At 56.0% G+C, this 57146-nt stretch carries 55 protein-coding genes (1 of these 55 running past the window's edge); 27 read left to right on the top strand and 28 right to left on the bottom strand.

What is annotated here, in order from left to right; genetic code table 11:
* The 9 genes from bchY to idi form a co-directional block, all read left to right on the top strand.
* Positions 1-610, top strand: partial view of a chlorophyllide a reductase subunit Y gene (gene bchY / locus ACTG39_RS07895; RefSeq protein ID WP_439107004.1) — the final stretch only. It extends 860 nt beyond the left edge of the window; 610 of the gene's 1470 nt are visible here — the last part of the coding sequence; its start codon lies beyond the left edge, outside the window; the stop codon is at positions 608-610.
* On the top strand, positions 610-2085 hold the full coding sequence (bchZ, locus tag ACTG39_RS07890) for a chlorophyllide a reductase subunit Z (protein WP_439107003.1): 1476 nt from the start codon (positions 610-612) through the stop codon (positions 2083-2085). The genes bchY and bchZ overlap by 1 nt, the downstream gene beginning before the upstream one ends.
* Positions 2086-2140: 55 nt before the next feature.
* Positions 2141-2377, top strand: a complete 237-nt coding sequence (locus tag ACTG39_RS07885) for a hypothetical protein (protein WP_439107002.1) — start codon at positions 2141-2143, stop codon at positions 2375-2377.
* An 87-nt stretch (positions 2378-2464) separates the two neighbouring features.
* Positions 2465-3292, top strand: a complete 828-nt coding sequence (pufL, locus tag ACTG39_RS07880) for a photosynthetic reaction center subunit L (protein WP_439107001.1) — start codon at positions 2465-2467, stop codon at positions 3290-3292.
* A gap of 12 nt (positions 3293-3304) precedes the next feature.
* Positions 3305-4282 (top strand): photosynthetic reaction center subunit M, encoded by a 978-nt coding sequence (gene pufM / locus ACTG39_RS07875; RefSeq protein ID WP_439107000.1) that lies wholly within the window; start codon positions 3305-3307, stop codon positions 4280-4282.
* The gene (gene pufC, locus ACTG39_RS07870) at positions 4282-5376 is read left to right on the top strand and encodes a photosynthetic reaction center cytochrome PufC (protein WP_439106999.1); all 1095 of its coding nucleotides are present in this window, start codon (positions 4282-4284) and stop codon (positions 5374-5376) included. The genes pufM and pufC overlap by 1 nt, the downstream gene beginning before the upstream one ends.
* 143 nt (positions 5377-5519) lie before the next feature.
* Positions 5520-5663, top strand: coding sequence for a light-harvesting antenna LH1, beta subunit (pufB, locus tag ACTG39_RS07865; protein WP_405271245.1), 144 nt, complete (start codon positions 5520-5522; stop codon positions 5661-5663).
* Positions 5664-5729: 66 nt separating this feature from the next.
* The gene (gene pufA, locus ACTG39_RS07860) at positions 5730-5921 is read left to right on the top strand and encodes a light-harvesting antenna LH1, alpha subunit (RefSeq protein WP_407327128.1); all 192 of its coding nucleotides are present in this window, start codon (positions 5730-5732) and stop codon (positions 5919-5921) included.
* A 123-nt stretch (positions 5922-6044) separates the two neighbouring features.
* Positions 6045-6701, top strand: coding sequence for an isopentenyl-diphosphate Delta-isomerase (idi, locus tag ACTG39_RS07855; RefSeq protein ID WP_439106998.1), 657 nt, complete (start codon positions 6045-6047; stop codon positions 6699-6701).
* Positions 6702-6747: 46 nt separating this feature from the next.
* On the opposite strand, the gene ACTG39_RS07850 is transcribed toward idi, so the two are convergent.
* The 12 genes from ACTG39_RS07850 to bchF form a co-directional block, all read right to left on the bottom strand.
* The gene (locus ACTG39_RS07850; RefSeq protein WP_439106997.1) at positions 6748-8112 is read right to left on the bottom strand and encodes a radical SAM protein; all 1365 of its coding nucleotides are present in this window, start codon (positions 8110-8112) and stop codon (positions 6748-6750) included.
* Between the two features lie 247 nt (positions 8113-8359).
* Complete coding sequence (gene puhE / locus ACTG39_RS07845; RefSeq protein WP_439106996.1) at positions 8360-9190, bottom strand: putative photosynthetic complex assembly protein PuhE; 831 nt, start codon at positions 9188-9190, stop codon at positions 8360-8362.
* Positions 9187-9693, bottom strand: coding sequence for a photosynthetic complex assembly protein PuhC (puhC, locus tag ACTG39_RS07840; protein ID WP_439106995.1), 507 nt, complete (start codon positions 9691-9693; stop codon positions 9187-9189). The genes puhE and puhC overlap by 4 nt, the downstream gene beginning before the upstream one ends.
* A 20-nt stretch (positions 9694-9713) precedes the next feature.
* Positions 9714-10364: a photosynthetic complex putative assembly protein PuhB gene (gene puhB, locus ACTG39_RS07835; protein ID WP_439106994.1), complete on the bottom strand. Its 651-nt coding sequence runs from the start codon at positions 10362-10364 to the stop codon at positions 9714-9716.
* Positions 10361-11128 (bottom strand): photosynthetic reaction center subunit H, encoded by a 768-nt coding sequence (puhA, locus tag ACTG39_RS07830; protein ID WP_439106993.1) that lies wholly within the window; start codon positions 11126-11128, stop codon positions 10361-10363. The genes puhB and puhA overlap by 4 nt, the downstream gene beginning before the upstream one ends.
* Positions 11129-11155: 27 nt before the next feature.
* Positions 11156-12583, bottom strand: a complete 1428-nt coding sequence (locus ACTG39_RS07825) for a BCD family MFS transporter (protein ID WP_439106992.1) — start codon at positions 12581-12583, stop codon at positions 11156-11158.
* Positions 12580-13281, bottom strand: coding sequence for a magnesium protoporphyrin IX methyltransferase (bchM, locus tag ACTG39_RS07820; RefSeq protein WP_439106991.1), 702 nt, complete (start codon positions 13279-13281; stop codon positions 12580-12582). The genes ACTG39_RS07825 and bchM overlap by 4 nt, the downstream gene beginning before the upstream one ends.
* Positions 13281-14198, bottom strand: a complete 918-nt coding sequence (gene bchL, locus ACTG39_RS07815) for a ferredoxin:protochlorophyllide reductase (ATP-dependent) iron-sulfur ATP-binding protein (protein WP_405271254.1) — start codon at positions 14196-14198, stop codon at positions 13281-13283. The genes bchM and bchL overlap by 1 nt, the downstream gene beginning before the upstream one ends.
* Positions 14195-17929, bottom strand: a complete 3735-nt coding sequence (locus ACTG39_RS07810; RefSeq protein WP_439106990.1) for a magnesium chelatase subunit H — start codon at positions 17927-17929, stop codon at positions 14195-14197. Before ACTG39_RS07810 ends, bchL begins: the two co-directional genes overlap by 4 nt.
* Positions 17901-19478, bottom strand: a complete 1578-nt coding sequence (gene bchB, locus ACTG39_RS07805; protein WP_439106989.1) for a ferredoxin:protochlorophyllide reductase (ATP-dependent) subunit B — start codon at positions 19476-19478, stop codon at positions 17901-17903. Before bchB ends, ACTG39_RS07810 begins: the two co-directional genes overlap by 29 nt.
* Before the next feature lies 1 nt (position 19479).
* Positions 19480-20763: a ferredoxin:protochlorophyllide reductase (ATP-dependent) subunit N gene (locus tag ACTG39_RS07800; protein WP_439106988.1), complete on the bottom strand. Its 1284-nt coding sequence runs from the start codon at positions 20761-20763 to the stop codon at positions 19480-19482.
* Positions 20760-21278: a 2-vinyl bacteriochlorophyllide hydratase gene (gene bchF / locus ACTG39_RS07795; RefSeq protein WP_439106987.1), complete on the bottom strand. Its 519-nt coding sequence runs from the start codon at positions 21276-21278 to the stop codon at positions 20760-20762. Before bchF ends, ACTG39_RS07800 begins: the two co-directional genes overlap by 4 nt.
* A gap of 258 nt (positions 21279-21536) precedes the next feature.
* Between bchF and ppsR the strand changes: the two genes are divergently transcribed.
* The 5 genes from ppsR to ACTG39_RS07770 all read left to right on the top strand — a co-directional run bounded on the left by ppsR (position 21537) and on the right by ACTG39_RS07770 (position 27004).
* Positions 21537-22916: a transcriptional regulator PpsR gene (gene ppsR, locus ACTG39_RS07790; protein WP_439106986.1), complete on the top strand. Its 1380-nt coding sequence runs from the start codon at positions 21537-21539 to the stop codon at positions 22914-22916.
* A 215-nt stretch (positions 22917-23131) separates the two neighbouring features.
* The gene (gene chlG / locus ACTG39_RS07785) at positions 23132-24046 is read left to right on the top strand and encodes a chlorophyll synthase ChlG (RefSeq protein WP_439106985.1); all 915 of its coding nucleotides are present in this window, start codon (positions 23132-23134) and stop codon (positions 24044-24046) included.
* Positions 24043-25401 carry a BCD family MFS transporter gene (locus ACTG39_RS07780; protein ID WP_439106984.1) on the top strand — a complete coding sequence of 453 codons (1359 nt, stop codon included), beginning with the start codon at positions 24043-24045 and terminating at the stop codon, positions 25399-25401. Before chlG ends, ACTG39_RS07780 begins: the two co-directional genes overlap by 4 nt.
* Positions 25391-26605, top strand: a complete 1215-nt coding sequence (locus tag ACTG39_RS07775) for a geranylgeranyl diphosphate reductase (protein WP_439106983.1) — start codon at positions 25391-25393, stop codon at positions 26603-26605. Before ACTG39_RS07780 ends, ACTG39_RS07775 begins: the two co-directional genes overlap by 11 nt.
* Before the next feature lie 117 nt (positions 26606-26722).
* On the top strand, positions 26723-27004 hold the full coding sequence (locus ACTG39_RS07770; protein ID WP_439106982.1) for a hypothetical protein: 282 nt from the start codon (positions 26723-26725) through the stop codon (positions 27002-27004).
* A 21-nt stretch (positions 27005-27025) separates the two neighbouring features.
* On the opposite strand, the gene acsF is transcribed toward ACTG39_RS07770, so the two are convergent.
* Positions 27026-28090 carry a magnesium-protoporphyrin IX monomethyl ester (oxidative) cyclase gene (gene acsF, locus ACTG39_RS07765; RefSeq protein ID WP_439106981.1) on the bottom strand — a complete coding sequence of 355 codons (1065 nt, stop codon included), beginning with the start codon at positions 28088-28090 and terminating at the stop codon, positions 27026-27028.
* A 199-nt stretch (positions 28091-28289) separates the two neighbouring features.
* Here acsF and ACTG39_RS07760 point away from each other — a divergent pair, with 199 nt between their 5' ends.
* Complete coding sequence (locus ACTG39_RS07760; protein WP_439106980.1) at positions 28290-28775, top strand: BLUF domain-containing protein; 486 nt, start codon at positions 28290-28292, stop codon at positions 28773-28775.
* Between the two features lie 111 nt (positions 28776-28886).
* Here ACTG39_RS07760 and ACTG39_RS07755 read toward each other — a convergent pair whose 3' ends face one another.
* Positions 28887-31271 (bottom strand): hypothetical protein, encoded by a 2385-nt coding sequence (locus ACTG39_RS07755; RefSeq protein ID WP_439106979.1) that lies wholly within the window; start codon positions 31269-31271, stop codon positions 28887-28889.
* Between the two features lie 279 nt (positions 31272-31550).
* Positions 31551-32771, bottom strand: a complete 1221-nt coding sequence (locus ACTG39_RS07750) for an Nramp family divalent metal transporter (protein WP_439106978.1) — start codon at positions 32769-32771, stop codon at positions 31551-31553.
* Between the two features lie 89 nt (positions 32772-32860).
* Between ACTG39_RS07750 and ACTG39_RS07745 the strand changes: the two genes are divergently transcribed.
* The 4 genes from ACTG39_RS07745 to ACTG39_RS07730 are packed head-to-tail and all read left to right on the top strand — an operon-like array spanning position 32861 to position 35328.
* Positions 32861-33709 (top strand): glycosyltransferase family 2 protein, encoded by an 849-nt coding sequence (locus ACTG39_RS07745; RefSeq protein ID WP_439106977.1) that lies wholly within the window; start codon positions 32861-32863, stop codon positions 33707-33709.
* Positions 33710-33738: 29 nt separating this feature from the next.
* On the top strand, positions 33739-34488 hold the full coding sequence (locus ACTG39_RS07740; protein ID WP_439106976.1) for a hypothetical protein: 750 nt from the start codon (positions 33739-33741) through the stop codon (positions 34486-34488).
* Positions 34485-34955, top strand: a complete 471-nt coding sequence (gene rimI, locus ACTG39_RS07735) for a ribosomal protein S18-alanine N-acetyltransferase (protein WP_439106975.1) — start codon at positions 34485-34487, stop codon at positions 34953-34955. The genes ACTG39_RS07740 and rimI overlap by 4 nt, the downstream gene beginning before the upstream one ends.
* Positions 34942-35328: a hypothetical protein gene (locus ACTG39_RS07730; protein ID WP_439106974.1), complete on the top strand. Its 387-nt coding sequence runs from the start codon at positions 34942-34944 to the stop codon at positions 35326-35328. The genes rimI and ACTG39_RS07730 overlap by 14 nt, the downstream gene beginning before the upstream one ends.
* Positions 35329-35338: 10 nt before the next feature.
* Here the strand turns inward: ACTG39_RS07730 and ACTG39_RS07725 are convergent, their stop codons facing one another.
* The 7 genes from ACTG39_RS07725 to metG all read right to left on the bottom strand — a co-directional run bounded on the left by ACTG39_RS07725 (position 35339) and on the right by metG (position 42870).
* A complete protein-coding gene (locus tag ACTG39_RS07725) occupies positions 35339-36052 on the bottom strand; it encodes an electron transport complex subunit E (RefSeq protein ID WP_439106973.1) in 714 nt (237 codons plus the stop codon).
* A complete protein-coding gene (gene rsxG, locus ACTG39_RS07720; RefSeq protein WP_439106972.1) occupies positions 36049-36699 on the bottom strand; it encodes an electron transport complex subunit RsxG in 651 nt (216 codons plus the stop codon). The genes ACTG39_RS07725 and rsxG overlap by 4 nt, the downstream gene beginning before the upstream one ends.
* A complete protein-coding gene (gene rsxD, locus ACTG39_RS07715; protein WP_439106971.1) occupies positions 36696-37724 on the bottom strand; it encodes an electron transport complex subunit RsxD in 1029 nt (342 codons plus the stop codon). The genes rsxG and rsxD overlap by 4 nt, the downstream gene beginning before the upstream one ends.
* Positions 37721-39466, bottom strand: coding sequence for an electron transport complex subunit RsxC (rsxC, locus tag ACTG39_RS07710; RefSeq protein ID WP_439106970.1), 1746 nt, complete (start codon positions 39464-39466; stop codon positions 37721-37723). Before rsxC ends, rsxD begins: the two co-directional genes overlap by 4 nt.
* Entirely contained in the window at positions 39463-40071 is a 609-nt protein-coding gene (gene rsxB / locus ACTG39_RS07705; RefSeq protein ID WP_439106969.1) for an electron transport complex subunit RsxB, read from the bottom strand. Before rsxB ends, rsxC begins: the two co-directional genes overlap by 4 nt.
* 4 nt (positions 40072-40075) lie before the next feature.
* Positions 40076-40654, bottom strand: a complete 579-nt coding sequence (gene rsxA / locus ACTG39_RS07700) for an electron transport complex subunit RsxA (RefSeq protein WP_439107020.1) — start codon at positions 40652-40654, stop codon at positions 40076-40078.
* Between the two features lie 161 nt (positions 40655-40815).
* Entirely contained in the window at positions 40816-42870 is a 2055-nt protein-coding gene (metG, locus tag ACTG39_RS07695) for a methionine--tRNA ligase (protein WP_439106968.1), read from the bottom strand.
* Between the two features lie 131 nt (positions 42871-43001).
* Between metG and apbC the strand changes: the two genes are divergently transcribed.
* Together apbC and dcd are read left to right on the top strand one after the other, a co-directional pair.
* The gene (gene apbC / locus ACTG39_RS07690; RefSeq protein ID WP_439106967.1) at positions 43002-43811 is read left to right on the top strand and encodes an iron-sulfur cluster carrier protein ApbC; all 810 of its coding nucleotides are present in this window, start codon (positions 43002-43004) and stop codon (positions 43809-43811) included.
* A gap of 11 nt (positions 43812-43822) precedes the next feature.
* Positions 43823-44392, top strand: coding sequence for a dCTP deaminase (dcd, locus tag ACTG39_RS07685; protein ID WP_439106966.1), 570 nt, complete (start codon positions 43823-43825; stop codon positions 44390-44392).
* Here the strand turns inward: dcd and ACTG39_RS07680 are convergent, their stop codons facing one another.
* From ACTG39_RS07680 to purM, 3 genes are read right to left on the bottom strand one after another with little or no spacing between them, the layout of a single operon-like run.
* Entirely contained in the window at positions 44393-45211 is an 819-nt protein-coding gene (locus ACTG39_RS07680) for a DUF3108 domain-containing protein (RefSeq protein ID WP_439106965.1), read from the bottom strand.
* Entirely contained in the window at positions 45208-45849 is a 642-nt protein-coding gene (purN, locus tag ACTG39_RS07675) for a phosphoribosylglycinamide formyltransferase (protein ID WP_439106964.1), read from the bottom strand. Before purN ends, ACTG39_RS07680 begins: the two co-directional genes overlap by 4 nt.
* Positions 45846-46892 carry a phosphoribosylformylglycinamidine cyclo-ligase gene (purM, locus tag ACTG39_RS07670; RefSeq protein WP_439106963.1) on the bottom strand — a complete coding sequence of 349 codons (1047 nt, stop codon included), beginning with the start codon at positions 46890-46892 and terminating at the stop codon, positions 45846-45848. The genes purN and purM overlap by 4 nt, the downstream gene beginning before the upstream one ends.
* Positions 46893-47007: 115 nt before the next feature.
* Here purM and ACTG39_RS07665 point away from each other — a divergent pair, with 115 nt between their 5' ends.
* From ACTG39_RS07665 to hda, 3 genes are read left to right on the top strand one after another with little or no spacing between them, the layout of a single operon-like run.
* Positions 47008-48066: a DUF2066 domain-containing protein gene (locus tag ACTG39_RS07665; RefSeq protein WP_439106962.1), complete on the top strand. Its 1059-nt coding sequence runs from the start codon at positions 47008-47010 to the stop codon at positions 48064-48066.
* Positions 48063-49193 (top strand): AI-2E family transporter, encoded by a 1131-nt coding sequence (locus ACTG39_RS07660; protein ID WP_439106961.1) that lies wholly within the window; start codon positions 48063-48065, stop codon positions 49191-49193. The genes ACTG39_RS07665 and ACTG39_RS07660 overlap by 4 nt, the downstream gene beginning before the upstream one ends.
* Entirely contained in the window at positions 49156-49890 is a 735-nt protein-coding gene (gene hda / locus ACTG39_RS07655) for a DnaA regulatory inactivator Hda (RefSeq protein WP_439106960.1), read from the top strand. The genes ACTG39_RS07660 and hda overlap by 38 nt, the downstream gene beginning before the upstream one ends.
* Positions 49891-49900: 10 nt before the next feature.
* On the opposite strand, the gene ACTG39_RS07650 is transcribed toward hda, so the two are convergent.
* Positions 49901-50407, bottom strand: coding sequence for an Lrp/AsnC family transcriptional regulator (locus ACTG39_RS07650; protein WP_439106959.1), 507 nt, complete (start codon positions 50405-50407; stop codon positions 49901-49903).
* Positions 50408-50504: 97 nt separating this feature from the next.
* On the opposite strand from ACTG39_RS07650, the gene ACTG39_RS07645 reads away from it, so the two are divergent.
* Positions 50505-54017, top strand: a complete 3513-nt coding sequence (locus ACTG39_RS07645) for an indolepyruvate ferredoxin oxidoreductase family protein (RefSeq protein ID WP_439106958.1) — start codon at positions 50505-50507, stop codon at positions 54015-54017.
* A 38-nt stretch (positions 54018-54055) separates the two neighbouring features.
* Positions 54056-55129, top strand: coding sequence for a Glu/Leu/Phe/Val family dehydrogenase (locus ACTG39_RS07640; protein ID WP_439106957.1), 1074 nt, complete (start codon positions 54056-54058; stop codon positions 55127-55129).
* Positions 55130-55154: 25 nt separating this feature from the next.
* Here ACTG39_RS07640 and ACTG39_RS07635 read toward each other — a convergent pair whose 3' ends face one another.
* Positions 55155-55934: a queuosine precursor transporter gene (locus tag ACTG39_RS07635; protein WP_439106956.1), complete on the bottom strand. Its 780-nt coding sequence runs from the start codon at positions 55932-55934 to the stop codon at positions 55155-55157.
* Position 55935: 1 nt separating this feature from the next.
* Complete coding sequence (locus ACTG39_RS07630) at positions 55936-56637, bottom strand: SDR family NAD(P)-dependent oxidoreductase (RefSeq protein ID WP_439106955.1); 702 nt, start codon at positions 56635-56637, stop codon at positions 55936-55938.
* Positions 56638-56759: 122 nt separating this feature from the next.
* Here ACTG39_RS07630 and ACTG39_RS07625 point away from each other — a divergent pair.
* The coding region (locus ACTG39_RS07625; protein WP_439106954.1) for a 6-pyruvoyl trahydropterin synthase family protein at positions 56760-57146 on the top strand (387 nt) is incomplete at its 3' end.

Raw genomic sequence — 57146 nt, 5'->3', positions numbered from 1 at the left:
GGGTTCAGCGCCTGTAGGTCATGACGGTACTGCGGCGTGGCTTGCAGCTATTGCTGAAAGCGCCGGGATAAAGTCCGACGTATTGGCGAAAACCAGCAACGCTCTGCTGCCAGCGATTCGTGGTGCACTGCAGGCAGCCCCCATCGACGCGCGCATTACCTTGTCAGGTTACGAAGGCTCTGAGCTCCTCGTTGCGCGATTGCTGGTCGAGGCGGGCGCAGATCTGCGTTACGTCGGCACCGCCTGTCCGAGAACACCCTGGTCCGACGACGATCGAGACTGGCTTGAGGCCAAAGGTGTTCAAGTTAACTACCGCGCTTCTCTCGAAGATGACATTGCGGCAGTAGAAGAGTTTCAGCCGGACCTTGCGGTAGGCACAACGCCTGTTGTTCAGCATGCTAAAGAGCGGGGTATTCCCGGGCTTTACTTCACCAATCTTATCTCAGCGCGCCCCCTCATGGGCCCCGCTGGCCCTGGTTCGCTGGCTCAGGTGATTAATACTGCGGTAGGGAATCGAGAACGGTTCGCCCGAATGGAATCCTTCTTCAATGGTGTGGGTAGTGGCGAAAGCGCGGGTATATGGCCAGGCGCTTCGGGGAGGGCTGCCTAATGCTCGTCCTTGATCATGATCGTGCAGGAGGCTACTGGGGTAGCGTTTACGTTTTCACTGCGATTAAAGGCCTGCAGGTGATCATTGACGGGCCCGTAGGCTGTGAAAACCTTCCGGTGACCTCGGTACTCCATTACACCGACGCCTTACCTCCTCACGAGTTACCCATTGTTGTTACGGGGCTCGCCGAAGAAGAACTCGGCCAAAAAGGTACCGAAGGCGCCCTTCGTCGCGCCCACAAGTCACTGGATCCCAAGCGGCCCTCGGTGGTGGTAACCGGCTCTATCGCCGAAATGATCGGTGGCGGAGTAACGCCACGGGACACGAATATTGAACGCTTTCTGCCGCGCACCATCGACGAAGATCAATGGCAAAGTGCCGATCGTGCATTGTTCTGGTTGTGGGACCGTTACGGCAAGACTAAGCGGAAGAAGGCCAAGGTCGCGCCAAAAGTGGAAGGCGCCAAACCAAAAGTAAACATCATTGGCCCGATCTATGGCTGCTTCAACACCTGGTCTGACGTAGCAGAGATTCAGCGTTTGATTGAAGGTATCGGCGCCGAGGTGAACCTGACCTTTCCCATGGGTGTACAGCTGGATGATGTTCCCAAGCTTGGCGACGCCGAGGTCAATGTCTGCATGTACCGGGAGTTTGGTCGCAAGCTTTGCGAGGCATTAGAAAAACCGTATTTACAGGCGCCTATCGGACTTCACTCCACTACAGCGTTTCTTGAGTCCCTGGGCGAACTGCTGGACCTGGATCCGCAGCCTTTCATCGAGCAAGAAAAGCACAGCACGATCAAGCCGCTGTGGGATTTGTGGCGCTCGGTAACACAGGACTTTTTTGGCACTGCCAACTTTGGCGTGGCTGCCAGCGAAACCTATTCCCGCGGCCTGCGTAACTTTCTTGAGGAAGAGTTGGGCATGCCCTGCAGCTTCTCCTTCTCTCGATGTGCAGGTGCTAAAACAGACAATGAGGCAGTGCGCGCCGCCATGGCGGAGAGCCCGCCCCTCATCGTCTTTGGCAGTTACAACGAGCGCATGTATATCGCGGAAACGCAGGCTCGCACGATGTACATACCGGCGTCCTTACCGGGTTCCATCGTTCGCCGTCACACCGGCACACCGTTCATGGGCTACGCCGGCGCCTGCTATGTGCTCCAGGAGGTTTGCAATGCGCTGTTCGACGCGCTGTTTCATATTCTCCCGCTCGGCACCGAACTTGATCAGATCAGTGCGACTCCCGCTCGACTTAACGAAGAGCTTGCCTGGGAGCGTGAGGCAGAAACATTACTCGAGCAACAGCTGGAACGAGAGCCTGTGCTTCTTCGAATATCCGTCGCCAAGCGTTTGCGCGACGCTGCAGAAAGACGCGCCAGAGATGCAGGTGTGGACCGTGTTGGTGTTGAACACCTTGATGCCAGCCTGCGAGCAAGATCAGAGTCAGACCCCGTTGACGAAGCGGAGCCTGCTTGAGTGTTAGCTAAGAACAAAACAAGAAATGCGAGCCAAAACCGGGGAGGGCGGAGGCATGCTGAAAGCTGGGGAAGTAGATTTGGGGGCACATCAAGTGCGACAAACGGATAGACGAAGTTACCGACTGTTACTGGCTATGGCCGTGAGTTGCTTCTTTGTGGTGAGCGTTTTTACGCGTTTGCTACCGAGAGGACTCCGTCCTTTTGCGGCAAGTGCTCGAAAAAGCGAGTCCTGCTTTGAGGAGGCGCGGCGTGTTGCCCTGGCGGTGATTCCCTACGCCTTTGAGTGGTAGGGCGTAAAAAAATAAAAAACCGATGCGTGTTATCGCTTCGGAGATCTATCGATATTCACCGTTTATGACGGGTTTGGAGGTTACGGCATGTCCATGTTGAGTTTTGAGAGGAAGTACCGGGTACGTGGAGGCACGTTGCTCGGTGGTGATCTCTTTGATTTCTGGGTAGGGCCGTTTTATGTCGGCTTCTTTGGTGTCACTACGATCTTTTTTAGCGTCGTGGGTACGGCGTTGATTTTGTACGGCGCCGCAATGGGTCCCACGTGGAATATCTGGCAGATAAGCATCGCGCCGCCGGATCTAAAATACGGGCTAGGTCTGGCTCCTCTAATGGAAGGGGGCTTATGGCAGATCATAACGTTGTGTGCCATTGGTGCATTTAGTTCTTGGGCCCTTCGGGAGGTAGAGATCTCCCGAAAACTTGGTATGGGCCTGCACGTGCCTTTTGCTTTCGCTGTCGCGATTTTCGCATACGTTACCCTGGTGGTGATCAGACCGTTCTTGCTCGGCGCCTGGGGTCATGGCTTCCCCTACGGAATCCTCAGTCACCTTGATTGGGTGTCTAACGTCGGCTACCAGTACCTGCATTTCCATTACAACCCCGCGCATATGCTCGCGGTAACTTTCTTCTTTACAACGACCCTGGCGTTATCCATGCACGGGTCATTGATTTTGGCTGTGACCAACCCTGGCGACGATGACCCCGTAGTGAAGACCGGTGAGCATGAAAACACCTTCTTCCGTGACGACGTGGGTTACTCCATTGGCGCCTTGGGTATTCACCGACTCGGACTCTTTCTGGCGCTATCAGCCGGTTTCTGGAGTGCGGTGTGTATTGTTTTGAGTGGACCTTTCTGGACCCGCGGTTGGCCCGAATGGTGGAACTGGTGGCTTGAATTGCCGGTCTGGTCTTAAGAGGGGAATGCTATGAATTTTGAATATCAGAACATTTTTACGCGGGTTCAGGTGCGCGGTCCTCATTATCCCGGCGTGTCTATAGGTGCGGAAAATGAAAACCGCGTCGGCACTCCCGTTGATAACTACTGGATGGGCAAGATTGGCGATGCGCAGATAGGCCCTTTCTATCTTGGCTCGCTGGGTCTGGCATCCATTGTTTGCGGACTTATCGCCTTTGAGATAATTGGTCTTAACATGTGGGCCTCAGTGAACTGGGATCCCGTCCAGTTTGTGAAGCAACTGTTTTGGCTGGCATTAGAGCCACCTCCCCCGCAGTACGGCCTCAGTATTCCGCCATTGAATGACGGCGGCTGGTGGCTGATTGCCGGTTTCTTTTTAACGTTGTCAATTATGCTCTGGTGGCTGAGAACCTACCGACGCTCTAAAGCATTAGGTATGGGGCAGCACCTGACCTGGGCCTTTGCCGGCGCCATTTGGCTCTACCTGGTATTGGGCTTCATTCGTCCGCTTCTAATGGGAAGCTGGAGTGAGGCAGTACCCTTTGGAATCTTCCCGCATTTGGACTGGACCGCGGCGTTTTCCTTGCGTTACGGCAATCTTTTCTACAATCCCTTCCACATGCTGTCCATTGCTTTTCTTTACGGCTCTACCCTGCTGTTTGCCATGCACGGCGCAACCATTTTGGCGGTGACGCGCTATGGCGGAGATCGTGAGATAGATCAGATTACGGATCGAGGTACCGCATCTGAGCGTGCGGCATTGTTCTGGCGCTGGACCATGGGCTTTAACGCCACGATGGAATCCATCCACCGCTGGGCCTGGTGGTTTGCCGTTCTCACGGTAGTGACGGGCGGTATCGGAATCTTGTTGACCGGCACGGTCGTTGACAACTGGTATCTCTGGGCCGTGAAGCATGGTGTGGCACCGTCTTATCCTGCACTGGAGGCGACGCCCCTTGTGGATCCCAACTTGGGGGGAGGACAGTGATGAATACTTCCATGCGTTTATTAGGCGTCGGATTTTTATTAGCTACCGTAGGCCTTGCAGGCTGCGAAAAACCGCCTGTCGAAGTGGTGCAGCGTGGTTATCGCGGCACGGGTATGGAGCAGGTAGTCAGTCCCGGGGCCTTTCAGGAAAAAGTCGCGGCTAACCAGGCTCCGGAAGCTATCCCGGCGGTGCCATCGTCGGGACCCAAGGCTAAAGATATCTATCAAAATGTGCAGGTGCTCGGCGATCTGAGTGTGGGCGAATTCAATCGCTTGATGGCCGCGATCACCGAGTGGGTATCTCCCGAAGAGGGCTGTACCTACTGTCATGGTATGGAAGGGTTCGCTGCGGACGATAAGTACACCAAAAAAGTAGCGCGAGTCATGATCGCTATGACCCAGCGTGCTAACGAGACCTGGGGTGCAAATCACACGGCACCAACGGGCGTCACTTGTTACACCTGTCACCGGGGTAACAACGTGCCTGAGTACGTGTGGGTGACAGAAGATGCTCCGAAGATGCCGGGCTCATTTGCCGCACACCCCACGGGTCAAAACGTAGCAGGAGTCGCGGGTGTTGGTTATGCGTCTCTTCCCTACGATCCATTTACGCCGTATTTAGAGGGTGAAAAGGATATTCGGATGGCGGGCGACACGGCATTGCCCACAGGCAATAGAAAGTCTATCAAGCAGACCGAGTGGACCTACTCGCTAATGATGCATTTTTCCCAGTCTCTGGGGGTGAATTGTACTTACTGCCATAACAGTCGCGCCTTTGCTAATTGGGAACAGAGCCCTCCGACGAGACTCAAGGCATGGCATGGGATTCGTATGGTGCGTGAGTTAAACAATGAGTTTGTCTGGGAGACAAACGACTGGCTGCCAGAACATCGTCAGGGTCCCTCGGGAGATCCGCAGAAAGTCGCTTGTAACACCTGCCATCAGGGAGCCTACAAGCCGCTCTATGGTGCCCCGATGCTCAAGGATTACCCAAACCTGGCAAAGCAATCTGCAGGATCAAAGAAGCTTATTGAGGTCGCCACAGAGTCTGAGTCAGCGTCGGCATCAGCCGCAACGACAGGCGGTGGTGGTTAGTAAATCTCCAGCGGTATCGCCTTGGTGATGCCACTGAAGGTGCAGTGTCTAGTAGTCCCCGTAAGGTGTCTGCAGCGCTGTGAAGGCCCCCAGCTCGCTTCGGCGAGTCGGGGAAACGTAGTTGACATGGGAGAAATCAAACCATGAGCGAATCTAGCAGCCTTACAGGGCTCTCAGATGGTGCGGCCAGAGAATTTCACAGCTTGTATGTGAAAAGCACTCTGGGTTTTGTCGCAGTAGCCGTGGTCGCACACCTTTTGGTGTGGTCCTGGAGACCGTGGTTCTAAGGATCGACTTAGAGACTGAACCTGCGCTGCACCTAGGTGTAACGCTTTAAATTAAGGAGATGCGTAATGCATAAAATGTGGATGATCTTTGATCCTCGTAGAATATTGGTAGCGAATGCTATCTTTCTTTTTACGTTAGCGATCTTGATTCATTTTATTTTGCTGAGCACCGCGAAGTACAACTGGATCGAAGGTGATTCGATGGCAGGTGCTTCAACGGCCCAGCACATGGAAGCATTGCCCCCCTCGCGCAGCTAGCGCATTGGGCATTGCAACTTAGTGTGTCCACGGCCTCCCCCGGTCGTGGGCACCGTTTCTTAGCCGTCTGCGATCCTCGTAGCTCGGTGCCATGCAAACCGAAATATTGAAGGAGTCCTGATCTTGTCCGATGTAGCTAGGGATTCAAGGGACGCCACGGCCAATGTGAGCGTTATGCGCGCCCCGGTCTCTTTTGACAATGAGCAATTGATTCTTGTCGACAGTAACGACGAGGTTGTTGGCTATCGCAACAAAGCCCAAACGCATCAGGGTAGAGGCACTTTGCATCGCGCTTTTTCCGCCTTTCTCTTCGACCAAAAAGGTCGCTTACTCGTCCATCGTCGGAGTCAGCAGAAACCTTTGTGGCCGGGATTCTGGACCAACAGCTGCTGTAGTCACCCCCGGCGCGGTGAATCCATCGACGCAGCGGTCACGCGCCGTGTTCGTGAGGAGCTCGGTGTCGATGCACTCGCTCAATCGATTTACAAGTTTGAATACCATGCACAGTATGAGGATGTCGGCAGTGAGCATGAGCTCTGCCATGTCTATCTGGCACGGGCGATAAGCTCATCAGCTCAGGTGTCTGCGCACGCCGCAGAGGTCATGGACTGGCGCTGGCTCAGCGTTCAGGACGTCGATGATTGGATGGCAAGCAGGCCATCGGAACTCACACCCTGGTTTCGTCAGGAGTGGAGTGCACTGCGTGGGCGCTACCAATCAAAACTTGAACGCTTTTTAAACGAGCTGGGTGGGACCACCGGCCAGCGCGGAGCTGCGTAAGCCCTTCCTAAGCTAAGAGCCAGATAGGCCTCTTATAAAGCCATGGTCAGGCGATCGTGCGCCAGCGGTATACAGGCGATGAGTCTCCCCAGGCCTGATGCAGTGTGTATCGGCCCGCCTCAGTCATTGTGAGCCTGTTGCCCTCAACTTCTATCAGGCCTTCTTCCGTGAGCGCTTTTATTGCCGGGTACTCCTGATTGGGGTCGAGGAGTGTGTGCTGGTCATCATTGAGATGCAAGTTGCACATGAGGTCAGAGAGTGCGTGACGTCGCGCCCGCACGTTGGGGCTAAGTCTGGCAGCGGCGCTCATAGGTAATTCGCCGCGTTCGATGCTTTCGCTCCACTGATCAATGTTGGCGTGGTTCTGCACGCAGATGCTGGAGAGATCCGTCATGGAGCTGCTGCCGAATCCGATGACACCGCGACCCGATTGCGCTGTGTAGCCGATCCAGTTTCTGTGCAGCGTCCCGTTTCTATGTGCCTCGCTAATACTGTCCTGCTCCCTAGCGAAGCAGTCCAGGCCTATCCATTCGTAGTCAGAGCCGCAGAATTTATCAACGATGCGACTAAATATCGCCACCTTGTCCGCGATGGAAGGGAGTTGCGCGGAGTCAATTGCCCGCTGGTGCTGAAAGAGGTTGGCACGGCGGGAGTAGGTGTAGCAGGAAATTCGGTCAGGAGCGAGCGCCAAAAGTTCGTCCACTGTTCGCTGGACACTAGCGGCGCTCTGCATGGGCAAACCGTACACGAGATCGGTGGCAATCGTTTCAAAACCGATCTGACGAGCGTTATCTACCACATCGCGGATAACGGGAAGCGATTGATGTCTCCCGAGCGCTTGCTGGACCGTGGGATCCAGATCCCGAAGTTCCAGATTGAGTGTTCTAAATCCAAGTCCATGGAGTAACGACAGCTGTGCCACCGAGGCGCGCTGAGCGTTGGCTTCCAATGAGGATTCTGTCTGGGCATCAATCGTAAAGTGCTTGTCGAGAATATCGACGAGTCTTACCAGCTGTACTTCCGAAAGATAATTGGGAGTACCTCCCCCAAGATGGAGCTGCTGAAGACGTCGGCCCTTGCCCAGGTGTTCTGTGACCAGCTCAACTTCGACCTCGAGCTTGTCCAGGTAGCGGTCGATTTGCTTGTGATCGTGGCTGACAGTGGTCTGGTGATCGCAACTCAGGCAGCGAGAGGGGCAGAAAGGTAAATGGATGTACACCGACAGCGCTTCGCCAAGGTTGCGCTTTTCATCTTCCAGGGCTGCGATGTAATCGTTATGGGAAACCGCGGGATCGAAGGAAAGTCCGCTGTCAAACAGTTTGATGCTATCTGGTTCCATGGCCCCGGTCGTAATGATCATCCGGGCATCGTCGCTTCGGTTATTCTTACTATTATCGTCGCTTCTCTTCATGGCGACTGTTCCTCTGCACATCTTGTGAAGATCTTCGGTCGGTTGCTTGGGTAACAACAGTGATTCGTAACGGGCGGAGAGACTGGGCAACCGAAAACGGTGCAAGTCCCCTCGACAGCCGGAATAACTCCAAGCATCGGGGCATTCATCAAGGTGCACCATGAAAAATAGCGCCCTGACGGTTCGGGGTCAAGTTATGGTGAGAAAATAAAATCATGAGAAAAATGGTTTTAAGGCGCACTTTGAACTAAGGGTGTTTTGGAACCCCAAGACTGGGAACTTCGGCTGCGGCCGTGTTTTTGTGTGCCGATGACGGTGGCTTGGCCGATGGAGTAAGCGCCCAACGCCAAAGGACAGACTCCCCAAAGGGGTACATTAAAAACCAATGCTCCAACACAGCGAGGCTTAGCAGAGCACTTACCAGCAGGTTGGCGCTTCGCAGAAAAGGATCATTGGTTGCCATCGCCTGGCCGAGTAGCAGCACGGCTACTATCGTGCCGATGGTCACCGATACGGGAAACAATAGGTTCATTGACGCCCGTCGTGTATAGCTATCGAGATATTGCAGGTGAGCGGGAAACCAATCGCTGTTGTAGTTTCGCACGCCAAGGAAAAGATTGAGTTTGGCGCTCCAGCGCATCAGCCACAGGGATACGCAGGTAGCTGCAGCGACTTGATTGGGCCCATCTCCGGCCACAAAAATCACCAGTGCCACCATCGTTATGACCGATATCTCGTGGTAGAGACTGGTTTGAAGACCGAGCCAGAAGCGCTGCAGAGTGCCGGCATTGCTGGGGCAGGGCGTTTTTCGAGGCCCCGTGATGACACCCATGAGGTAGGTCATTTCTAACCATGCCCAGATCACCAGTCCCTGACCAAAGCCCAGGAGGGCGCCCGCGGCGCTGCGATCGTCGCTGCGACCGGGAAGATAGATAAGTGACAACAGAACCAGCGCGGTTACCGCAAGGAGGCTCGCGCGCTGCCATTGCGCACCGAGTCTGTTGAGCAGCAACACCAGGCCTGTACTGATCCACCAGGCCAGGGTGACCGTGGCCAGCGCTAAGAGATAGTCAATCACCAGTCGTCATCTGATTCCGCGCTGGGGAGCGGGGCATCCATGAGTGCAGCGAAAACCGCTATATTGCTGGCGCCAAAGGCGACGAGGTCAATTTTTTCGCCGGTTGAGGGGTCTGAGAGGACCAATCGTGCGTCATCGTAGCGAGTCAGTTCAAATAGTGAGGCGATGCCGGAATCCAGACCCCGACGCTGACGCACGAGGCTGCGTACTACGCCTCGGAGGAATGCGCCCTCGCCAGAGGGAATACTGGCAATGGTGTCCTTGCTTTGCCATTCGAATACCTCGACCACCCCATTGGGGAGGTCTCGGAAACCTAACTCGCGAACGTCAAGAACAGTGGCCTCAGGTACCGAGTCCATGGAGTACCCCGTGAGGCGCGCTATGAGCGTTGCAGCGAGCACTGCCATCACAAACACCGCCAAGCCCGCAACAAGTATACGAGAGCCTGAATCCATGGTGCTGGTTCGCGTTCCGCTCGGGGAGTGTGTCATTGCATTGCTCAAGGCGCGCTCCTTAGGGGCCTTCAGGAAGTGCTTAAGGCAGCGCTGTGATCTGACGCGCTCTCAACGGTAGTGCTTTCGCCACGCAGTGGCTGGGCGCTACTGACGACGCTGGCAAGGCTGGCCGCCAGCTCCTCTACATTGGCTACGCTGCGAAGGGCAGGCTGAGTGGGATTCATGTGCCAGCTGCGCACATTAGGCCACAGCATCATGTAAGAGAGACGTTTTTTCTGATCGAGTGACAACACAATGTCACCGCTGCCATCAGGAAATCGCCGCATATCGGCGGCTGTGACGATGGAAAGGGGAATGTTCACCATCATCGGCATAGCCACACCAAAGCGCAGCACCAGACGCTTGTTCGTTAAGGTGTAAACCGTTGTCCGCGCATAAGCGAGTGCGAGAAGAGCGAGAATGCCCACCGCGAGTAAGCCCAGTCCGATCATCCAGGTGCTACCCAGAATCACTTCTGTAAGCGATGAGCTGCCCATGGCCTGAACGCCAAGATGAACAGCAATGAGCAGCGCAAAGTAGATGGCGATGTTGCGCACGTGGAAAACCCGTCTTGCCATAACTTTAAAGTCGGGCTCGCCCTGCCAGATGAGTGTCTCATCTGACGGGAGATAGCCGGGGAGTCCGCGAACCGGTTCGTCTTCGTATTCGCTGACACTCATAGCACTGGCTCCGTGCGCTCAGGAAGTGCGTAGAGGTATCCGCCACCGTAGTAGGCGCCAATCTTGTCTTCCTCCTGAAGCGTGACGAAATCGGGGTTAGCCGTCGAAGGCGCGTCGGCAAAGTGCGCGCCGCAGACGGATTTTGCGATGACATCACCGTTGGACTTTATGCGAGCAAAGGTCATGGGGATCATCACTCGACGCTCGCCGGCGGCTATCTCCAGGTAGCGCACGCAGGGCTCGCTGAGGTCGATCCAGAGATCTGTCACCGTACCCCCTTGCTCACCATCTACACCAAACACAGGACGGCCACGGGGGTCAGGGTCACGGCTCTCTACACTCCAGTCCTCGGCGATACGCATGGGAATGATGCGCGGTGTGCCATGGTCATGATTAAGATCCGGTGCTTCGGGACGAATCGCCCAAGCGGCAGGACCGACGCCATCGAGCATGGGGTTACCTGTAGGCTCCAGAGGAAAGCCCGGCGCGGGTACGGGCTGTTCTGCCTTGAGCTCGTAGCTGGGTGGGTCTTCCTTGGGCGCTGTGCGCGTGCCTTGCCCGTGGGGCAGGGTGTAGGTCTTCTCCTCGGGCATACCGAAAAGGTCGCCGCCGCGGTAGTTCTCGTTGTGAGAATCCAGTAGCGGATAGCCTTCACGTTTGTTTTCGCGATGGAGATAGCCCACCAGCCCAAAGAAAAACAGCCAAAACGCGTAAAGCGTCAGCTGTGCCAGATCGATGTACTCAGTTATAGCTCCAGTACCCATTTCAGTTCCTCCCTGTCAGGGTCTATGTCAATTCGGGAATTCATGCAGAGCAAAAGCGCTCCCTTGCCCGACCTGCCCGGGGCCGCGTACCAGCGGTCCCAGAGCAATGAGTGCTGCAAAAAGCAACAATATTTCCAGGTGGTAAACGGCGCTATAGCCGGTTACCGGATCCATTAATGCAGTGCCTAGCGCTCCGCTTTCCGCGAGATAGGTGACGTAATCACGCATGCCCCCTCCGGCAGCTATGGCAAGTCCGGCAGCCGTAGCCTGTACTGCGCCCCAGGCGCCGAGGGCCAGACCCTTTTCGTCTTCGCTTCCCAGTGCCATGGCGGCCGTGAGAGTACCTACGGCAAAAAATCCGCCACCAAGACCAATAAAGCCCGCTCCGATCTTAAACAGGAGTGGAGATCCCAAGGGGGCTGAGAGAATGACCGCGGCGAAAGCAAACAAGCCCAGCGCAGCACCGTAGCCCGACAATCGAACAGGGTCCGAACCAGAGCTCAATTTTTTGGCAGAGAGTGCAAAGGCGATGAGCATGCCCACACCCCATATCGCGGACAGGCCGGTGGTTGCACTCACGGACATTCCCAGAATTTGGCCGCCGTAGGGCTCCAGCAAAATATCCTGCATGCTGAAAGCGGCTGTTCCCAGTCCGATAGCGAGGAGTAACCGACGGGTGCTGCTCGATGCCGTAAAAGCGCCCCAGCTTGCAGAAAAACTCGGGCGAGGGCGCTCAGGGTCTGTCCTGGATGGAATAAGGCTTTCCTGACGCCACAGGGCGATGGCGTTGAGAACGATCGTCGCCACAGCAGTACCTTGAATCACTTTGATGAGTTTGAGATTGGAGAAATCATCCAGCAGTACGGAAAACAAGAGCGCGCTGACAATAGTCCCCAGAAGCAGCATCACGTAAAGGAGAGCGACAACTTTCGGTCGCGTGTTATCCGTCGCCAAATCCGTCGCCAATGCAAGGCCGGCGGTCTGCGTAGTGTGCAGTCCGGCGCCAACCAGCAAAAACGCCAGAGCCGCGGCCAAGGGTCCCAGCCACTGGGGGCCTGCAGACGAATCAGAAAGGACAATCAGCGCGAAAGGCATGATGGCGAGTCCGCCAAACTGGAGCATGCTGCCTCCCCAGATGTACGGCACCCGGCGCCAGCCCAATAAGGACTTGTGATGATCTGAGCGAAATCCCACGAGGGCACGGAGAGGTGCAAACAACAGGGGCAGCGACACCATGAGTGACACAAGCCATGCAGACTGGCCCATTTCCAGAACCATGACTCGATTAAGCGTGCCGTTCAGAAGGACCAGCGCCATACCCACGCTGATTTGAAACAGCGAGAGCCTAGCGAGTCGAGGCAGGGGGAGGTCGCCACTAACAGCGTCCGCAAAAGGAACCAGTGCCAGTAAGGCTCCCGAGGGAAAAATACGATCTGTGATCGCCGTAAGGTTCACTGACGGCGTAGCTCGCAGGCCTGAGAAATGTAAAAGCCGCTGTTAATCCGGGCGACTCGTCCGCGCTCCCAGGATTGCAAGGTTTTCTGCGACGCAATCATGCGATCAAGACGTTTTGGACTCACCGGTTGAATGGCCGGTGCACGGTCGCCGCGGGGAAACAGTTTTCCCGTGGCATGCATGATTTCCAGTAGGACTGTGCTGGGGGCATGGGTAAACACCATGCTCTTGCTGACGCGCGGTGCGAGACTGTTGAGTACTTCAATACCGTCGGCGACGTCGTAATGAATCAGGGAGTCCATGGCAAGTACATGATCGAATTCGCCGGTGGCGAGGGCGGCCATGTCTCCTACTTCAAAGTCGATGTGGCCCTCTCCTATATCTGAAGGGAGACGCTCCCGCGCTATATCGATAAGCGTTGCAGAGAGATCCACGGCCAGGACCTGGGCCCCCCGTGTGGCAAGTTCCACGGCTACTGCGCCCGTGCCACAACCCGCATCTAAAACTCGGCAGCCGCGAAGGTCATCGGGAAGCCATGAGAGCAGGGTGCTGCGCATTTCGTCTCGCCCGGCGCGCACCGTTTGGCGGATTCTGCTGACCGGCGCGTTAGAAGTGAGTTTCGTCCAGGCGTCAGACGCCGTGCGATCGAAATAGGTTTCGATCTCTGAGCGGCGCTGAATGTAGCTGTTGTCGGCCATCAGTCGAATCCCAGAAAATCAAACAGATCGCGATCTTTCATGGGCTCGGCATCCAGGGCATCGGTACCTTCCCATAAAGCGGTAGCGAGATTGAGGTACTCCTGCTGTACTGCAAGTAGTTCTGGTGTGTCGTCCATTTCGAATAGCGTCGATTTCTTGAGACGGCTGCGACGAATGACGTCAAGATCCGGGAAGTGAGCGAGGCGCTTCAGGCCCACCGCGTCGTTGAAACGGTCTATCTCATCGGTGCCCGAGCTTCGATTCGCGATGACGCCGCCTAAACGAACAGGATAGTTCTTCGACTTGGCTTTGATAGCGGCTGCGATGCGGTTCATCGCGAAAATAGAGTCGAAGTCGTTCGCGGTAACTACGAGCGCGCGTTCGGCGTGTTGTAAGGGCGATGCAAAGCCGCCGCAGACAACGTCACCGAGTACATCAAAAATCACCACATCAGCATCGTCCAGAAGATGATGCTGCTTCAGCAGTTTTACGGTTTGACCCACTACATAGCCGCCGCAACCGGTACCCGCCGGGGGGCCGCCTGCTTCGACACACATGACGCCGTTATAGCCTTCGTACATATAGTCATCGGGCGTGAGCTCTTCGGAGTGAAACTCCACAGACTCCAGAACATCGATGACCGTAGGCATCAAAGCCTTGGTCAGGGTGAAGGTCGAATCGTGTTTAGGATCGCAGCCAATCTGAATGACACGCTTTCCAAGCTTAGAGAATGCAACGGACAAGTTGGAGGAGGTGGTGCTTTTACCGATGCCTCCCTTGCCGTAGATAGCAAAGACTTTGGCTTTATCGATCTGAACATCCGGATCGAGATGTACCTGTAAGCTGCCGTCACCGTCGAGTCCACGACTGTCATTAGGGTCGACCTGCTGTACCGGAATGTTGATGGGCTTGTTCATGCAGCTGCTACTCCACTGGGGATGCCTTCCAGCCAGTCTTCGAGGTCTTCACTTGCACGATGCAAAGCGTCGAGGCTCTCTTGATCTGGCTGCCAATAGTCGCGATCGCTTGCTTCGAGCAATCGATTCACGACCTTGATGGCGGAATGGGGGTTAAGTTGGGCAAGACGATCACGCATTGACTCGTCGAGAATGAATGTTTCTGACATACGTTGATAAACCCATGGTTCAACCTGGCCAGTGGTTGCTGACCAGCCCATGGTATTGGTTACATGCGCTTCAATCTGTCGGACACCTTCAAAGCCGTGCTCGAGGATGCCTTCGTACCACTTCGGATTCAGCACTCGGGTTCGGGTTTCGAGAGCGACCTGCTCTTCGAGCGTTCGAACCTTGCCACTGCTGGAAGTTTGATCCGCTATGTATACCGGGACTTCCTGACCGTTCCGGGCGCGCTTCACCGCTCGGCTGATGCCCCCGAGGGTATCGAAGTACTGATCCAGCGAAGTAATACCGACCTCTACGGAGTCAAGGTTCTGGTAAGCCAGATCTACCGTAGCGAGCATGCTGTTGAGGAGTTGAGCCTGAGGTGCGACCTCACCGTCGCGACCATAAGCAAAACACTTACGCGAGGTATAAGCATCGGCCAGTTCGCTGTCGTCTTCCCAGCGACTGTCATCCACCAGAAGATTGACGTTGGATCCATAGGCTCCATCGGCGTTACTGAAAACTCGTAGTGCCGCTGTTTCGAGGTCACAGCCCTGTTGCTCCTGCTGTGCCAAGGCATGTTTTCGCACAAAGTTCATTTCAAGAGGTTCATCCGCGGAGGCCGCCAGATAGCTAGCCTCTGCCAGCATGCGCGTCTGCAGCGGCAGCAGATCCCTGAAAATACCCGACAAAGTCATAATTACGTCGACTCGCGGTCGGCCTAGCTCCTCGAGGGAAATAAGGCGTGCACCGCTGACTCGTCCATAGCCGTCTATGCGTGGCTCGGCGCCCATAAGCGCCAGCGCCTGGGCGATAGGGCCGCCCTCATTCTTCATGTTGTCAGTTCCCCAAAGGACCAGCGCTACGGTTTCAGGGAGCGATTCGCCCGACTCGGCGTGTTTCTTGAGCAGATTATCGGTTTGGCGAAGACCATCGCGCATCGCATACTGACTGGGCAGGCGATAGGGATCAAAACCGTGAAGATTGCGTCCCGTGGGTAAAATCTCCGTGGTGCGGAGTAAATCTCCCCCCGGGGCCGGCGCGATGAAGCGCCCGTCCATGGCGCGAACGATCGCTTCAAGTTCCGGGTTTCGGTGTAGCTGATCCGCGGTGTGGCTCAGGGAACGCACTGCCTCGCTAAGATCGTCCCGATCGGGGTTTGCAGCCTCAAGAAGCTTTGTAAAAACATCCGTTTGGCCCTGCTCCAGCGCAGTGACCTGATCAGCATCCAGCTCCAACTCGTGGCTGGCCTGACCCACTGCAGCGAGCATGTCTTTGCGTTCAGCTTCGCAACCCGTTTCACCGAGCACGTGAAGACCATAAGGGATCAGGGTTTCTTCCAGCTCGATGAGCGAGCGACGAAGCGCCTCTACATTATCGCTGTTGCCCTCGTTCCAGATGGGCGCTTCCTTGCATAGATCCAGCTCGGCCCCCTGAGCCTGAATAACAGCGGCGAGGTCTGCCCGAACTTCGGTACAGTCATCTGCGCCGCTACGCCATCGCTCGATGGTTTCCTTCAGCTCTTGCAAGCCCTTGTAAAGGTCGGCGCGGGTAATAGGTGGTGTGAGATAGCTGATAAGTGTGGCGCCAGCCCTTCGTTTAGCGATCATGCCTTCTGAGGGGTTGTTGGCTGCATAGAGATAATAGTGGGGGATATCGCCGATCAAGCGCTGGGGCCAGCAGCTATCGCTCATGCCGGACTGTTTTCCTGGCATAAACTCCAGCGCACCATGCGTGCCGAAATGCAGGAGTGAGTGCGCGGCAAAATCCTCGCGTATGTAGCGATAAAACGCCGAGAACGCATGGGTAGGTGAAAACCCTCGCTCGAACAAGAGGCGCATCGGATCGCCTTCGTATCCGAACCCTGGCTGAACGCCGACAAAAACATTGCCGAATTGGGCGCCAAGAATAAACAGAGATCGACCATCGGTGTTTTGCTTGCCGGGAACAGGTCCCCACTGCGCTTCGATCTCCTCCAGATGCGGTTCCCTCGTAACGTGATCGTCCGAAGAGATGAGTGCATGAACATTGGCCATGGCGCCGTAACGCGCGGCATTACCCTCAACAATGGCATTGCGCAGGGCGTCGACGCTATCAGGTACGTTAACGGTGTATCCGTCTTCGCGCAGCGCCCGTAGGGTATTTAGCAAAGATCGAAACACCGACAGGTTTGCTGCGGTGCCAGTGTTGCCGGCATTTGGTGGGAAATTGAATATCACTGTCGCGACGCGGCGCTCACTTTTGGGCGTTTTGCGTAGCTCAACCAAACGCAGTGCCCGGTCAGCAAGAGTCGATACTCTCTCTGGGTGAGGGCACATGGCGTGTGTATCACCGCTTGCCGCTTGTGTCGATGCGAGATCAGAGCGACCACCGTAAACAGAGGGTACGCTGGCGCCATCCAGTTCCGGGATAGCCACCATCATTGTTGCTTCGACGGGCATCAACCCGTGACCGGATGTCTCCCACTGCTCCATACTCTGAAACTCAAGGGCATGTGCGGCAATATAGGGAACGTCTAGAGACGCGAGCATGTTTTCGGCTGCTTTCGAATCGTTGTACGCAGGGCCGCCTACCAAAGAGAAGCCCGTGAGTGACAGCAGTAAGTCGATAGTCGGCTCGCCATCTTTGATGAAATAGGCGTCTACCGCCGGGCGTGCATCGAGACCGCTTGCGAATGCGGTGATCACTCTCAAGCCCCGATCGCGCAGGGCTACGATGACAGCGTCGTAGTGCGCGGTGTTTTCCGCAAGAGCGTAGGAGCGCATAATCAGAAGGCCGACAGTGCCAACCTGCTTTTTTCGAGATGCACGTTGCCCCAACTTTTCAAAGATGGGCTGTTTGGCATCCGGATCGTAGAGACCAACGTCGGGGTAGTCGACAGGGGTTCCTGCTTTGAGAGTACCCTGAAAACCACTGCGCTCGTCACTTGCATAGCGATCTGTGAGGTAGGCAATCATGCGCCGAAGGTTTTCTTCGGATCCGGCCAGCCAATACTGCAGAGTCAGGAAGTACGCCCGCACATCTTGAGAGGTGCCCGGGATAAAGCGAAGAATCTTGGGTAGCTGTTTAAGCACTGCGAGCTGCTGCGCACCGGGGGGCTTCTTTGATTTACCCGCGTTGCCGCGAAGACGCTTGAGCAAGGCAACCGCACCGGTCGCTTCACCGTCCATGCTGAATTTACCCATGCGCGTCAGCTTCATGATTTCGGCGCCAGACATGGCGCAGATCATCGCGTCGCATTGATCTCTGCGTGCCTGAAGCGTCGGAAGAATAGCGTTGATCTGATCTTCCATGAACATCATGGTGACCAAAATGATATCGCCGCTGGCGATGTCGGCTTTACAGCGCTTAAGAGCCTCGTTTTCTCCTTTCCAGTCGGCGGAGGCGTGAACCTTTACCGCCAGTCCGGGGGCATCTTTTTGTAAGTCGTGCGCGGCGCGAGAAATACTGCTCGTGACATGGTTGTCGAGCGTGACAACGACGAAGTTGAGCTTGTCGCTAGCGGCTGAAGTGGGCTTTTGCTTCATAGAGCGTATCCACTTTGATTACGTTGACGCCGTTGTCTGCAGCGAAGCGTTCGGTATTACGCTTGGCTTTGCCGCGCACGAAAAAAGGTATTTTGCGTAGCTCCCGCTCAGCATTCAGATCCCAGGTCGGTTCGCCGGAATTCGCTGGGGAAGGTGTGTTATGCGTTGCATCGTTTACGGCAGGCTCTTCGCCCCGTGTCGTGACCCCTTCGGCCGCGAGATGCGAGGGTTGGGCGCCGTCGTTGAACTCAAAATCATCCCGGAACATGGCCAGTAGATGTTCCTCGAGTCCCATCATCAATGGGTGTACCCAGCTGTCGAAAATTACGTTTGCGCCTTCGTATCCCATTTGCGGAGAATAGCGGGCCGGATAGTCTTGAACATGGGCGGGTGTGGAAATTACCGCGCAGGGAACACCCAGACGTTTGGCGATGTGCCGCTCCATTTGTGTGCCCAGCACCAGTTCCGGCTGCAGTTCACTTATCACGCGCTCTACTTCCAGATAGTCATCGCTTATCAGTGCTTCCAATCCGAGTTTCTTGGCGGCCTCGCGAACAGACCGTGCTTGCTCTCTGGAATAAGTTCCCATACCGACAACTTCGAAGGCTAGCTCTTCATGGGCAATGCGAGCGGCGGCGACCGTGTGGGTGGCATCGCCAAATACAAAGACGCGTTTGCCCGTGAGGTAGGTGGAGTCCACCGACCGTGAATACCAGGGTAGTCGCGACTCCTTGGTATCGGGCGTATGTTCAATGCCAAGTGTCTCGGTGACTTCGGCGATAAAATCGCGAGTGGCGCCGACACCGATAGGCACCGTCTTAATAGTGGCTTGCTTAAAATTTCGTTGTAGCCAGTCGCAGGTGGGTCCTGCAATCTCCGGGTAAAGGCAAACGTTCGCGTCCGCATCCGGTAGCCGAAGCAAGTCGTGGGGCGTGGCATTAAGCGGTGCGCATACGTTTACTCGTACGCCCAGGTCTTCAAGGAGTTGCGTGACTTCGCGAACGTCGTCACGGCAACGAAAGCCGAGTGAGCTTGGTCCCAAAAGGTTTACGCTAACTTGATGGTCGTCGGCGCGCTCTGGTGCGTCGCTGCCCGGTTGGGGTACGCGGCTCTGAAGAAGACCACGCACCAGGCTGTAAAAGGTTTCGCCTGCTCCCCAGTTCTCTTTTCTGGAGTAGGCCAGCATCTCGATGGGAACCACGGGCACTGAAAGCCCGCTGCTGGTGGCAAGGGACCCAGGTTGATCCTGTATCAACTCTGCCGTGCAAGAGTCACCAACCAATAGTACTTGTGGTTTATGGCGATCAACGGCTGCGTGGATGCTTTTAAGAACCAGCTCCGCCGTATCACTACCGAGATCTCTCGCTTGAAAAGTTGTGTAGGTGACAGGTGGTCGATGATTGTCACGTTCGATCATCGTAAACAGGAGGTCGGCGTAGCTATCGCCCTGAGGCGCATGCAAAAGCAGGTGTACGCCGCGCATCGAATTGGCAATGCGGATGGCGCCGACATGGGGCGGGCCTTCGTAAGTCCAGAGAGAAAGCTCCATCCTAGACCTCTAACTGCGCTGCGCGCGTCAGGGGCCGTGAGAACAGACCAGCGAGATCTCCCGCCTGATCAAAGCCTTGAATAGGACTGAATATCAGCTCGATAGACCACTTGCTGCGCAGGCCCTCCGCCTCCAGTGGGTTGGCAATTCCCATACCGCATACGGTGAGATCCGGCCGAAGCTCGCGAACATGTTCCAGGCGCGATTCGAGGTCGCCGCCCTCGATCATGTCAGGGTGGTCACCAAACAGCGCGAGCTCGCTGCTCATGATTTGTGGGTCGTGAAAAGGCGTAGTGATAGATTCAACGTTCATTTCACACTCCCGGGCAAGAAAGCGCGCGAGAGGCAGTTCCAACTGGGAGTCGGGTAGAAAAGCGATGCGTTTGCCGCGCAGTTTTTCTCGTTGATAGCTCACAGCCTGCATCGCACGAGCAAGGGGTGCGGCTGTGACTTCATCGAAGGTTTCCGCGCTGACGCCAAACTCATCGGCTGCGCACTTTAACCATAAAAGGGTGCCCTCCGCCCCGAGAGGGAAGGGCGCATTGAGTATCTTGGCGCCCTGGCCTTTGAGCGCCTGAGCTGTTTCGGTCAGGTAGGGTTGGGCCAGCAATACCCGTGTGTTGGGTCCTGCCTTGGGCATCATGTCTCCGCTGCGCGCGGGTAAAAATGCAACAGGTCCGATACCCAGTTCGTCAAACATTCGCTGAAATTGATCTTCCACAATGTCTGAAAGTGTGCCGGCAACTATCAAAGCCGGGCTTTCACGATCGCTTTGCCCGCTGTTTGCTTGCACCAGCTCGGCCAGACACTTGTCCTCGCCCTGGGTGAAAGTTGTTTCAATGCCGCTTCCGCTGTAAGCCACCATGCGCACCCGGCCGCTGTGACGGGTCTGTAGGCGGCTTGCCGCGTTGTTTAAATCCAGTTTGATGACTTCTGAGGGGCAGGAACCCACCAGGAATAGTGTTTTTATCTCCGGGCGCCGGGACAGAAGCTCTTCCACAACTCGATCCAGCTCTTCGTGGCAGTCGGCCATGCCCGCCAGATCGCGATCCTGCAAAATGGCCGTAGCGAAGCGCGGTTCGGCGAAGATCATTACACCGGCTGCGGATTGCAGGAGGTGGGCGCAGGTTCGTGAGCCTACCACCAGGAAAAAGGCGTCCTGGATCTTGCGATGTAACCAAACAATCGAAGTGAGTCCACAGAAGACCGCGCGCTGTCCGCGCTCTACCGTTATGGGTGTAGCTGGCGCCGAAAGACTGTCGCTGGCGAGTACAGCCTCCGTCATTTGAGTGCGCCCTGTAAGCTCATATCGAGCTCGCTTGTGGGTTCATCACGGCGCGCAGCCTGCAGTTTCAAAAGAAACTGTGCGGCATTGACTACGTAGGTGGTGTAAGCGGCAAGGGCAATCCACATCTGCTGCTCGGGTGTGCCGTAGCCCGCGAGCCAGCAAAGAACGTAGGCGACATGCAGCGCTATCACACCGAAACTGACGACGTCTTCCCAGAAAAAGGCGGGTGCAAAAAGGTATTGCCCGAAGACTACTTTTTCCCAGATTGCACCGGTCACCATAATCGTGAGGAGTACGCCGGTTTTGATTACCACTGAAGCCGCGGCGGCCTCCAGGCCAGTGCCGTTTATCAAATAGTTGAGAACGAGCACCAGGCTGATAAGAAACACCACGAACTGCAGGGGGGCAAGTAAGCCCTGCACGATTGTCCAGCGCGTTGCGTCACGGCGTAGCCGTTGCTCCGGGGTGTACAGCGGTGCGCCCGCTCGCGCACTTTGTTTTTCAAAACCCATTAAGCAGACCTCTGCCAACACTCGCTGATTCATGGATGAATGTAGTGCTGGCGCCACCCTATGTCAATTATAATTTACACATCATTGCGTTCAAAAGAATTGACACTTATAGGGTGCTGGTTTTTACTGTAAGTCTATGGGCCTTGGCAACGGTGTTAACTATGCTTTACGCGTGCCATAATCACACCCGCCCTGCATCTGAATGAGGTGTAGCGGTGCCTGTTACTACATTCGTGTTTCCTTAATGGACAAACATTCTTGCTAGCCAAGCAAACGAAACCCGTGTTGGCCGGCCTGATCTCACGCGTTGCTGATCTTGCACTGACCGTGGATGAGGCGGGCACTATTCTGGGTGTTGAATCCTGGAGTATGGAGCTGCCTGACGATTTGGCCGATCAGTGGGTGGGTGTCTCGCTGTCCGACACTCTGCTTGAAGGTAGTGAAGATCGTATCGATCTTGCCGTACTTCAGGCTCTCCAGGGGCGGGGTGATCGGGTTGACCTGATCCATCGGCTTGAAGATAGTCCCGACGGTCTGCCTGTGCAGTATCAAGTCATGGCGGGAGAGGCGCCTCAGATCTTGTTTGTGGGCCAAGACCTGCGCTCGGATGTCAGTCTTCGTCAGCAGTTGGTTAATGCGCAGCAGGCTCTGGAGCAGGATTACTGGCGTCTACGTCAGGTTGAGACCCGCTACCGGCGACTCTTCGATATGGTCAATGATGCGGTCCTCGTGCTCGACGCGCTGAGTTTTCGTGTCCTGGAGGCTAATCCCAGGGCTATTGAGCTGCTGTCGGGGAGCGATAAAGGGCTTGTCGGTAAGGTGTTTCCCCGGGGTTTGGATGCAGACTCTGGACGGGCCGTGCAGGAAATGATGTCTGAGATCAGAACGGTAGGGCGTTCGCAGCTGCACAACCTACTGCTTGGCGACGGTGAGACGCGTGTCGATGTGTCCGCCAGCTTTTTGCGGCAGGCGGGGGAGGAGCGTTTTCTCCTGCGCATGGGTACCCGTGAGCTGCAGGAGAAAAAGGTGGGCGCGCCCGTTGGAATCTATCTTCAGGAGATGATCCGTAACGCGCCGGATGCGGTGGTTCTCACTGATGCCGATGGCCGCATTATGGCGGTGAACAACAGTTTTCTGGAGCTGGCGCAATTGGTTGCCGAGGAGCAGGTAATCGGGCACTCCGCGGATCGCTGGCTTGGCAGGAGCGGTGTTGATCTCAACGTGCTGTTGTCTAATTTGCGCGATAAGTCCGTGGTTAAGTTGTTTTCCTCAACCCTGATACCCCAGGCGGGAAGTCCCGCGGAGGTTGAGATCTCGGCCTGCCGCTTGGACGAGCCGGATGGCGCGGCTTATGCGCTCTTTATTCGCGATGTTGAGCGGCGGGTGGCGCGAGATCATCCCGTCTCAGCAAAGTTGCCCAGCTCTATCGAGCAGGTAACCCAAAGGGTAGGGCGTGTACCTCTCAAAGACCTGGTTCGCGAGTCGACGGATCTCATCGAGGCGTTATGTATCGAAACAGCCCTGGAAGTTACCCAGGACAATAGAGCGTCTGCTGCGGAGTTGCTGGGGCTGTCGCGTCAATCCCTGTATGCCAAGCTGCGCCGCTTCGATATTGGTGGCGACGAAGAATCCGAGTGATTGACGCCCACTGAGGTCCTCTTTGGTCTGTGTCGGCGGTTGCTGGCAGCTCTCCCGTCTCGCTATTGCCTGTCCCCTTTTTTCTGTCACTGCCTGGGATGTTTGTCAGCGCGGTTTACCTTTGATTTTGTCGCTGCTCGGAAGCTAATAAAGGGCCTTGAAAAAAGCGTCAATTAAAATTGACACTCTAAAGTGACAGTTCTATATTACAGTGCATGCAATCGGCTGATCTAACCACTCCTCCCCGCGCTTTTCCTGAGCCCAAAGCACTCCTGCAGCTTCTTAAACCAATAACCTGGTTTCCGCCCATGTGGGCCTTTGTCTGCGGCGCAGTTTCATCCGGAGCATCGCTGGGGGACAACCCGGGTTTGGTCCTGGCCGGCGTTGTGCTGGCAGGGCCATTAGTCTGTGGTGGCAGTCAAATTGTGAACGATTGGTTTGATCGGCACGTGGACGCTATTAACGAGCCCCATCGACCGATTCCGTCGGGTCGTGTGCCGGGCGAGTGGGGTCTTTACTACGCAATTGTTTGGTCATTGCTGGGTCTTGGATTCAGCGCGATGCTGGGTATCTGGGTGTTTTGGGCGACTCTGTTGGGGCTCTCTCTTGCATGGGCATACAGTGCGCCGCCCCTGCGTCTGAAGCTTAACGGTTGGTATGGCAACCTTGCGGTGGGCGTCAGCTATGAAGGCTTAGCCTGGATAACGGGAGCAGCAGTGATGCTCGGCGGCGTCATGCCTTCTCCTCAGATACTTATGCTCGCAGGCCTATATAGTCTTGGTGCTCACGGCATCATGACGCTCAATGATTTTAAATCTATCGATGGTGACCGAAGTATCGGTATTCGGTCGCTACCTGCGCAGTTGGGTGCTGATCGGGCGGCACGACTCGCCTGTGTGGTGATGGCCGTACCGCAGCTCGCGGTGATTGCCCTGCTCCTGTTTTGGGGGCATCCAGCGGCTGCCGCGGGAATTACGCTATCGCTGTTCTTGCAGGCGCTGGCAATGACCAAAATACTCAAAGATCCTTTGGGTCTTGCACCCTGGTACAACGGTACAGGTGTCACGCTATACGTTTTAGGCATGATGCTCTGCGCTTTTGCGGTTCGCGGCACGGTGCCTTGGCTATGAATCAGGTGGCGGGGCTGAGTTGGGCGGGGATCGTGCGACTGGGCTTGGTGCAGACCAGTCTCGGCGCCATCATTGTTTTAACGACGACGGTCATTAACCGTGTCATGGTCGTGGAGCTTGCCTTACCTGCGATGTTGCCCGGGATACTGGTGGGTATTCACCACGCGGTACAGATGTCTCGACCTCGTTTCGGTCACGGTTCCGATGTGGGCGGTCGCACAACGGGGTGGATAATAGGGGGGATGATCGTCCTCGCTTTGGGCGGTGTTGCTGCGGCAGCGGGAACGGTACTGATTTCCTCCGATGTCTTCTGGGGCGTGGCTGTCTCGACGCTCGCCTTCGTTGCCATCGGTCTCGGCGCCAGTGCCGCAGGGACATCAACGCTGGTGACTCTGGCAAAGCACGTTGCGCCACATCGAAAGGCCGCTGCGGCAACGATCGTTTGGATCATGATGATTGCCGGCTTTGCCATTACCGCGGGTGTTGCCGGGCAATATCTGGACCCTTTTACACCCATGCGGCTTGTCATGGTTACGGCGTCAGTGTCGCTTATCGCTGTGGTCGTGACCTTACTATCGGTATTCAGGTTGGAACCCAAGCGTCCCCTGACGGCTACGACCCCAGGGGCAGTGGGTGCGCAGCCCGGGAGCTTTACCCGGGCATTGCGCGAAGTCTGGGGGGAAGCTGAAGCGAAGCGATTCACGATCTTTGTGTTTGTATCCATGCTTGCATACAGCGCACAGGATCTGATTCTTGAGCCTTACGCAGGCACCGTGTTCGGTATGACGCCCGGAGAGTCTACGTCGCTGTCCGGCTTGCAGCATAGCGGTGTTCTTCTTGGGATGATTCTGGTCGCGGCGACAACGATGATTCGTAAAAACGCCAGTACTGCTGTGCTGCGTCGTTGGACCATCGGCGGCTGCCTGGCATCGGCTCTCGCATTAGCAGCGATTGCCAGTGGCGGCGCTTTTCCTGAGACCTGGCCTTTAGCTGCCAATGTCTTTGTTCTGGGTGTTTCCAACGGGGCCTTTGCCGTGGCGGCTATTGCATCAATGATGAGTTTAGCTAGCTCCGGTAAGGCGGGAGCGGAAGGCCTGCGCATGGGGCTTTGGGGTGCGTCTCAGGCCATTGCCTTTGCTCTCGGCGGTTTCCTGGGCACGGTGGCCATCGATGTAAGTCGCGTATTCATTGGTGACCCGGTCGTGGCTTATGGCCTTGTGTTTAGTCTTGAGGCGGTCATGTTTGTTGCTGCTGCCGTAATCGGTATGCGATTACGGCCCGCAAAGTCTGGTTATCAGCGTCCTGCGCCTAGTTTTGGCGAGATCGCTATGGTGGAGGTGCTCGATGCACGCTGAATCTGCAAAGAAAGAGTTGTCTGAGTACGATGTGGTAGTTGTTGGGGGTGGCCCAGCGGGCGCCACGGCAGCCTGCGACTTGAGTCGGTCGGGCCGCAGCGTGCTGCTCATTGAGCGAGGCTTTCGCATTAAGCCCTGTGGTGGCGCTATTCCCCCGCGGGCGGTAGAGCAGTTCAATATTCCGGCCTCGCAGATCGTGGCGCGGATTAATTCTGCAAGAATGATTTCGCCCGCGGACCAACGGGTTGATATGCCTGTTGGCGACACTTATGTAGCGATGGTTGATCGTGACAAATTTGATCCATTTCTTCGAGAGCGCGCTGTAGAAGCGGGAGTAACTTTGAAGATTGGCGCCTACAAGTCGCTCGTTTATCAGGATGATGGGCGCGTGCGTTTGCGCTATCTGGATAAGTCCGGCAGCGGTGGAGAGCATGAAGTGATCGCGAGTGCCGTCATAGGTGCTGACGGCGCTAAGTCTCGAGTCGGTGCGCAGTGCATACCGGACGGCGACAAGCTTAAGTGTGTGTTTGCCTATCACGAAATAGTTGAGGCGCCGACACCCGAGCAAAACGCGGATTATCAGGAGACTCGCTGTGACGTCTGGTACCAAGGCCGGCTATCGCCAGACTTTTATGCCTGGGTATTTCCCCATGGTAAGCACGCCAGCATTGGAACCGGCAGTGCGCTCAAAAACTATTCCGCGACTGCCGCCGTGGCGGCGCTTCGAAAGGATGTGGGTTTGGCTTCTGCTAAAACCGTTCGTCGAGAGGGGGCCCCAATTCCCATGAAGCCCTTAAAGCGCTGGGACGATGGACGTGCGGTGCTTCTCGCTGGCGATTCCGCGGGGGTCGTTGCACCGGCCTCGGGAGAGGGTATCTACTATGCACTCCTTGGTGGTCGCTTGGCGGCGGACGCCGTAAATGAGTTTCTTGTGAGTCATGATCCCGCCGCGCTGAAAAGTGCCAGAAAGCGTTTCATGAAGCTTCACGGAAAGGTCTTTTTTGTCCTGGGTCTGCTTCAGAAGTTTTGGTACGGCAGTGATAAGCGGCGGGAGAAATTTGTCAAAATGTGCCGGGATCCCGATGTGCAGTATCTGACCTGGCAGTCCTATACCCAGAAGGAACTGGTTCGTGAGCGACCCACCGCGCACGTCAAGATATTCTTTAAAGATCTTGCTCAGCTATTAGGTTTGGCGAGAGCCTAAGCTGTGCTTCGGCTACGGCTACGGCTACGGCTACGGCTACGGCTGCGGCTGCGGCTGCGGCTGCGGCTGCGGCTGCGGCCGATACGCCTGCCTGATGTCGTACTAGCTTAAGAACCCTTGGACATCCTTCCTTTTCTAACGGGCTTTTTGGCCAGTGGGCATGCTGCTGAGCTCATCCTGGTTTTGGTGCTCTGTGAGTTAGCATTTTTGTCGCTGAGATATTTTCGGGGAAGGGGCGCGCCGCCGCGCTACTGGTTGTCACCCTTGCTTGCAGGCGCCTTTTTGGTCATTGCTTTGCGTTTGGCCCAATCCAATGCGCCTGCGGAGTTGTTGGGTGTGGTCCTGGCGGCGGCAGGTGTCGCACACCTTGGAGGCTACGCCAGCCGCTGGCGCGGCTGAGCTGACAGCTCTCGTCAATGTTTACCAGGTGGGCTCCATGCGGAAGTCTGCGGGAAGCTCGTGATGCTCCGCGGGGAGGCAGTAAAGTCTCGCAAAGGTGAGTCCGGCAGAGATAGCTAATCCAGCAACCTTTAGTTGTCCAATAATCCCACCGCGTTCCTTCGCAGCTGTGCTTCTGGCACTGATGTCTCGCAGTCGCTCCAGTCCTTTGCGAAAACGAGGATCATTGGTGTTGAGCGACAGGGGAAAGACTTGCTGCGTAATAGCGGTAGTGATGTCAAACACGCGAAAATCGAATTCTGTTGGGTCCATTCCAAGGGCTTCGTATAGCTTGGGCCGGTTGTGATCGCGCACGTACATCGTTGAGTAAACAGCGAGGATGAAAAAGCGGATCCATAGCTTGTTGTGACCGCGCAGCAGCTCCGGTTGGGCGCGCATCAATAATGCGAATGACTCGCCGTGGCGAAACTCATCGTTACACCACTCCATAAACCAGTTGAAGATCGGGTGAAAGCGTTGCTCGGGGTGCTTTTCGAGGTGGCGGTAGATTGTGATGTAGCGGGCGTAGCCAATCTTTTCAGACAGGTAGGTCGCGTAGTAAATGAACTTTGGTCGGAAGAAGGTGTACTCCTTTTGGCGCTTCAGGAAACCCAGATCGACGGCAACACCGAGTTGTTTTAACGCTTTGTTGATGAAGCCTGCGTGCCGCGACTCATCGCGCGCCATATAGCCCATGAGGTCTGCGATCGCCTCATTATCGACGTTTTTCTTTATTTCTTGATACAATACGCAGCCTGAATATTCGGCTGTGATTGAACTGGTAAGGAAGTCGATAAACTCTTCATGCAGTTCGGGATCACTGGTTAAGGTTGTAGCGTCGTAGTCGAATTCCTGCCGAAAGTGGGCACGGTTTCGGTCCTCTTTGTACTCCTCCATCATCGCATCCCATTGCTTTTGAACGGGTTCTACGTTGATCTTGCCTACAGCGTCATAGTCGGTCCGGTAAAAGCGAGGGGCTAAGAGTTCGCTGCGCACAGCCTGTTCTGTGGTGTCGTTGATTCTGGCGGTTTGCATGGGTGCATTCATGAGCGTCCCTCTCACTTTGTCGGTTTGAAGTCAGTCTAGTGTCGTTTCGCCTGAAGGCTAAAAGTGTCAACTAAACTTGACTGTTCATTTGTCAAGAATAGTTAACTATACTCAAAGTCTCAAGGCCTAATTGCAGAATGTTGCGGGTTTGTTCGCGGCACTGCCTAGCAGGTTTGACCACGTGTGCCGGGGAGGGCCTGTGGCAAAGAAACCCGACACGCGTGTTAGTCAGTCAGAAGGCGACGTTGAGTCCCTGCAGGAGTTCACTTTGTACAGTTTGGGCTATGTCAGTACGCAAACGCGGCCTTTGGATAACGAGCAGATGCTCTCTATTCTTGAGGGTGCCCGCGAGACGAACGCCAAGCTTGGCGTGACCGGCGTACTCCTGCACCGCCAGGATTCGTTCTTTCAGGTGCTGGAAGGCGCTCGCGAGGAAGTAAAGGCTTTGTTCGACAAGATCTGTACGGATTCGCGGCACGAGCGTGTGGAGATAGTAACGGAAGGCCCCATTCGCAACCGTGAGTACAACGACTGGCGCATGGCTTTTATCGAGCTCGATGGTCAGGACTTCAGCGCCATGCCGGGTTTTTCCGATCTGATGCGCAATACGCCCGCGGCGAGAGAGTTCCTGCAGACGCTGTCGCGTACCAAGAAGCTTGCTTTGCTGTTTAGCGTGATGGAGTAGTTAAGGTCGCTCATAAAAAAAGCCGATCTTTAGGATCGGCTTTTTTGTGGGCCTTCTCTTATCCTGACATCTAAGCTCGGATAAGTTGTTTTCTGCTACGCAGACCTGAAGTTACAGCACTTCGTCGCAGACATTGGGGTCGGTAGGATCCGGATCATCAGAGCAGACAGTACTGCATCCAAAGCTGCCAATAATCTGTGAGTTGGCGTTGCCCTCGTCTTGCGCGAGAACTGTGATGCGACCGCCTCCGGGTATGCCAGTACCATTAATTCTCAAGCGGGTTGTATAGGCGCCCGTGTTTCCAATGAGATCAGGCACGGTAATGTCCAGGCTGTCAGTGCTTTCCGGGAACACAATCGCGCAATCCTGATCTGCACGGAAGGTAAGTGTCGTCCCAGCACCTGGTGCGTTGTTGTAGACGTCAGCGACATAAATTTCGTAGAGGGCGCCTTCTAGCAGGATTGTTGTTGCGACTCTAGGGCTGTCCGGTGTCTTGGCTGCCAGCACTTGGAGGTTCTGGTCGGCTGCCGACAGCGTGAGCACAATCGACGCGCGAACATTTAGCAGATCCCTGCTGCAGAACACACCATCACCCTCGGGAGGGCACAGGCTGCCGTTGTAGACACCTTCTCCTGTGTTGGGATCTACGTTTTCGCTGTAGATACCGTCTCCATTGAAGTCAATAAACTCTTCCGATGAGCCAGCTGCGATACAGTTCTCTTCTGAGCTTGGTGATGGGCACTGCGGGCCGGCAAAGGGTGTGAATACTCCATCCTCGTTGTGATCCGAAAAGGCCTCGGGCAGATTCTCGAAAGACTCGCCCTCGTCGTAGATACCGTTGCCGTTGCCATCTACGAAGAACTCCTCACCAACCACGGTAATGGTGACGGTACTGCGCAGCCCGCGAATGGCCCCTAAATCATCCGGGCAAGGACCAAAGGAGCCGGTATGAGAAGGGCACTTATAACTGTTGTCGTCCAAAGTTGTTTGAATCAGGTCATCGTTAAAGACCGGTAAACGCGGAGCCTGACTTGTCCAAAGCACGCTGCAGGTGCCCACCTCAGGTACGTCAGCGTCCACTCTATCGCCATTTAGGGTGCCCGTGAGACACGAGTTATCAATAGCGCCATATTCTGTGGTGAACACCACGCTTGTGCCGTCAGCAACCGGGTTGTTAAAGCGATCTACCAGCCTGACTGTGATAGTCGATTCTACGCCGTCAAGATCCCGAGCTCCCGGCACGTGAAACTGAGTCGCGGAAACACTAATGCCATTTTGTTGTGGCAAACCGGTGCTGACCACAATTTGGTTGGATGACGCGGCTTGCTGCTGGTTTTCACTGGTGGCGAAGCTTGCCGTGACTACCGTGGATGTGGCGACGTTTCCTGCAGAAACATCGACAACGACCAGTCCCTGGCTGTTGGTAACGCCGGAGCTTGTGACAAGGGATATGCCTCCGAGAGAATTGGTGAGAGAAAAGTTGACGGTGACGCCCGCCAAAGGCTTTCGATCCACCAGTTCCAGATATCCAGGCTCGCCAGGGGCGGGGTCACCTGCTTCAAGCACAACCGCCTCTTCCAGCACCTCGAAGGTCACTGATGCTACTTCCGGGCGACCCGGACCACCGGTGCCTTTGAGTGCAATAAGGGTGCGACCCGTGACATCGCCGCCATCAGTCGGCTCCGTGGATACATAACCAATGAAGTTGGCATCCCGTCCGGCAATGGTAACGCTCGCCGATGCAGTGGAGTCTCCATCGATCAGTGTTGCGGTGAGCTCATCACTATTTTCACAGCCTCCGGCGAGATACTCCGCGCTGGCAAGGCCGTCGGTGGTTTCTATGGTTAGCGTGTTCGTGCCCGTGCTCGTATCACCAATGGTCCGGAACGACGCAAGGCCGCTAAGCGAGCATGCGCTTGATAGTCGAATCCGCTGCGCAGCACTAGGGGGGGTGCCTGTCTCATCAACAACTGCCAGCCTGACCACAGCGCTGCCTCTGAATGCCAAACTATCGCTGCTCAGGCCAATTTGTCCTGCCACAAACGATGTGCCTTCAAAGTAACCCAGGCTAAGGCCTGCTCCTGAAACCTCAACGCCAATGGTTGCGGTCACTTCGCCCGCAGGGCTTTCTGCAGTCACTGTTATTGTGTCCGCGCCCAAGGTAGTACCTGCTCGAATTTCCAGTTCGGCGATGCCATTGGCATCCGTTAGCGCTTGGCCGTTCGCCGGAGAGATGACTGCAAATTCTGCGGCAGCAAGAACCACCAGCCCGCTCACTGCAGGAGCATCAAAGGTGTCTTCTTTTACTTCCACGCGAAGCGTTAAGGGAAAAGTCTCGTTTAGGACAGTGGCGGCGTTGCCCGCGGCATCGACTGTAGAGAGGGTGATGGTGTACGAAATAGGCTCGTCGCCGTTGTCGCCCGGCAGGAATCCACCACCGCCGTCGCTGCCACCGCCACCGCCGCAGGCACTCAAAACTGCGAGCGTAGCGCTCATGACGACGCCTATGGCGCCCTTTCGGCTGCACAGTGTGCGAAGGCCCTTAATCATTATCGTCCCCTCTGGGGATGGCCAAGCCGCTCTTCGGCGGTACCGGACCGCTCCCACTCCCGCTGGTTAGGCTACTTGATGTCTGTCTACTCTATAACGACAGAGATCAATAACGCTATACAGGCTACCACAATACAGCGCTATTCCTAGAAAAAATGATAAATAACATGGCGATAGCGCGTTTTTGTAATTTTTTACACAAAGTTTACCCCGCGAAGGGCCTGACTAGCCGATCAGCCCCGCTAACTTGTTGGCTCCCAGCCCCAGTGTCACTGCCACAACAAGGACACCCAGAAGATTACTTCGCCAGGAATTGGTGGCATCGCCGAGAATGCCACGCTCGTTCATTATCCAAAGCAGTATCATCGCAATGATGGGAAGGAGCAGCCCATTCGCAGCCTGGGCAAAGACGATGAGGCTTAGGGGGCGGGCGCCGGTGGCTGCGAATATAGTGCCGGTAAATACAACGGTGAGCGCTACCAGTCTAAATGCGGTTCCTCGCAAAGTGTCTGGCAGACCGAGCGCGCCGCAGACGGCATAGGCGGCGGCCAACGGCGCGGTTATAGCGCTGGTGAGACCAGCGGCAAACAAACCTAACGCAAATACATAGCGACCTGATGGGCCCAGTATCGGCTCCAGTTGCGTAGTGATCTTGTCCGGCGAGAACACGAGCCCCTGTGCAAAAAACGTTACAGCAGCGGCGCTCACAATTGCGAGAGTGATGAGTCCGCCCAGCGTCACAGACAGCACCGTATCCCTTCGCGCTGCTGATAGCGCGAGATCGCGGTCTGGTTCATGGGCCCAATGCTCCCGCGCAGCATTGGCTTGCAAAAACAGGTTGTAGGGTACGACGGTGGTGCCAATGAGCGCGATGACCGTGGTGAGCGAGCCGTCGGGCAGGCTTGGCCGGACCAGTCCTCGAAACAGTGCAGACCAGTCCGGGCTAAGGAGCAACGCGCTGGCGACAAACACGGCACTCATAACTAAAACCAGGGCTATGAGCACGCGCTCCAGCTGGCGATAGGCTGGCAAAAAGAGCAGAGCAGCTGAGGTGCCGCCGATAAGGAGCGCCCAATAACGGTTATCGATCTCGGAGATACTGTTGAGAGCGAGCGCGGCTCCCGCGATGTTACCCGATTCATAGGCCGCGTTACCCAGTCCAATGGCCGCAATGACCAGAAGGATGGCGCCGCGGCCAAGCCAGCGCCCTTTTAGAGCTTCCCTCAGGGTGGTGGCGAGCCCATTGCCAGTCACAATGGCCGCACGGACACTCATTTCCTGCAAAGCCATCGTGGCGAACACAGAAAAGAGCAGAGCCCAAAGCAGTGCGTAGCCGAAGCCTGCTCCCGCTGCGCTGGCAGTCGCGATAGTCCCTGGTCCTACAAACGCCGCAGTGACGAGAAGGCCCGGGCCAAAGCCCCAGCTGCGTTGTTTTTGCTGTTTCATGGTGCTGGTCAAAGCTTTGCTCTCGTTAGTGGCCGTCAATAACCGCCTATTCAATGCAGGCGCCCAATCCAACTGCTAGTATCCGCCCGATGATACCCGAGGCCCACACCGCACCGACACTCCATGTGTCTTTGGTGCTCCACAACAGCAATCTCGATCAGCTGCGAATCATGCTGCAGAGTCTCGTTGCGAGCCTGCGGGCGCTTCATGAGTTGCTCGCTGCACCTGCTTCTCTCACGATTCTGGACAATTGCTCAGACCTTGAATACCGCAAGAGCGTCACCGCTTTGTTGTCAGACCTGGAGCTGGCTGACCTTCCGGAGGTGGCCTTATCTGTGCAGCAGAGTAGCGAAAACGCCGGCTTTGGTGTGGGACACAATCAGGCCCTAACAGGCACTTCGGCGAGTTATCTGTTGATTCTTAATCCCGATGTCGAACTGTCTGTCGATGCTTTACGGGAGGCGCTCGATTTTTTTGAGTCCCACCCCGAGGTGGTGGCCCTTAACCCCTATTGCGAGCGCGAAGAGGGGAGTCGTGAGTTTCTTTGCAAACGCTACCCGACCGTCGCCGACCTGATTCTTAGAGGGCTACCCTTTGCAGGCCTCAGACACGTGTTTGCGTCACGCCTGTCCCACTATGAATACAGAGAGTTGGATGCGACCAAGTCGGCAGAGGTCACCCTTCTCAGTGGCGCTTGTCTGCTATGTCGCCAAAGTAATTTCACTGCTGTGAAGGGTTTTGATCCGCGTTTCTTCATGTACTTTGAGGACTTTGATCTTTCGAGGCGGCTCGCCAAACAGGGACAGCTAATGTACATGCCAGACATGAAAATTGTGCATCACGGAGGCTTTGCCGCCAGCAAGGGGCTTCGGCACATCCGATGGTTTGCGCGTTCGGCACTGCGTTTTTTTAGCATCCACGGTTGGAGATTACTCTGAACCTTGTCGGCCGGTGTTAAACTGCGCCCATGAATGCATCTGAGGAAATCACCCGGCTTCGTTATCTGGCCGCAATGGGCGTGCCTGCTTACGTCACACGCCGGGCCTTGCCAGGTGCGGCGCCTACGGCAAAATTTGCAGTAAGAGATTCGCTCAAGGCAGCAGACGCTGACTCCGGTGGCACAGTTGCTCATACAGCGACTGACACAGTCGGGGCGCCTCAGTCACGTCCATCGTCGGGCAACAGTTCCAGCTCCGCTGCCGCCCAGGCCCTGCGGGAGTCCATAGGTCAGAAGCCGAAGCAGCAAGTTTCTGAGGCACAAGCCCAGCCTCGAATGGCTTCGGCGGCGACTGATTCAATGCCGGTAACGCGTTTTCGTTTGGCGGCCGTGGTCAGCGGTGGACGACTGTGGTTGGAAGAGCTGGGAGACGAAGCCCTCGCTCAAGAGCAGCTGCAGCTCATTTCGGCTATGGGCCGTGCGCTCACGCACGCCAGCGGTGCTGACGACGATGCGACCGTGACAGAGTTTCGTTGGCCCCTCCATGACAACGCGCAGCTGGGATTAGGCGCTGATGAGGCGGCCGCAACACTGCAGGGTTTTTTGTCTCGACAGCTGGAGGAAAACGCCTGCGTAGAACTGATTTGTCTGGGTGATGCGAGCAAGGCTTTGCTTGCAGATCTGAGCCTTCCCTGCGCCCGACGTTTTGTCTATTCGACCCGTGAGGTGCTCAAGACGCCGTCACTCAAGCGCGAAACCTGGACAGCGCTGCAAGCTTGAATGTTTCCCTTCGCGAAGCCGGGCCTCAGGATATCGATTGTATTCTTGAGATCGACAGAGCCCACTCCCCGGTGTTCGCGCAGCCTGCGAGCTACGCAAAGCTGCTTGGCGAGTTGGGAGTGTTAGTAGTTGCTGCGCAGGAAGGCGCCCTGGTTGGGTTCGCGGCATGCTCCCGAGTCCTCGATGAGGCGACGCTTCTGAATCTTGTGGTTTCCCCGACGGCGCGACGTCAGGGGGTCGCGCGCCTGTTATTGGATGGGGTCATAGACTGCTGCCTGCAGTCAGGCGTGTCCCGCCTGCTTCTGGAAGTGCGGGAGAGCAATCTTGTCGCGCTGGCCCTGTATCGTTCTGCGGGATTTGAGCGCGACGGGGAGCGTAAAGATTACTATCCGGCCACGAAGGGCGTCGCTGCAGAGACCGCGGTGTTGATGACTCGACAATTGGAGATTGCGCATGCGGGTACTTGAAGCCGGAGACTGGGGTATGTTGCTCCCCGACGAGTGGCAGGCTGAGCAGGAGGATGACGCAATCGTCATCGGTGATCGTGACGGTGTCGGCTGCATCGAAATCAGCGAACTTCACAAAGACAGCGGTGACTTCGGTGAGAAAGATCTGCAGCAGCTTGTCCCGGACGCATCGCGCTGGGAGCCTGTGCGCAGAGGCAGCTTTGAAGGGGTTCGGACAGAGCTCATAGAAGAGGGTGCCGCTATTCGCGAATGGTATCTCTTCGCGGGTCCGCTACTGCTCTACATAACCTACAGTTGTGAAGCCGAGAACCAGGGCCTTGATGACGCAGCAGTGGACGATATTCTCGACACGCTGCGTATGGCTTCTGAGTGAACTCTTTGTCCTAGCTAACCGTGCCCGTTACTCGGACTCGCTTGCTGCCCGTCTCGACGGGCGCGGCGCGCGCTGCTGCCCGACGCTGAATACCACCGTCGAGCACGTTTTTCAGTGCGATGATCAGGCCCGTAAAGATGAAGGCGCCGGGAGGTAAAATGGCCAGGAGGAATGGCTGGTAATCCTCAAACAAAACAATCTTCCAGCTTACAGCGGAGTCACCAAACAGCAGATCCATATTGGCAAAAATCGCTCCGGTCCCCGAAAGTTCTCTGAGGCCGCCGAGTAGGAGCAAGATTACCGTAAAACCGATTCCCATGATGAAACCGTCGTACATTGACGGGAGAACGGGGTTTTTCCGCGCAAAACCGTCGGCCCTGCCAAGAATGACGCAATTGGTTGTGATCAGGGGAAGAAAAATACCCAGAATCTCGTAAAGCTCGTAACTGTAGGCCTGCATGAGCAGCTCGATACAGGTGACCGCCGCGGCAATAATCATGACAAAGGTAGGCAGTCGCACGGCATCAGAGGTGATATTGCGAATCACCGAGACAGCGGTATTTGATGTCACCAAAACAAAACAGGTCGCTATACCCAGGCCCATTGCGTTGACCACACTGCCGGTTACCGCAAGGAGAGGGCACAGCCCCAGAAGCTGAACAATGGCGGGGTTGTTTTTCCACAAGCCATTGATCGATAGTTCGCCGTAATCAGCCGCACTCATGGCGTAGACTCCTGGTCGGTACTTGTCACTTCAAACAGTATGGCGCGATTTTGCTGCGCATACTGCAATACTCTGGCGGTCGCCTGTACCACCGCGCGCGGTGTGATCGTAGCCCCCGTAAACTGATCGAAGTCGCCGCCATCCTTGCGGACCGTCCAGCGCTCTATTTTGGGATCGTTGAGAGAGCGGCCCTTGAAGCCGTCGATCCAATTAGATTTGCGGTGGTCTACCGCGTCACCCAGTCCGGGCGTTTCGCGATGGGCAAGCACTCGAACGCCCGCAACGCTTCCATCGCGGTTAACGCCGACAATAAGCTCAATTTCTCCACTATAGCCATCGGGTGCAATTGCCGGGATCAGAGCAGCGGTCGCTATGCCTGCGCGTCGGGCTATGTAGATGGACTTTTCGTCACGCAGTTGCAACAAAGGATCACCGCTCGGCGCGGTGAGAAGATCGTCCAGCATGGCGTTGTCATGGCTATCTCGAGGAACAATCTGTAGCAGTGCTTTTTCTTCGGCGGCGCGCTGTGCAGCGCCAATGCGATCTTTAGTGCCCAGGAAGGTACTCGCCACCAGCAGCGCGGTGAGCACGGCAAAACCTGCCAGTAGGAGGCTGTTACGGGTTATTGCCTGACGCAGTTCATTCACGGTCCGCCATTTCCGCTGTGACCGTAAACTTTGGGCTGGGTGTAGTTGTCGATGAAGGGCGCGGCGAAATTAGCGATCAGCACCGCGAAGGCCACGGCATCGGGATAATTGCCGCGCACGCGAATCGTATAGATGAGCACCCCAATCATCGCACCAAAAATCAGCCGGCCTCGATTACTCACCGCAGAGGAGACCGGGTCGGTGAGTATGAAAAAAGCACCGAACATGGTCGCGCCGCTAAACAGATGAAAGAGAGGTGAGCCACCGCTGGCAGAACTCCCCTCGTCGTAAAACATCAGTGCACAAAGGCTCAAAGCGAGCAACATGGCGATGGGGGCGTGCCAGGTGAATACGCGCTTGTAGAGCAGGAACACCCCGCCGATGAGGAACGCCAGATTTGCGCCGGCCCAGCCCACACCCTGAAAAGCGCCAAACTGTGGATTTGCGGCGTAGAGATCCGAGAGCATCATGCCCTTGTTCTGACGCATAAGATCCAGGGGAGTTGCCATGGTCTGTGCGTCAAAGTTGCCGGGGTTGAAGCAGGCTGTAAGAGCTGCGAAAAACCCGGGGACCGTTTCTCCAATACCCAAGGGCGCTGCCCAGGTGCTCATCTGCAAAGGAAAGGAAATGAGCAGTACGACATAGCCCACCATCGCGGGATTGAAGGGGTTATAGCCGAGGCCGCCATAGAGATGCTTTGCTATGAGGATCGAAAAACCCACGCCAATAACAATTAGCCACCAGGGAGCGTAGGGGGGTAAGGCGATGCACAGCAGGGTAGATGTGACCACGGCACTGTAATCACTGAGAAAAGGCTTCAGCTTTTGTTTGCGCAGGAGCAGCGCCAAGCTTTCGCAGAGCACTGCTACCAAAGCACCAAATAACACGTTCACGATGACACCGGCGCCAAAGTAGTAAGTGAGAGCTGCAACTCCGGGCAGCGTTGCGATGAGTACGGTCTGCATCACTCGGCTGGTGCTCATGGGGCCGTGAGCGTGGGGTGATGTGACGACGAGGAGGCTCACGCGCCTTCTGCCTCATTTACTGCTGGGGCGTCATTGCTGTCAGATGTATCAATCTCTATAAGCAGCGCGGAACGCTTTTTCTCGGTAGTCGTTACGGCATTTGCAAGTGCCGCAGTCATAGCCGGGTCACTGCCATCATCAGCGTTTAGCTTGTCGCGCGCTTTGGCGAGACGGGCGTCAATTTTTGCAAGCTTGTCGCGATTCAGTTGTTGGTCGTCAGCGGGTGCACTGGCCTGTGCAGCCTTGCGAGCCTGCGCTCTCGCGATGGCTGCTTGAATGGGGTCACCATCCACGGCTTGATCCGCGGCCTTAGCCATAGCCGCGCGTTTGCGCGCAGCCCGTTTGGCTTCTTTTTCCTCCGCAGCCCGAGCCATCCGTTCCTGCCGCGCCTCAAAACGTTCGCGGGCATGGTCTGCTTTGGCGTTGTCTGTCTTTTGCGCACGGACCGCCGCCTTGGATGCGCGGTAGTACTGCACGAGGGGAATGTGGCTTGGACAAGCATAGGAACATGCCCCGCACTCAATGCAGTCGAAGAGATGATGCTCTTCCAGTCGCTCGTGGTCCTGGGCGCGGGCAAACCAGTAAAGTTGCTGCGGCAACAGCCGAGCCGGGCAGACCTCGGCACATAGCCCGCAGCGAATGCAGGCTTGCGCCGCCCCGGGCTCCGGGAGCTCCGTCTCGCCCGGCACCAGCAGGCAGTTGGTGGTCTTTATAATCGGGCAGTGATGATCGCTAAGGGTAACTCCCATCATAGGACCGCCCATGATCAGACGCTGTCTCGGGGCGGGCTGGTATTGCGCCTGGCTGAGAAGGTCTTGCATAGGCGTACCCAGCAGCACGTCGAAGTTGCCCCGCTGGGCAGCCGACTCGCCGGTGACCGTAGTGATGCGGCTAACTAAGGGTCGACCAAGGATGATGGCATCGTGAATTGCTGCGGCACTACCGACGTTCTGGCAGAGAATGCCGATATGCGAGGGCAAGCCGCCGCTTGGTACCTGTTTACCGGTCAAAATCTCTATGAGTTGTTTCTCTCCGCCCGAGGGGTACTTGGTAGGGAATGTGACGACCTGCATATCCTCGCGGCCGTTCAGCGCGAGCTTAAATGCGGCTATGGCTTCCGGTTTGTTGTCCTCTATGCCGATTAAGATCTCACTGGGTTGGGCGATATGGGAGAGGATTTCTATGCCGGAGATGATGCGATCGGCGCGCTCACGCATCAGCACATCATCTGAGGTGATATAGGGTTCGCATTCGGTGCCATTGATAATCAGTGTGTCAATCGCATTGTTGCTTTCCATGGGCAGCTTTCGTGCGGTAGGAAAACCGGCACCACCCAGTCCAGCGATGCCTGCTGCATAAATCTGCTGCACTAATGCTTCGGGGGGTATGTTTCGAAAATCGTCCACGGGTCTTAGCTCAACCCATCGATCTTCACCGTCGCAGTTGATGATGATGCATTGCTCGAGCATGCCCGACGCATGAGGTACGGGGCGTTCTTCTATCGCGGCGATCACACCCGACGTGGGGGCGTGAATGGGCAGACCGCTGAGATCTGTGAGCCTTTCACCGCCAAGGACTTCTTGGCCGGCTTCAACAATGGCGGCCGCGGGTGGGCCAATGTGCTGCGATAAAGGCAGTACCAACTGCTTGGGTATAGCGGCTTTTCGTATCGCTATGCTATTGGAAAGCGTTTTGCGTTCCGGCGGATAGATCCCGCCATGAAAATCATGAACACGCCTCATGCGGCGCGCTCCTCGCCGGCGTCTGTAGCAATGATCATTGGACGTACGTCGGCGGTGGGCAAGTCCCAGTGCCAGTTTGCGAGGGTCTTTGGCAGAGGCAGCATTTCGATGCAGTCGACGGGACAGGGGTCAACGCACAGGTCACACCCCGTACACTCTGAGGCGATCACCGTGTGCATCTGCTTGGCGGCACCCAGGATCGCATCCACCGGGCAGGCCTGAATACACTTTGTACAGCCAATACAGTCTTCTTCGATGATGAAGGCGACGGTGGTTTCGGCTTCGGTGCCGTGTTCTGCATCCAGCGGCGTAGCTTCTACGTCTAATAGATCTGCCAGAGCCTGAATCCCCGCTTCGCCGCCGGGAGGGCATTTGTTGATGCCTTCGCCCGCTACGATTGCTTCTGCGTAGGGGCGGCAGCCGGGATAGCCACACTGTCCGCATTGCGTCTGGGGAAGAATGGCATTGATCTGATCGGCAATGGGGTTTCCCTCGGCGCGGAAACGGATCGAGGCAAATCCCAGTATGGAGCCGAAGACCAGGCCCAGGGCAAGCATTGCCCCCAGCGCGGCTAAAAATGGATAGTTGCTGACGAACTCGGACATGTGCCTACACCAGCCCCGCAAAGCCCATGAACGCCAAGGACATCAGACCCGCCGTTACCATCCCAATCGCTGCCCCGGAGAACGGTTCCGGGACGTCCGCAACGGCAATACGCTCGCGCATGGCAGCAAACAGAATGAGCACCAGAGAGAAGCCCAGGGCAGCGCCAAAGCCATAGAGCAGGGCTTCGATGAAACTGTGGCTTTTGTTGGTGTTGATAAGGGCGACCCCTAGCACCGCGCAGTTGGTGGTAATAAGGGGCAGGTACACCCCGAGTACCCGGTGCAGGAGTGGGCTGGATTTGCGCACGACCATTTCTGTGAACTGCACGACGACGGCAATCACAAGAATAAAGGAGATGGTTTTTAGGTAACCGAGGCCGAGCGGTAGTAGCAAATAGTGGTACGTCAGGTGACTACAGGCCGACGCTAAGGTGAGCACAAAGGTTGTCGCCATGGACATTCCCATGGCGGTTTCAAGCTTGTTTGAGACACCCATAAACGGGCACAGCCCCAAAAACTGTACCAGTACGAAGTTGTTAACCAGAATGGCGCCAATCAGCAGCAGCGAGTAGTCCGCCAGCATTCCCTCACCCAAAGCATCCGAGGATGCAAAAATAAACGTACGGAGCCGTCGCGTGCCGCCCATTCGTCGGCGGTCTACGCTCGACCCATCTATCCCATGGTAGGCAGACTATCCTTGATAAACAATGGCTTGAGCAACTTTAGCCCATCGCTGGGCGGCTGCTAGGTAACCCGCATTCCCGGTATCGCACCGCTATCCGGAGCCAGGAGATAAATCTCGCTGTCCCCCTCGCCAGCGGCGAGGACCATGCCTTCGGAAACGCCAAAGCGCATCTTTCGTGGTGCCAGATTTGCGACGACGACGGTGAGCCGACCCACAAGCGTCGCCGGGTCATAGGCAGCTTTGATGCCCGAGAAAACCTGCCGTTTACCGAGATCACCCAGATCCAGACTCAAAGCCAGGAGTTTGTCGGCGCCCTCTACCGCTTCGGCAGCATCGATGCGCGCTATACGCAGGTCCACTTTCTGAAAATCGCGAATGTCCAGAAATTCGTTGTCTGAGGTGCTTTCGGACTTTGGCTTTTTCTTGTCCGTTTTCGCATCATCGGCGCCGTCAGTTTTTGCGGCGGGTGTTTCTTCGCGATTACTCTCGACCATTGCCGCGACCCGTTTTGGGTCCACGCGCTGCATGAGTGGCTCAAACTTGGCTAGCTCGTGATCTAAAAGCAGCGTGCTGCTTTGGTCCCAATCGAGACTGCAGCGCAAATACTCCGCAGCTTTCTCCGCCATGGTCGGCAAAACCGGCTGCAAATAGATCATCAGCAGGCGGAAGCAGTTGATGCCGGTAGAACAAACCGCTTGTACGCCGGCCGCTTGCTCAGGATCTTTCGCCATCACCCAGGGTTTATGTTGATCAATGTACTGATTGGCCCGATCCGCCAGCTCCATGATCAGGCGAATGGCTTTACTGAACTCGCGATCTTCATAAGCCTTTGCAATATCGGAGCCGGCGCTGGCAAAGGACGCCAGCAGCTCAGGTTCGCTGCAGCTCTCTGACATTTGATTATCGAAGCCCTTGCGCAAAAAGCCCGCGCAGCGACTTGCGATGTTTACGACTTTGCCGACCACATCCGAATTCACCCTTTGCACAAAGTCCTCGAGGTTCAGGTCGATATCATCAACACCCGCGCCCAGTTTGGCGGCAAAGTAATAACGCAGATACTCCGCATCGAGATGTTCCAGATAGTGGTGCGCGTTGATGAAAGTGCCCCGGCTTTTGGACATTTTGGTGCCATCGACGGTCAGGAAGCCGTGAACGAAGACGCCCGACGGAGTCCGAAGCTCAGCACAATGCAGCATTGCCGGCCAGAACAGCCCATGAAAGTTAATAATATCTTTGCCGACAAAGTGATACAGCTCGGTGTCTCCTCCGGGCTGCCAGTAATCGTCAAAAGTGACGCCGGTGCGCTCACAGTAGTTTTGGAAGCTGCCCATGTAGCCTATGGGGGCGTCTAACCATACGTAAAAATACTTATCGGTCTCGCCAGGGATGGTAAAGCCGAAATAGGGCGCATCACGGCTGATATCCCACTCCTGAAGTTCGCCTTCAGTCCATTCCCGAAGCTTGTTAGCTACCGCTTCCTGAAGTGTTCCCGAGGCAATCCACTCTTTGAGCATGTCGGCAAACATTGGCAGTCGAAAGAAAAAGTGCCGTGACTGTTTCTCTATGGGGGTCGCTCCGGAGAGTGCCGAAACCGGGTCGATGAGCTCTGTGGGCGAATAGGTTGCCCCGCAGGATTCGCAGTTATCGCCATATTGATCGGGTGTTTTGCATCGGGGGCAGGTTCCTTTGATGAACCGGTCTGCCAGGAATAGCCCTTTCTCCGGGTCGTAGGCCTGAGTGATTTCACGCTCGTGTATCGCACCGGCGGCTTGCAGACGCCCGTAGATGGTTTCAGACCACTGGCGAGTCTCTTCAGAGTGCGTGCTGTGAAAGTTGTCAAAGCTGATCGCAAAAGCGGTGGACGCGGCCAAATGGTCTTTATGTACGGTTTCGATTTGCTGTTCTGCGGTAATCCCCTGACGCTCAGCACTGAGCATGATGGCGGTGCCATGAGCATCATCGGCGCACACGTAGTGGCACTCGTGTCCCCGAGATCGCTGGAAGCGTACCCAAATGTCCGTCTGCACCTGCTCGAGGATATGACCGAGATGGAGGGGGCCGTTGGCATAGGGTAGGGCGCTGGTGACCAGAATACGCCGCTTTGCTTGAGTCATTGCGAAACAGTCCGCGTCTAAAGGCGCGCTATCATAGCGATTGGCCCCGGTGATTTCACCTGCATTGATTGAGTGCTCGCAAGGCAGTACCTATACTTGGCGCCTTTCTGGAATCAGGATAGTTTTTTCGCATGCAAGCGGCCAAGCACATTATCGCGATTGCCTCCGGTAAAGGAGGCGTCGGTAAATCGACTACAGCGGTGAACCTGGCGTTGGCGCTGCTAAGCACAGGCGCGCGCGTAGGACTGCTGGACGCCGATATTTATGGTCCCAGCATTGCCTTGATGCTCGGCGTTGCTGAGGGGACGCGTCCTGATACCCGCGACGGTAAGACACTTGTTCCGATCACGGCCCATGGTCTGGCGAGCATGTCCATGGCGTATCTAGCCAGTGACCGAACACCCATGGTGTGGCGAGGCCCCATGGCGGGCGGCGCGTTGATCCAAATGCTGGAGCAAACCGATTGGGGAGAATTGGACTACCTGTTAATCGACATGCCCCCGGGCACGGGTGATATTCAGCTCACGCTGTCACAAAAAGTCACCTTATCGGGGGCAGTGATTGTGACGACGCCTCAGGACATTGCTTTGCTGGACGCGCGCAAAGGCATAGAAATGTTCACCAAGGTGAGTGTTCCGGTTCTGGGCGTGATCGAGAATATGGCTATGCATACCTGCAGTCAGTGTGGCCACACAGAGTCTATATTTGGTGCGGATGGTGGCCAGCGTATTTCCACAGAGTACGGCGTGGCCTTACTTGCCAGTCTGCCTCTGACCCGCGCGATACGGGAACATACGGATGCGGGCACACCGATTGTTGTGTCCGAGCCGGATAGTGCTGCAGGACAGGCATACATGGCGGCGGCGCAGACGCTGGCGCGGGAGCTGGGAGAGCAAAGCGCCTCGGCCGATTTTCCAACTATTAGTATTAGCGACGACTGACGAGAGAACTTATGAGCATTAAATCTGACAAGTGGATTCGTCGCATGGCGGCAGAGCATAAAATGATCGAGCCTTTTGAGGCCGGTCAGGTCCGCGGGGATAGCGAGAGCGGCAGAGTGATCTCCTACGGGACCTCCAGCTACGGCTACGATGTGCGCTGCGCTGATGAGTTTCGTGTTTTTACTAACATCAACTCGGCGACGGTGGATCCCAAAGCTTTTGATGACAACAGTTTTGTGAATGTTAACAGCGACGTGTGTGTGATTCCGCCCAACTCCTTTGCTTTAGCGAGGACCGTGGAGTATTTCCGCATTCCTCGTAATGTTTTGACTATTTGTCTGGGTAAATCGACCTATGCCCGCTGTGGCATTATCGTGAATGTCACGCCTCTGGAGCCTGAATGGGAAGGGCATGTCACTCTGGAGTTCTCGAACACCACGACTTTGCCGGCAAAGATTTATGCCAACGAGGGCGTTGCGCAAATGCTGTTCTTTGAGTCAGACGAAGTCTGCGAGGTCAGCTATAAGGACCGCGGAGGCAAATATCAGGGACAGACCGGCGTGACGCTGCCGCTGGCCTGATTAGCTGCTGGAGCCGCTCACCGCTGAGCCCGCAATGTCGGCACTGATAAGGTTGGCGATCGTGGTTTTACCATTGTCCACGTGCACGGTACGAACCATGAGGTAATCCCAGTCCGGCGCAATCCAAACGCCGGATTGACGATCAGGGTCATCATGATCCCGCTCAAAGTGCAGCGTATTCACCCAGCCCATGGGAGTCTCAAGACGTTCCTCCCCTTGGTATACCAGGCGATATTCTTTCACTTTACGCCCGTCCGCAACGTGAAAAAGGATGTCTTCCCGTGGCGTGGGATCGTTGAGCAGAGACAGGCGCAGCTGCTCCTGCTGGCTCATGCGGTCCAGCGTGTCCCCGGTTTTAGGCAGCTCATACCATTCCTTTTTGTAAAGGCTGCGGATGACGTCGGAGTCTTTGTCAAAATGTACTTCCCGGCGCCGACTTACGGGACCGCTGAGCTGGTAAACATAGGAGCGCGGTTGGATATGTTCATCATCCAGTGTGAATACACTGACTTCGCTGATCCCGGCGACGAGGAGTTTTCCCTCGCTGGTCAATCGGCAGTCACCATTGTCATCCATGGATAAACTGCGACGCAGTTTAATGCTGAGGCCCGAGGTCGATGTTTTGTAAACAGCATCGTAGGGCGTCAGTGTGCGATGGGTCTGCGCACGCGTCGTACTCTGGTCGTCCTGTGCGCGGGCGCTGCTAAAACTTAGGCTGAAAACAACGAGGAGCAGCGCAGTGTTTAAACGAGTGAATGCGAGTCGCCGCGTTTTCTCTGTACGGCGGATCGCGGGTGACCTGGTGCCTGTCGCTGTCATGCGTCTATCCCATCATCTGTGAGTGATTCGTCTTTCCAGACCTTTCCATCGCGGAGCTGAATCTCTCCTTGAACACACCAGCGTACTACTCGCGGGTAGAGCAGGTGCTCCCGTGCTTGAACCCGAGCAGCGAGACTGTCCGCGTCGTCCTCGGGAAGTATCTTCACTCGGGCCTGGGCGATAGTCGGGCCGGCATCCAGCTCTGGTGTAACAAAGTGCACCGTGGCACCCGATTCGCTATCTCCGGCATCCAGAGCCCGTTGATGCGTGTTGAGTCCCGGGTATTTAGGCAACAGAGAGGGGTGAATGTTCAATAGTGATCCGTAATATTCCCGAATAAAGCGATCCGTCAGGATGCGCATAAAACCCGCGAGGACGACCAGATCAATAGAGGCCTCCTGAAGCTTACCAAGCATCGCCTCTTCAAACGCTTCCCGGTTGTCATACTGTCGATGGTCAATACAGCAATGGGGTAGCTGGTGTTTTTCGGCGCGGGCCAAAACGTTCGCGCCCGGGACGTTGCTGACAACAAGACCAATGCTTGCCGGAATGGTGCGCTTTTCGCAAGCTGCCGCGATGGCGGTCATGTTGGAGCCGTTGCCAGACGCCAGTATCGCGATACGTCCGTGGGTGTTCATCCCGTGAAGGTGATGCCTTCGTCACCGTCGATGATTTCACCAATCTGCCAGGCGGCCAGTTCGTGTTTTGCTAACTCTGCGATTGCCGTCGCGGCGTGCTCCTGGGGGATGCAAATCACCATGCCCACCCCGCAATTGAACGTCCGAAACATTTCCATACGCTCAATGTTTCCTGCGCTTTGCAGCCAGGTGAAAACGGCCGGCCACTCCCAGCTCTGCGTGTCTACGCGGGCTGTTGCCCGGTCTGGCAAAACGCGAGGCAGGTTTTCAAGCAGGCCTCCCCCGGTGATGTGGGCCATTGCATGAATATCGATGTGCTCTCGCAGGGACAGTAAAGCCTTGCAATACAAGGTGGTGGGTTCCAGCAGCAATTCCCCGAGGGTCTTCCCGTTCGACTCGAGGGGAGCGTTAAGATCCGCCTTGCTGCGTTCAAGTACGCTGCGAATCAGAGAGTAGCCATTTGCATGGGGTCCACTGCTGGCTATGGCAATCAGAGCATCGCCTACTGCAACTGAGCTACCGTCAATGACGCTGTCTCGCTCCACTACACCGACGCAGAAGCCCGCCAGGTCGTAATCACCTTCGCTATACATGCCGGGCATTTCTGCTGTTTCGCCCCCGACGAGGGAGCAGCCTGAGAGCTCACAGCCTTTGGCAATGCCGCGTACAACGTCCGTAGCAACATCCAGGTCCAGTTTTCCCGTAGCGTAGTAGTCCAGAAAAAACAGTGGTTCCGCACCACTCACCGCAATGTCGTTGGCGCACATGGCGACCAGGTCGATGCCGATGTGCTCGTGGCGATTCAGTTCAATGGCGAGGCGAAGTTTTGTGCCTACACCGTCGGTCCCGGATACCAAAAGCGGCTCTTTATAACCGGTTGGCAAGGCACACAAAGCGCCAAAGCCGCCCAGGCTGCCCATGACCTCCGGGCGGCGCGTGCGATCCACAGCGTCGCGAATACGACCCACCAGGGCATTACCCTTGTCGATATCCACACCCGCATCGCGATAGGTGAGAGGCGTGGGCTGTTCGTTTTCTGACATGATCGGTAGCCGGGATAAAGATGAGCGCGCAGTTTAGCGTCCCTTGCCCGTCAGTAAAGAGCGAAGCTCCCGTTATCACTGCGAAAGGCGCTGCTTCCACTGCTACAATAGCGCTATGTTCTTTTCCGCCTACAGACGTATTTTCGCGCGCCTTCTCGTTCTGGCGGCTGCTATTTGCTGGCATGGGATAGCCCAGGCAGACCTGGTAGAAGACATTTACAGTGCAGGGATCGTTGCCGAGGGTCGTGACTCTCGCTCCCTGAGCGCTGCACGAAGTGCTGGTCTTGCCGAAGTTCTCATCAAAGCCTCGGGCGACCCGCAGGCGGTAGAGCGCCCGGAAGTCAAAAAAGCGTTGAGCGAGGCACAAGGCTTCCTGCTGGGATACAGCTACGAGGAGGATGCAGATGGCGTGCTCTTACTCCGCCTGGAATACGATGAGCAAGCGGTTCAGCAGTTACTCCGCGAGGCCGATTTGCCTCTTTGGACCACAAACCGTCCACGGGTGCTCGCCTGGCTTGTGATCAGCGACGGAGCAGGCCGCCGCTTTGCCTCTGTGGACGCCGCGCCGGACGCTGACAAGGTGCTGCGAGAGAGTTTTGTGCGCCGTGGGGTGCCACTGCAGACACCGCTGTACGATTTGTCCGATACCGCAGTTATTTCTCCGGGCGAGGCCTGGCGTCAATCGTCTGCCGCATTGATTGAGGCATCGGGCCGCTACCGTGACACAGAGTTGCTGGCAGGACGTGTCGCCCGCCTGTCTGATGGTAGTTGGGTGGGGGACTGGCGTTATCTGGACAACGGTCGATGGAAGACTCGCTCGAGCACAGCGGGGAGTTTGCTGGAGTTCAGCTACGCCGGTGCGGAGCTGGTGGCGGGAACCCTGGCCGAGCGCTATGGCGTGAAGCTAAGCTCTGATACCGATGAGCGCTACCAGTTAGTGCTGCGGGGTGTCCGCAGTTACGATGACTACCAGCTTTTACAGCAAGCGCTGAGCTCCCTTGAGGCAGTGCGCACGGTGGTTCCCGAGAGTTTGATGGGAGACCAGGTGAGTTTGCGGGTAGAAGCAGAGACCGATGTGCAGCAGTTGGCGCGCATTATTGAGCTGGATGGGCGGTTTGTACCTCTCCCCACAGAACCCGGGCAGAGCGGCTTGTTCTATGAGTGGATTCGATGAGTAAGCCGCTGCCGGAACTGGTTGAGAAAGCAGAGATCCCGGTTAACCGCTGGCCGCTTATTTTTGCAGTGTTTGCCGTTCTGGGCCTACTCTTTTATCTCTTGCAACCCATCTTGCTGCCCTTTGTTTTGGGTGCACTCATAGGCTATTTAGGTGACCCCCTTGTGGATCGTGTTGAAGAGCGAGGTGGGAGCCGGACGTTGGGCGTTATTCTCGTCTTTCTGTTTTTTACATCGCTATCTCTCGTGGGATTGTTTTATGCGGTCCCGATGTTGCTGCAGCAACTGGATGGTCTGGTCGGTCGCATACCCCTGGTTTACGCATGGTTACGGGACGTTGCCGTGCCCTGGCTCCAATCACGAACGTTGGTGACGGGTGCGAGTCTTCCGCAAATTGACTGGTCGGCTGAGCTGCTCGAGAACTGGCAGTCTCTGGGTAAGGTTACAGCGAGCACTGTCTCACGGATTACGGGCTCTGGATTGGGGCTTCTACTGAGCTTGGCGAACATCGCATTGGTGCCCGTTGTCGCGTTCTATCTCATGCGTGACTGGGATGATATTGCCGAGCGGGTTTTGCGTCTTATGCCTAAGGCGTGGCAGGCAGGTACTCTGCAGATGGTGGGCGAAGCCGACGAAGTGGTGGGTGCTTTTCTCCGCGGCCAGTTCATTGTTATGTGCGCGCTTGGGGCCCTTTACGCCGTGGGTCTGTGGATCGTAGGTTTAGAGCTGGCGTTACTGCTGGGGCTTATTGCAGGCCTTGCGAGCATAGTGCCGTATCTGGGCTTTATCGTCGGAATTACCGCGTCACTCATCGCCGCATGGTTACAGTTTCATGAGCCTCTGCCATTGGTGTACGTGGGCCTGGTGTTTGGCGCCGGACAACTGATCGAAAGTATGATGCTGACACCCGTACTTGTAGGAAACCGCATCGGCCTGCATCCGGTAGTGGTGATTTTTGCTCTGATGGCCGGTGGCCAGATTGCGGGCTTCGTCGGGGTCGTGGTGGCGTTACCGGTCGCCGCGGTTATCAAGGTATTTGCAAGTCATGCGCTGGTGCATTACCGCAACAGCGCGATCTATGCCGCGTTGGATGACAATCAAGACGCTGGTGATGGCGATGATGTTTAAGACTTTGCCTGTGATGGACCAATCTCCCCAGCTACCGCTTCAGATCGGACTTCAGGATGAGGCCACTTTCGATAACTTTTATCGACGGGCTTATCTGGGGTCGATGCTGGATAGTATGACTCGTCCCACAGCGGAGCCTCTGCAGTTCATTCATGGTGGTGTCGGTGAAGGGAAGAGCCATCTTCTGCAAGCTTTGTGTCATGCAATCCCGGGTGCGCTCTATTTGCCTCTCGGAGAGCTACAGTCAATTCCTCCTTCAGACTTGCTTCAGAACTTGGAGTCCGCCGCGTTGCTGGCGCTGGATGATCTTGATGTGATTGCCGGGCAGCCCGAGTGGGAAGAAGCTCTTTTTCACTTGATCAATCGCGCCCGCGCTGCCAACTGCCCCCTATGGATAGCAGCGCGTCGTCCTGCCACGGATCTGGGTATTTGCCTTCCAGACCTTAGCTCGCGTCTCGCCGGGGGTGTTACCTGGGGTGTCGCATCGGCCACCGATGCTGAGAAGCAATCGATTCTGCAGTTTCGCGCCCAGCGACGGGGTTTGTCGCTGCCTGAGCCTGTGGCGCAGTATCTTTGCTCGCGCGAAAGTCGCAGTCTGTCAGATCTTATGAGCGCTCTGGATCGCCTCGATAGAGCGTCATTACAGCTCCAGCGGCCCCTCACCGTTCCTTTGGTTCGCGAGGTTATGGGCTGGTAAACCTCGGGTATTAGCCCTGGGTCTGGAGGGGCAGAGAGGTGCTGTTTTTGATCTCTGTCACCGCCATGTGCGAGTGCAACTCCCGCAGATCAGGATTGGTGCTCAGGGTTTCACGGACAAACTGCTCATAGTGGCGCACATCCCGGGTCACAATCTTTAACAGATAGTCCCAGATTCCCGTCATCGTGTAGCACTCGATCACCTCGGGGTAGCGCACGATGTCCTCTTCAAAGCTGAGAAGGTTCTGGCGGCCGGTTGCAGTAAGGTTCACGGTGGCAAACACCACCACATCCATTCCCAGACCCTGACGATCCAACAGAGCCACTCGCTCACGTATCAGGCCCTGTTCCTCCAATCGGCTAATACGTCTCCAGCAAGGGGACTGGGAAAGATTGACCCGCTCAGCAATCGCCGCCGTGCTTAGGCTGCAGTCGTTTTGCAGTAGGTCGAGAATGGCTAAATCTGTGCTGTCGAGCTTTTCCGGCATTGTTATGTGCAATTCGCTATAGAGACGCATATTTTATCCAATAATGCTGTGAGTCGATAGCGAAATAACATAGTAAATTCTCTCGTCTTGTTTAGAATTTCCCAGCATAAAATCGCGAGGCTAAGCCATGGGTAGTGAGACCGTTCGCGGCATAACACGAGTCAGTCAAAGCATCAGTCTGGATGATAAATACGCGCTTGATACCGATCGCGCGTATATGACCGGCATTGAAGCTCTCGTTCGTTTGCCTATGCTCCAGCATCAGCGTGATCAGCAGCGCGGTCTGAATACGGCTGCGTTTGTGTCCGGTTATCGGGGATCGCCACTAGGGGGTGTAGATCAGGCGTTCTGGAAAGCTCGTCGCTGGCTTGAGCCACACAACGTGCACTTTCAGCCAGGCATTAATGAAGAGCTCGCAGCAACCGCCGTCTGGGGCAGCCAACAAACCAACCTGTTTAGCGGCGCCCGCTACGATGGCGTGTTTTCCATGTGGTACGGCAAGGGTCCCGGCGTTGATCGCAGCATGGATGTGTTCAAACACGCCAATGCCGCAGGGACATCCAAGTTTGGTGGCGTACTTGCGGTAGCGGGTGATGATCACGCCTGCAAGTCTTCAACCCTGCCACACCAGTCTGAGCACGACTTCATCGCAGCTTCTATTCCTGTGCTCAGCCCTTCGAACGTGCAAGAGGTTCTGGATCTGGGCGTGTATGGCTGGGAGCTGTCGAGATACTCCGGTTGCTGGGTGGCGCTCAAAGCGATTACCGAAAACATGGACTCGGCAATTTCAGCGGATCTGGATGCTTCCAGAATTCAGGTGGTAATTCCCGAAGGCTTTGAGCTACCCGAAGGTGGTGTGCATGCTCGCTGGCCCGACCAGCCTATGGAGCAGGAAGAGCGACTCAACCGCTATAAGATCTATGCGGCGCGGGAGTTTGCGCGGGTCAACGGTCTGAACAAAATAGTCCTCGATAGCCCGAAAGCGCGTTTCGGGATCATCACCTCCGGCAAGGCCTATCTCGACGTAATGCAGGCTCTGGACGACATGGGGATTGGCGCTGCTATTGCCGCTGAGATTGGCCTGCGGGTCTATAAGGTGGGTATGCCCTGGCCCCTTGAGCCTCAGGTGACGCACGACTTCGCCGATGGCCTCGAAGAGATTCTCGTGGTCGAAGAAAAGCGTTCGATTATTGAGGACCAGCTTACGGGCCAGCTCTATAACTACCCTGTGGCGGCGCGCCCTCGGGTTGTTGGTGAGTTTGATGAGGAAGGTCGCGACCTCTTACCCAACCTTGGAGAGCTAACTCCTGCCAAAGTCGCCCTCGCGGTGGCATCGCGTATCCGTCGCCTTTTTCAATCTGAGCTAATGGAAGAGCGTATTCGCTGGATTGAGAGCAAGGAGCTTTCGCTGGCTCGCCCCGCTGATGTGGCCGAGCGGGTTCCGCATTTTTGTTCCGGCTGTCCCCACAACACCTCCACGCAGCTGCCTGATGGAAGCCGGGCCATGGGGGGTATAGGCTGCCACTACATGGCGACCTGGATGCCGGATCGTCCGACGTTAACCTTCACGCAAATGGGCGGTGAGGGCGCGACGTGGATTGGGCAGGCGCCGTTTACCGACACCAAGCACGTTTTTCAGAATCTGGGTGACGGCACCTACTTCCATTCCGGGATACTTGCGGTGCGCGCAGCCGTAGCGGCTGGCGTTAACATTACTTACAAAATCCTCTACAACGATGCGGTCGCTATGACCGGTGGTCAGCCCATCGACGGCTCCCTGTCCATCCCCGATCTTCTTAAACAGCTTCAGGGCGAAGGCGTGAAGCGTATTGCGCTGGTGAGCGACGAACCAGGGCAGTGGCGGGGCCACTTGCCCGCTGTGGGTGGTCTCAGTCTCCATCACCGTGATGAGATGGATGCTTTGCAGCGCGAGTTTCGAGAGACTCCTGGCGCGACGGTGATCGTCTATCAGCAGACTTGCGCGGCCGAAAAACGCCGTCGTCGTAAGAAGGGCAAGCTTGAAGATCCTGCAAAGCGCTTGTTTATCAATGACGCGGTTTGTGAGGGCTGCGGCGATTGCTCAGTCAAGTCGAATTGTCTGTCGATCGTACCCAAAGAGACTGAGTTGGGTCGCAAGCGGCAAATTGATCAAAGTGCCTGCAACAAAGATTACAGCTGTAATCGGGGCTTTTGTCCCAGCTTTGTAACCGTTACCGGTGGAGGGCTGAGAAAGCCTAAACGCGTTGATACCACGCAGATGATGTTTGATCCGTTACCGGAGCCGCAGCTTCCGGATCTTGATGATCGTCCCTGGAACACGGTGGTTACGGGTGTGGGTGGAACAGGTGTACTGACGATCACCTCGCTGGTTGCCATGGCGGCTCACATCGAAGGCAAAGGCTGCGCCACCATGAACCAAACGGGCTTGGCGCAAAAATTTGGTGCGGTCGTTTCCCATGTTCGCGTAGCCAAGGCCCAGGATGACATTATGGCTGTGCGGATTCCTGCGGGAGAAGCCGACTTGCTGTTGGGTTGCGACCTGGTTGTGACCACCACCTATGAAGCCATGGGCAAAGTAGCTCACGGACGGACTCACGCAGTGGTGAACGATGCCGAGGTGCCCACGGCCAGCTTTATTCTTAACCCGGATGCTAACTTCCCCACCAGCACCATGAAGCAGCGGGTGCTTGAGGAAGTGGGAGATAGCGAGTGTCATTTTCTGGACTCCAGCCGCATTGCTACAACGCTAATGGGCGACACTATCGCCAGCAATCTGTTTCTTCTGGGCTATGCCTGGCAGCGAGGCCTGGTGCCTGTGTCTGCAGCGGCACTGGAGCGGGCCATTGAGTTAAATGCCGTCGCGGTGGATTTTAACAAACAGGCGTTCCTCTATGGCCGGCGTTATGCGAACCGTCCCGAGCAGGTGCTTGCGCTGTTGCCCGAGTCCGTCGCAGTAGCTCAGCTGACTACTGCTGAGCTTATCGAAGACCGCGCCGCTCGTTTGCTGGATTATCAGGACGCGGCTTACGCTCAACGCTATCGCGACACTCTGGCTGCTGTTCAGGCCGCAGATCCACGGCCTGCAGAGAGCGGGTCCCTCACGGCGAGCGTTGCAAAGTCTCTCTATAAACTCATGGCTTACAAGGATGAGTACGAGGTCGCCAGACTGTACAGCGATCCTGCTTTCCTCGCCAAGATCGAGGCTAAGTTCGAGGGCGACTATAGCCTTCGCTTTAATCTGGCTCCACCACTCTGGAGCAAGCGTGATCCTCATTCCGGGGAGCTACAGAAAACGGAGTTTGGGCCATGGATGCTCAGCGCGTTTCGCCTTCTGGCACCACTGCGCCGCCTCCGGGGCACGGCTCTGGATGTGTTTGGCTATACCGCTGAGCGGCGCCAAGAGCGCCAGGACATTAAAGACTACGAGTCATTGCTTGCTACGCTAAATGCGCAGATGCCCTCTGCGACTTCAGATACGGAATACGAGTTGCTTCGCGAATTGCTGTCCTTGCCGCAGCAGCTACGCGGCTTTGGCCATGTGAAAGATCGAAATCGTGAACAGCTTGCGGTGCGCCAGGCCACTTTGCTGGCTCGCCTTTCCGGGCAGGAAGACGTCGTACAGATCGTGGAGGCGGCTTAAAAGTCGCCCGACTATTTTAATAAAAAAAAGAATGCTTCATGACGGTGTTTAACGCCCCATCATTTGATGACCACGAACAGCTGGTTTTTGCAGCTGATCGCGCTAGCGGTCTCCGGGCAATCATTGCGGTGCACGATACGCGTCTGGGCGCTGCGGTGGGTGGCTGTCGTATGTATCCCTATGCGTCTGATGAGGAAGCTCTCGACGATGTTCTGCGTCTTTCCCGGGGTATGACCTACAAGTCGGCTTTGGCTGGTTTACCGCTCGGTGGGGGTAAATCCGTCATCATTGGTGATCCCGGTCAGCACAAGAGTCCCGCGCTGTGGCAAGCCATGGCGGAGTTCATCGAGAGTCTGGGCGGGCGCTATGTCGCGGCAGAGGATTCCGGCACCTCCGTAGAAGATCTTCAGGCAATGAGCCATTACACGCAGTACGTGAGCGGTGTTGCAGAAACAGAGCATGGCGGCGATCCCTCTCCCAGTACTGCCCTCGGGGTCTTTGTGGCCATTCGCAGAGCACTTCGCCATCGGCTTGGTGCGGAAGATTTGCAGGATGTCCACGTGGCAATTCAGGGTCTGGGGCATGTGGGTTTCGCCCTGGCGGAGATGCTTGTTGCTGCGGGCGCTGAGGTGCTGGCATCGGACATCAACCCCGTAAATCTCGCTCGCGCGCAGTCGGAGCTCGGTGTGACTCCCGTGTCGACGGAGGATGTTCTTGAATTGGATGTTGATGTGTTGGCGCCTTGTGCCCTTGGTGGTGCTTTGAACGAAGAGAGCATTAGCGGGCTGCGCGCGGGCATCATCGCCGGCGCGGCAAACAACCAACTCCGGGAGCAAGCAGATGGTGCGCGTCTTGCTGATCGCGGAATACTGTACTGCCCGGATTTTCTGATAAACGCCGGCGGTATTATCGACGTCCATTATCAGCGCAGTGGGCTTGATCGAAGCAGCCTTGGGACACACATCGAAAGTATCGGAGATCGCCTGAGCGAAGTCCTAAAGCGAGCAGACTGCTGTCATCGACCGACTGGAGAGATCGCCGAGAAGTTGGCAGAAGAGCTCTTGAATGAATGCTCTGTGACCGCAAAGCAGGGTCTGCGTAGCGCCGCCTAAGGAGTGGCGGCGAGCGCCAGGGCTTTTAGGGGTTTTCCGCCAAGGCGTGTTCAGCGGCAGCGTAGCTGCCCTCGTCCAGGTGCAGATAGCGCCGGAGGTAGTGCACGGCCAGATAGAAAGGCCCCGTATCCAGCAGCGCCACACAGGCTTTAAATAAGTAGTTACTACCTACCAGTATGGCCAGTGCTTTGGTGGTCACATCACCGCGGAAGTAAGCTGCGCCAAAGGTCACGGTAACCACCATCACTGAGTCGACCATTTGACTCATAAGCGTACTGAAGTTGTTTCGAATCCAAAGATGCTTGCCTTTCGTCACGCGTTTCCAGAAGTGGAACAACTGCACGTCACAGTACTGCGCGGCAATGTAGGCAAGCATGGATGCGAACACCGCACCGGAAGTCGTCGCATAGATCAATTGATAGAGTCCAATGCTGCTCTCTACTACCTCGCCATTAGGGAGCGCTACCGGCGCAGCCAGCTGAATAATCTGCCAGGGTGGCATGGCATCTGCCGGCACCGAGGGAATGCTGTTACCCAAGAACAACACAAACAGAATGAGAAAGTTAAGACCTAATCCCACGCTGACGAGAAAGTTAGCCCGGGCTTTGCCATAGAGCTCGCAAATGAGATCTGTACACAGAAAGGTCAGAGGATAGGGCAAGACGCCCACCGCCAGTGCCATGGGGCCCAGCTGCACGAAACGGGTGATGCCAATGACATTGAGCAGGGTCATGGCACACAGAAAGGTCCCTGCCAGTACCAAAAATACCCGCTCGCGACGCTCCTGCAAGTTAGCTGGGCTCATGTCAGCTTTCTCGCTGCCCCAGGTTGGCATGCAGCACAGAACCATTGATAACCGGATTGCGATGGGCCCAGAGCAGAACCCCTGCGATCTCTTCGGGTTCTATGAGTCTGCCGAAGCTATTCATGCCACCGATCTGCTGCAGCAGGGCGTCATCGTTACCCAGATGATTGCGGAGCATTTCTGTATCAGTGAAGCCCGGGCAAATCATCGCGGTATGAATTCCCGAGCCCATCAAATCCTGGCAGGTAGAGCGCATCATTCCCAACTGCGCATGCTTGGACACCACATAGCTAAAGGTGTTGGGGACGGCTTTTTCTGCGAGGGTTGAGCCCACGTACAGCACGCTACTACCCGGGCCCATGCCGGGCAGCAGAGCCCGGGTCAGGCGATTCACTGCAATCACGTTTGTTTCCATGACTGCACGGAGACTATCGTCGGCACAGTTATCTGCGCTGTCTTTGCGCATTTGGCTCGCATTGTGAACCAGACTGATTTCTGACAGCCCCGATATGCGGCTCAGAAGAGCGTCTATGACGTCGCCGATACTATCAGGGTCGGCGAGATCGCAGGGAAGATTGTGCACCCCCGAAACATTGCAAGCTCGGCGAGAGAGGTTAACCACCTCGTAACCACCTTCTTGGAACGCCCGCGCGGTGGCTTCGCCGATGCCTACGCTTGCGCCGGTAATGATTGCAATGGTCATGCTATTTTCCTTTTGGAGTTTCTGATCATACGATAGCCCTGAGGCGTCTGCTTAGGCAAAAAGTACGTACATAGAATACATACAAGTATTACGCAAAGAATACGCGAATAGAGAGGGTTCGGATGGAACGGCTTGCAACGCTGCACATAGACAAGGAGAGCCACAAGTTTTCCGCGGCGCACTATACGATTTTCTCTGCGACGGATCGGGAGCGGCTTCACGGCCACAACTACTCAGTGTCCGCGAGAATAGTGGCACCTATGGGTGAGAATGGTTTCGCCGCAGATTACAACGTCTACAAAAGGCGTATTAAAGCTCTCTGCGATGAGCTCGATGAGTTCATGATTTTGCCGGAACGCTCCCCTCATCAGTCAGTGACAAGAGAGGGTGATGTATATCGCGTTGTTTTCAATGGCGAGGAAATGCAGTTTCTTTGCTCAGATACCCTTATCCTGCCTATCGTTAATGCGACAGTTGAAGAGTTCGCGCACTACCTATTGGGGCGTATG

The sequence above is a fragment of the Congregibacter sp. genome (assembly GCF_965662665.1).
Lineage (GTDB): Bacteria > Pseudomonadota > Gammaproteobacteria > Pseudomonadales > Halieaceae > Congregibacter.
The sequence above is the reverse complement of the archived record's forward strand: the minus strand, read 5'-3'. Positions and strand labels throughout refer to the sequence as shown.

Bases quoted from the DNA above. Each gene is read 5' to 3' on its own strand.
- bchZ (WP_439107003.1), top strand. From the start codon at position 610: ATGCTCGTCCTTGATCATGATCGTGCAGGAGGCTACTGGGGTAGCGTT.
- ACTG39_RS07885 (WP_439107002.1), top strand. From the start codon at position 2,141: ATGCTGAAAGCTGGGGAAGTAGATTTGGGGGCACATCAAGTGCGACAA.
- pufL (WP_439107001.1), top strand. From the start codon at position 2,465: ATGTCCATGTTGAGTTTTGAGAGGAAGTACCGGGTACGTGGAGGCACG.
- pufM (WP_439107000.1), top strand. From the start codon at position 3,305: ATGAATTTTGAATATCAGAACATTTTTACGCGGGTTCAGGTGCGCGGT.
- pufC (WP_439106999.1), top strand. From the start codon at position 4,282: ATGAATACTTCCATGCGTTTATTAGGCGTCGGATTTTTATTAGCTACC.
- pufB (WP_405271245.1), top strand. From the start codon at position 5,520: ATGAGCGAATCTAGCAGCCTTACAGGGCTCTCAGATGGTGCGGCCAGA.
- pufA (WP_407327128.1), top strand. From the start codon at position 5,730: ATGCATAAAATGTGGATGATCTTTGATCCTCGTAGAATATTGGTAGCG.
- ACTG39_RS07850 (WP_439106997.1), bottom strand. From the start codon at position 8,112: ATGAAGAGAAGCGACGATAATAGTAAGAATAACCGAAGCGACGATGCC.
- puhB (WP_439106994.1), bottom strand. From the start codon at position 10,364: ATGAGTGTCAGCGAATACGAAGACGAACCGGTTCGCGGACTCCCCGGC.
- puhA (WP_439106993.1), bottom strand. From the start codon at position 11,128: ATGGGTACTGGAGCTATAACTGAGTACATCGATCTGGCACAGCTGACG.
- bchM (WP_439106991.1), bottom strand. From the start codon at position 13,281: ATGGCCGACAACAGCTACATTCAGCGCCGCTCAGAGATCGAAACCTAT.
- bchL (WP_405271254.1), bottom strand. From the start codon at position 14,198: ATGAACAAGCCCATCAACATTCCGGTACAGCAGGTCGACCCTAATGAC.
- ACTG39_RS07810 (WP_439106990.1), bottom strand. From the start codon at position 17,929: ATGAAGCAAAAGCCCACTTCAGCCGCTAGCGACAAGCTCAACTTCGTC.
- bchB (WP_439106989.1), bottom strand. From the start codon at position 19,478: ATGGAGCTTTCTCTCTGGACTTACGAAGGCCCGCCCCATGTCGGCGCC.
- ACTG39_RS07800 (WP_439106988.1), bottom strand. From the start codon at position 20,763: ATGACGGAGGCTGTACTCGCCAGCGACAGTCTTTCGGCGCCAGCTACA.
- bchF (WP_439106987.1), bottom strand. From the start codon at position 21,278: ATGGGTTTTGAAAAACAAAGTGCGCGAGCGGGCGCACCGCTGTACACC.
- chlG (WP_439106985.1), top strand. From the start codon at position 23,132: ATGCAATCGGCTGATCTAACCACTCCTCCCCGCGCTTTTCCTGAGCCC.
- ACTG39_RS07780 (WP_439106984.1), top strand. From the start codon at position 24,043: ATGAATCAGGTGGCGGGGCTGAGTTGGGCGGGGATCGTGCGACTGGGC.
- ACTG39_RS07775 (WP_439106983.1), top strand. From the start codon at position 25,391: ATGCACGCTGAATCTGCAAAGAAAGAGTTGTCTGAGTACGATGTGGTA.
- acsF (WP_439106981.1), bottom strand. From the start codon at position 28,090: ATGAATGCACCCATGCAAACCGCCAGAATCAACGACACCACAGAACAG.
- ACTG39_RS07755 (WP_439106979.1), bottom strand. From the start codon at position 31,271: ATGAGCGCTACGCTCGCAGTTTTGAGTGCCTGCGGCGGTGGCGGTGGC.
- ACTG39_RS07750 (WP_439106978.1), bottom strand. From the start codon at position 32,771: ATGAAACAGCAAAAACAACGCAGCTGGGGCTTTGGCCCGGGCCTTCTC.
- ACTG39_RS07745 (WP_439106977.1), top strand. From the start codon at position 32,861: ATGATACCCGAGGCCCACACCGCACCGACACTCCATGTGTCTTTGGTG.
- ACTG39_RS07740 (WP_439106976.1), top strand. From the start codon at position 33,739: ATGAATGCATCTGAGGAAATCACCCGGCTTCGTTATCTGGCCGCAATG.
- ACTG39_RS07730 (WP_439106974.1), top strand. From the start codon at position 34,942: ATGCGGGTACTTGAAGCCGGAGACTGGGGTATGTTGCTCCCCGACGAG.
- ACTG39_RS07725 (WP_439106973.1), bottom strand. From the start codon at position 36,052: ATGAGTGCGGCTGATTACGGCGAACTATCGATCAATGGCTTGTGGAAA.
- rsxC (WP_439106970.1), bottom strand. From the start codon at position 39,466: ATGAGGCGTGTTCATGATTTTCATGGCGGGATCTATCCGCCGGAACGC.
- rsxB (WP_439106969.1), bottom strand. From the start codon at position 40,071: ATGTCCGAGTTCGTCAGCAACTATCCATTTTTAGCCGCGCTGGGGGCA.
- rsxA (WP_439107020.1), bottom strand. From the start codon at position 40,654: ATGCTGGCGGACTACTCGCTGCTGCTGATTGGCGCCATTCTGGTTAAC.
- metG (WP_439106968.1), bottom strand. From the start codon at position 42,870: ATGACTCAAGCAAAGCGGCGTATTCTGGTCACCAGCGCCCTACCCTAT.
- apbC (WP_439106967.1), top strand. From the start codon at position 43,002: ATGCAAGCGGCCAAGCACATTATCGCGATTGCCTCCGGTAAAGGAGGC.
- dcd (WP_439106966.1), top strand. From the start codon at position 43,823: ATGAGCATTAAATCTGACAAGTGGATTCGTCGCATGGCGGCAGAGCAT.
- ACTG39_RS07680 (WP_439106965.1), bottom strand. From the start codon at position 45,211: ATGACAGCGACAGGCACCAGGTCACCCGCGATCCGCCGTACAGAGAAA.
- purN (WP_439106964.1), bottom strand. From the start codon at position 45,849: ATGAACACCCACGGACGTATCGCGATACTGGCGTCTGGCAACGGCTCC.
- purM (WP_439106963.1), bottom strand. From the start codon at position 46,892: ATGTCAGAAAACGAACAGCCCACGCCTCTCACCTATCGCGATGCGGGT.
- ACTG39_RS07665 (WP_439106962.1), top strand. From the start codon at position 47,008: ATGTTCTTTTCCGCCTACAGACGTATTTTCGCGCGCCTTCTCGTTCTG.
- ACTG39_RS07660 (WP_439106961.1), top strand. From the start codon at position 48,063: ATGAGTAAGCCGCTGCCGGAACTGGTTGAGAAAGCAGAGATCCCGGTT.
- hda (WP_439106960.1), top strand. From the start codon at position 49,156: ATGACAATCAAGACGCTGGTGATGGCGATGATGTTTAAGACTTTGCCT.
- ACTG39_RS07650 (WP_439106959.1), bottom strand. From the start codon at position 50,407: ATGCGTCTCTATAGCGAATTGCACATAACAATGCCGGAAAAGCTCGAC.
- ACTG39_RS07645 (WP_439106958.1), top strand. From the start codon at position 50,505: ATGGGTAGTGAGACCGTTCGCGGCATAACACGAGTCAGTCAAAGCATC.
- ACTG39_RS07640 (WP_439106957.1), top strand. From the start codon at position 54,056: ATGACGGTGTTTAACGCCCCATCATTTGATGACCACGAACAGCTGGTT.
- ACTG39_RS07635 (WP_439106956.1), bottom strand. From the start codon at position 55,934: ATGAGCCCAGCTAACTTGCAGGAGCGTCGCGAGCGGGTATTTTTGGTA.
- ACTG39_RS07630 (WP_439106955.1), bottom strand. From the start codon at position 56,637: ATGACCATTGCAATCATTACCGGCGCAAGCGTAGGCATCGGCGAAGCC.